Origin of the sequence: Bradyrhizobium sp. 45 (assembly GCF_023073155.1) — a bacterium.
Taxonomy (GTDB): Bacteria; Pseudomonadota; Alphaproteobacteria; order Rhizobiales; family Xanthobacteraceae; genus Bradyrhizobium; species Bradyrhizobium canariense_D.
This window is the reverse complement of the sequence record NZ_JADPIX010000049.1, coordinates 340242-397648: the sequence shown is the minus strand read 5'-3', so window position 1 is coordinate 397648 and position 57407 is coordinate 340242. Positions and strand designations below refer to the sequence as shown.

The window sequence follows — 57407 nt, the reverse complement described above, 5'->3', positions numbered from 1 at the left end:
GACGCCTGACCGAATAACGTGGATAGCCGGGACAAGCCCGGCCATGACGATCAAATCAGCAGTTCAGGATAGATCTCAGCGCTTCTTGCGCAACCGTACGACCATGTCGATGCGGGCGATCTCGTAACCCGCGGGCACCTCAGGCATCTTGGACAGCGCCAGATGCGGATCCTCGATGTCGACCAGCTCATGGCTGTTCTCGAGGTAGTAGTGATGGTGGGTCGTGACGTTGGTGTCGAAATAGGTCTTGGTGCCGTCGACGCTGACCTGACGCAGCAGACCGGCATCGGTGAGCTGGTTCAGCGTGTTGTAGACGGTCGCCAGCGAGACCGGCACCTTGGCCAGCGTCGCTTCCTCGTAAAGCATTTCAGCCGTGAGGTGACGTGCACCCTTGCCGAACAGGAGCCAGCCGAGCGCCATGCGCTGGCGCGTGGGGCGAAGCCCTGCGGACTGGAGCATTTCGTTGACGTCGTGCCACGGGCAGCCGGTCAACGCCGGCTGGCGGCCGGACATAAGAGCCGCCGCATGGGCCTCTTCGTCGCGATGGGGCGCGTTATTTTCGTTCATTTCCAGCTTCGGGCACGCGTGAACACTGTCGTTGCCCAACATATATGGAGAGATAGATGCAGATGCAAGTTTCTCGCAACTAGAGCGGTTCTAATCAGGCAGGGAACCGGGGTGGCGGCCCGTCATTTTACCTTCATGAGAGCGCTTTGCTACCCGAAATGGCCTGTGTTAGAGAGCCCGCGGTTCCGCTTAACCCATTTTGGCGCGACCCGGCATTGAGGGCCGCTCGCTATCCATCCAGGGTCCTTCGGTATTCTCGTCTGACAATGGCAACAGATGTCGCCTTTCGAACAGGATGGGGCCCATTTTCGCCGGAAACGCCGCTCAATCGGGGTTTGAACACAAAGGCTTCCGCATGCTGAACAGGCGCAACGGTTACGAATATGAAGATCTGCTGGCATGTGCCCGCGGCGAGATGTTCGGCCCTGGCAATGCGCAATTGCCGCTGCCGCCGATGCTGATGTTCGACCGCATCACGGACATCAGCGAGACCGGCGGCGAATTCGGCAAGGGGGTGGTGCGCGCCGAGCTCGACGTGAAGCCCGACCTCTGGTTCTTCGGCTGCCACTTCAAGAACGATCCGGTGATGCCCGGCTGCCTCGGGCTCGATGCGCTGTGGCAAATGGTCGGCTTTTATCTGGGCTGGAGCGGCGGTGAAGGTCGCGGTCGCGCGCTTGGCCTGAACGAGCTGAAGTTCAGCGGCCAGGTGCTGCCGGAGGCCCGCAAGGTTGTGTACAACATCGATATCAAGCGCGTGATGCGTTCAAAGCTGGTGCTCGGTATCGCCGACGGATGGCTTTCGGTGGATGACCAGATTATCTATCGCGCAAAGGATTTGAAGGTCGGCCTGTTCAAGCAGGGCACGAGCCTGGGCTGAGCGCATCACCACGAAGACAACGATTGAGGCGAGGCTGTCATGAGGCGGGTTGTGGTCACCGGGATGGGCATTGTCTCCTCCATCGGAAACAACACCCAGGAGGTGCTTGCGAGCCTTCACGAGGCGAAGTCGGGCATTTCGCGGGCTGAAAAATATGCCGAGCTCGGCTTCCGCTCCCAGGTGCAGGGTGCGCCGACGCTCGATCCTTCGACGGTGGTCGACCGCCGCGCCATGCGTTTCCTCGGTCAGGGCGCGGCGTGGAATCACGTCGCGATGGAACAGGCGATCCAGGATTCCGGTCTTTCGCCCGACGAAATTTCCAATATTCGCACCGGCATCATCATGGGCTCCGGCGGTCCGTCGGCGCGCACCATCGTCGAAGCCGCCGACATCACCCGCACCAAGGGACCGAAGCGTGTCGGGCCGTTTGCAGTGCCGAAGGCGATGTCCTCCACGGCCTCCGCAACGCTTGCGACCTGGTTCAAGATCAAGGGCGTGAACTATTCTATCTCGTCGGCCTGCGCGACGTCGAACCATTGCGTCGGCAATGCCTATGAAACGATCCAGATCGGCAAGCAGGACGTCATCTTCGCCGGCGGCTGCGAGGAGCTGGACTGGTCGCTGTCGGTGCTGTTCGACGCCATGGGCGCGATGTCCTCGAAGTACAACGACACGCCTGCGACGGCCTCCCGTCCCTACGACGTCAACCGCGACGGCTTCGTGATTGCCGGCGGAGCCGGCGTGCTGGTGCTGGAAGAGCTCGAGCATGCCAAGGCGCGGGGCGCACGCATTTACGGCGAGATCGTCGGCTATGGCGCGACGTCCGACGGCTACGACATGGTCGCACCATCAGGTGAGGGCGCCGAGCGCTGCATGCGCATGGCGATGTCGACCGTGAAGACCAAGGTCGACTACATCAATCCGCACGCGACATCGACCCCGGCCGGCGATCCGCCGGAGATCGACGCACTCCGCAGGGTGTTCGGAAGCGGCGAGAAGTGCCCGCCGATCTCGGCGACCAAGGCGCTGACCGGTCACTCCCTGGGCGCAACCGGCGTGCAGGAAGCGATCTATTCGCTGCTGATGATGAACAATGGTTTCATCTGCGAGAGCGCCCACATCCAGGAGCTCGACCCCGTGTTCGCCGACATGCCGATCGTGCGCAAGCGCATCGACAACGTCAAAATCGGCACCGTGCTGTCGAACTCCTTCGGCTTCGGCGGCACCAACGCCACGCTGGTGTTCAGCCGGCTGGATGCGTAATTTTGGCACGCTGTCATGCCCCGCGAAGGCGGGCATCCAGCACGCCGCAACTTCTCGATTTGCAGTAATCGCCTCGAAATACTGGATCGCCTGCCCCAGTGCGCAAGTGCGCGCAAGGCGGGCGATGACGCCGGAATAATGGGAGCTATCAGGCAATGGAAGGTTTAATGAAAGGCAAGCGCGGTCTGATCATGGGCATCGCCAATGATCATTCGATCGCCTGGGGCATGGCGAAGACGCTGCATGCCCACGGCGCCGAGCTTGCCTTCACCTTCCAGGGCGAGGCGCTGGGCAAGCGTGTTAAGCCGCTGGCGGAGCAGCTTGGCGTCGACATGGTGCTGCCCTGCGACGTCGAGGACATCGCCAGCGTCGACGCCACATTCACGGCCTTGCGCGAAAAGTGGGGCCGGCTGGATTTCGTGATCCACGCGATCGGCTTCGCCGACAAGAACGAGCTCAAGGGTCGCTACGCCGACACCAGCCGCGAGAATTTTTCGCGCACCATGGTGATCTCCTGCTTCTCCTTCACGGAAGTGGCAAAACGCGCCGCCGAGCTGATGACGGAGGGCGGCAGCATGATCACGCTGACCTTCGGCGCCTCGGAACGCGCGATGCCGAACTACAACGTGATGGGCGTGGCCAAGGCGGCGCTGGAAGCCTCGGTGCGCTATCTCGCCTCGGATTTCGGACCGCGCGGCATCCGCGTCAACGCGATCTCCGCCGGCCCGATCCGCACGCTCGCCGGCTCCGGCATCGGCGAGGCGCGCGCGATGTTCGCCTTCATGCAAAAACATTCGCCGCTCCGCCGGGGCGTGACGCTCGACGAGCTCGGCGGCTCGGCGCTGTATCTGTTGTCGGATCTCTCCGGCGGCGTGACCGGCGAGATCCACTATGTCGATTCCGGCTACAACACCGTCCTGATGCCGCGGCCGGACGATTTGAAGGCGCAGGATTAGCTCTCGTAGAGTGGGCAAAGGCGCGCAAGCGACGTGCCCACGATTTCTCAATAATCGAGACCAGTTCCTGCTGCGAAGGACGTGTCGATCAGCGCGCGTCGCTGTTGCGCGCCGCTCGTTGAACCCCGATCAGCAGCGGCAGCGTCTTGTCGAGGCTTTCCGTCAGCATGGCACGCACGTCGTCGCGCAGTGCGGGATTGTCGGCGGCATCTTCAGGGCGGGTTGGAAACGATTCTGCGGGTAGTTCGCGATAGGGGCCGCCGATTTGCACGCCCAGGAGCCTCTGCACCATAAGGGAATGATGCGTGTTGATCAGCGCAGAACTCTGTCTGACAACGGAGAAGTCGCGCCCATCGAAGATGCGGACAAACGCCAGGGCGTAGAGATAGATGCGACGCCCGAGCACCACATCATGGTTGAGGATGCCGAAGCCGCGGACCGTATAGTTGGATGACCCGAAAGGGCTGATTGAATTGAGGATCTGGATGTAGTGCCGGCAATTCGTTCCTTTCACGACGTCGCGCATGTATTGGGCCAGCTCCGCATTGAGATCGCGGAACAACCTGTCCTTCAATGTGTCCTTGGACTCATCGCGGGGAGGAAATTTCGCCGGGTTGTAGGGGATTCTCAGAACGGACACGCCGGCAGGGATCGTGGCGCGAATCCGCGCGAAGATCAGATCATTGAGTCCCCAGCCCGGGATCGGGACGACCGTCTTCTTGTGCTGAAATACGGTCAGGCCGGTCGTCAGCACGGTGAACTCATCGCCGGTGGTGACGACGACACCGAAGTCGCACGGGCCGCCGACCACGGGAGCGGGTTTGCCCGTCGCTTCACGCCGCGTGGTCGTCTTGTTGTTGCTTTGCTTGACGGCTGATCCTGCCGTTTCCGCCCCTGGTGGTACCAATTTGGTCTGCGCCCAAGCAGATGTCGAAAAGCACCACGCGACGGCCGCAAGGACGACGAGCCGGGCCAAAACGTCAAATGCAGCCCAGCCGCAGGAAGCGGACGAGCGATAGTCTTTGTCGCGTCCCCTCGGCAAAGGCGCTTACTCGCCCTTGATATACGCGGGTAGATACCTGTCCAGCTGGGCCGTGAGCAGGCTGCGTGTGCTGTCACGCAGCAATGCACTGCTGGTCACCTGTTCAGGGGTCTTGGGAAATTCGAGATTGTTGAGGATTTGCATATTGTCGTTCTTGTTGGAGAAACTCGAAGCAATCACATCGCCGAAGCTGCGGGTAGGCGCCCGATGGATGTCGAAAGTCCGTCCGTCAAAAACGTTTATGCGGAAATAGGAAACCACGACGCCGCGCCCGGAAGGGCTCGCCCAATTCTTGTAGACCCCGAGGCCCTCGATTGATTGATTGGTGCCATCCACCGAAACGCGGGCTTTCGTGGCTACGACGTAGCGTTCGCAATTTGCAGCTCCGGCGATCTGCCGCACCAGCGCCGTCAGGTCGTCGCGGTCATTGCGGAACAGTTTCGCTTCCGGATGATAGTACGGCCTGAAGGCTCCGCTTGCGTAAGCGACCTTTCGGACAGCCGTGCCGGGAGCCGTGGCGCGAACCCTCGCGACGAACAGATCATCGATACCCCACGTCTCGATCGGCGCCTCCATATACTCGTTGCCGAACATCGTGAGGCCGACATGTTGCACCGAGAACTGGTCTCCGATCGCGGAAATGACGCCGATCTGACAGGGGCCGCTCTCCGCCGCAACTGGCTGTTGTGCAGCCGGTTTGGCCTTCGGCGCCGCCTTCTTGACTGCCTTCTTGGCTGGCGCCGCCGTCTGAGCGGGAGGCGCGGTGGTTGCGGGAGGGGTTTGCGCGGCTGCCGTGGTGAGCAGGGACAGCAACGCGATCAGCGAGACAGCAATTCGAAGCATCGATTCCGGGAGATCAGGGGCAGGAGGACGGCGGATACGCCACAGTAAATTGGAACCGTGACAACCGCAAGCTGCACCAGGCGACCACTGCCTATCCGGCGGGTCGCTGCCGCCGCCACCGATAATACTTCATCATGAATCCGTTCGACGGCTCGACCTCTTCTTTCTCGAACACAAAGCCCTCGCGCTCGTACCAGCGCCAGGCTTTTTCGTTCTCGCGGATGCAGCGCAGAGACATCTCGTCGGGCATTTGTGTGCGCGTGAAGCCAAGCAATTGGCGGCCGAGCGATTGGCCCTGATAGGCGGGCGCGACGAACAGCATGTCGAGATAGAGTTTTGGCAAATGCAGCGCCAGCATCGCGGCGATCGTGCCGTCGTCGTCGGCGACGAACAGGCTCCAGCCGTCCTCGGTCTCGCGCCGGATCCGTGCACGCAGGTTTGCCAGCAGGAAGTCGCTCGTCTCGCCGAGGCCGGTCGAGACCCAGCTCTCCATCCAGATACGGCCGATCTCGTCGTATTCGTCCGCGCGGGCTGGGCGAATGATGGGATGCGACATCGAGGCCTCAGGTTGGCTTGCTGCGCACGGATGGACGTGCGCGCACCTTGCCCGCCGACAGGCACACCACCTCGGAGATTTGCAGGAGTTGCCGCGCCAGCGGGCTGGTCTTGCGCCAGACCATGCCGATGGTGCGCGACGGCTGCGGGTCGCGGAAGCGCGCGAGCGAGACCGAGGCCGATCGCGTCTCAACTGACACCGCCATCTCGGGGATCAACGTGACGCCGATGCCGGCGCTGACCATCTGGACCAGCGTCGACAGCGAATTGGCATCCAGCATCTCGCGTGGCGGCGCCGATTGCATGTTGCAGAATGACAGCGCCTGATCGCGGAAGCAGTGCCCCTCTTCGAGCAACAGCAGCCGCATCTCGCGCATCGTCTCCCGCGACGGTGCCGGCGTTCCCTCATCCGCACTCGGCCGCACCAGCAGGAATTTTTCCTCGAACAGGGCGACCTCGGTGAGCGAGGGCTCGGACACCGGCAGCGCCACGATGGCGGTATCGAGCCGACCCTCCACCAGTTCCTGAATCAGCCGCGGCGTCATCGTCTCGCGCACGCGGATGTCGAGCTCCGGATGCATGCGCGTCAGATTCTTGGTGATCGTCGGCAGCAGATAGGGCGCGATCGTCGGAATCATGCCGATGCGCAGCCGTCCGGAGAACCGGTCCTGCGAGGCGCGGGCGAAATCGCCGAGCTCGTCGACCGAGCGCAAGATGTCGCGGACGCGCTGCGCGAGCTCCTCGCCAAATCGGGTCAGCGCCACCTGCCGGGCGCTGCGCTCCAGCAGCAGACCGCCGAGCGCCTCCTCCAGCTCCTTGATCTGCATCGACAGGGCAGGCTGCGAGATCGAGCAGGACTCAGCCGCGCGGCCGAAATGACTGTGACGGGCCAGGGCGTCGAAATACCGGAGCTGGCGCAGCGTGAGGTTTAGCATCAGAAAATCTTATCGCTGCGATCATTAAAGTCAACTTCCCCTGATCGAACGTGAAGCTTAGAGTGTTTCTACCTGGTCAAAGGCGCGAGTTCGACGCCACCAGAGGAGGTATTCATGGACGACACTTCAAAGTGCCCGTTTTCGGGTGGAAAACGTGTGCCGGCGAACCGCGATTGGTGGCCGACCCAGCTCAGCATCGAGATGCTGCACAAGAATTCCGCCAAGTCCGACCCGATGGACAAGGACTTCGACTACGCCAAGGAATTCAAGTCGCTCGACCTGAACGCGGTCATCAAGGACCTGACCGCTCTGATGACGGAATCGCAGGAATGGTGGCCCGCCGACTTCGGTCACTACGGCGGCCTCATGATCCGCATGGCCTGGCACAGCGCGGGCACCTACCGCACCACCGACGGTCGCGGTGGCGCCGGCGCCGGACAGCAGCGTTTCGCGCCGCTCAACAGCTGGCCCGATAACGCAAATCTCGACAAGGCACGCCGTCTGCTCTGGCCGATCAAGCAGAAATACGGCCGCAAGATTTCCTGGGCCGATCTGATGGTGCTGGCGGGCAACGTCGCGCTGGAGTCGATGGGCTTCAAGACCTTTGGCTTTGCCGGCGGCCGCGTCGACGTCTGGGAGCCGGAAGAGCTCTATTGGGGTCCGGAAGGCACCTGGCTGGGCGATGAGCGCTACAGCGGCGAACGCCAGCTCGCCGAGCCGCTCGGCGCGGTGCAGATGGGCCTCATCTACGTCAATCCGGAAGGCCCGAACGGCAAGCCGGATCCGATCGCCGCGGCCAAGGACATTCGCGAGACCTTTTTCCGCATGGCGATGAACGACGAGGAAACCGTCGCACTGATCGCCGGCGGCCACACCTTCGGCAAGACCCACGGCGCCGGCGATCCGTCGCTGGTCGGACCGGAGCCGGAAGCGGGCGCGCTCGAAGATCAGGGCCTCGGCTGGAAGAGCAAGCACGCGTCGGGCATTGGCGGCGATTCCATCACCAGCGGTCTCGAGGTGACCTGGACCACGACGCCGACGAAGTGGAGCAACAACTTCTTCGAGAACCTGTTCAAGTACGAATGGGAGCTGACTAAGAGCCCGGGCGGTGCGCAGCAGTGGACGGCCAAGGGCGCCGAGGCGATCATTCCCGATGCCTTCGACAAGTCCAAGAAGCATCGGCCGACGATGCTGACGACCGACCTCTCGCTGCGTATGGATCCGGCCTATGAGAAGATCTCGCGCCGCTTCCTCGAGAATCCCGATCAGTTCGCGGACGCCTTCGCCCGTGCCTGGTTCAAGCTCACCCATCGCGACATGGGTCCGGTGGTGCGCTATCTCGGTCCGCTGGTGCCGAAGGAAACCCTGATCTGGCAGGATCCGATCCCTGCTGTGAATCACGAGCTGGCCAGCGAGCAGGATATCGCCTCGCTGAAGACCAAGATCCTGGCCTCGGGTCTGTCGGTCTCGGAGCTGGTCTCGACCGCCTGGGCGTCGGCCTCGACGTTCCGCGGCTCGGACAAGCGCGGCGGCGCCAACGGCGCGCGTATCCGCCTCGCCCCGCAGAAGGATTGGGAAGTGAACGAGCCGGCTCAGCTCTCGAAGGTCCTGGGCAAGCTCGAAGCGATCCAGAAGGACTTCAACGCGTCATCCGGTGCGAAGAAGGTCTCGCTGGCGGACCTCATCGTGCTCGGCGGCACCGCCGCGGTCGAGAAGGCCGCCAAGGATGCCGGCGTCGACGTCAAGGTCGGCTTCACGCCGGGCCGCATGGATGCCTCGCAGGAGCAGACCGACGCCGCTTCGTTTGCTCCGCTGGAGCCGCGGGCCGATGGCTTCCGCAACTTCATCGGCAAGCGGCAGCAGTTCATGATGCCCGAGGAGGCTCTGGTCGATCGTGCGCAGCTGCTCCGGCTTACCGGCCCGGAGATGACGGTGCTCGTCGGCGGTCTGCGCGTGCTCGGTGCCAATGCGAACGGTTCGAAGAACGGCGTCCTCACCTCGAAGGTGGGAACGCTGAGCAACGACTTCTTCGTCAACCTGCTCGACATGAGCACGCAGTGGACGCCGGCCGGCACCGACGGCACCTATGAGGCCCGCGACCGCAAGACCAACGCGGTCAAGTGGACCGGCACGCGCGTCGACCTGATCTTCGGCGCACACTCGCAGCTTCGCGCCTACGCAGAGGTCTATGCCACGTCGGATTCCAAAGAGCAGTTCGTCAAGGACTTCGCCAAGGCCTGGACCAAGGTGATGAACCTCGATCGCTACGACATCGCGGCCTGATTCCAAAGTTCGGCAAGCGACAAACAAAAAGGGCGGCCGCGAGGCCGCCCTTCGTGTTTCTGGCAGGTAGCGAGATTTACTCGCCGGCCGCTTCGCGCGCGGGCTGCTGGCTCTCGCCCTTGCCCTCGAGGTCTTCGCCGGTCTCCTGGTCGACCACCTTCATCGACAGGCGGGTCTTGCCGCGGTCGTCGAAGCCGAGCAGCTTGACCTTGACCTTGTCGCCTTCCTTGACGACGTCGGAGGTCTTCTGCACTCGCGCCGAGGCGAGCTGGCTGATGTGGACAAGGCCGTCCTTGGAGCCGAAGAAGTTCACGAAAGCGCCGAACTCCATCACCTTGACGACGGTGCCGTCATAGATCTGGCCGACTTCCGGATCGGAGGCGATCGACTTGATCCACTTGATCGCGGCCTTCATCGCCTCGCCGTCGCTGGAGGCGACCTTCACGGTGCCGTCGTCCTCGATGTTGACCTTGGCGCCGGTCTTCTCGACGATCTCGCGGATCACCTTGCCGCCGGTGCCGATCACTTCGCGGATCTTGTCGGTGGCGATCTTGAAGGTCTCGATGCGCGGCGCGTATTCGCCGAGCTCGGCGCGGGCGTTGGTGAGCGCCTTCGACATCTCGCCGAGGATGTAGATACGCCCATCCTTAGCCTGACCGAGCGCGACCTTCATGATCTCCTCGGTGATGCCCTCGATCTTGATGTCCATCTGGAGCGAGGTGATGCCCTGCTCGGTACCGGCGACCTTGAAGTCCATGTCGCCGAGATGGTCCTCGTCACCGAGGATGTCCGAGAGAACCGCGAAGCGCTTGTCTTCGAGGATCAGGCCCATTGCGATGCCCGCGGTCGGCCGCTTCAACGGCACGCCGGCGTCCATCAGCGCGAGCGAGGCGCCGCAGACCGATGCCATCGACGAGGAGCCGTTGGATTCGGTGATCTCCGACACCACGCGCGTGGTGTAGGGGAATTCGTGGTGCGGCGGCAGCACCGGGTGGATCGCACGCCAGGCGAGCTTGCCGTGGCCGATCTCGCGGCGCTTGGTACCGCCGAGGCGGCCGGTCTCACCGACCGAGTAGGGAGGGAAATTGTAGTGCAGCAGGAACGTCTCTTTGTACGTTCCCGACAGCGCGTCGATGTACTGCTCGTCCTCGCCGGTGCCGAGCGTGGTCACGACCAGCGCCTGGGTCTCGCCGCGGGTGAACAGCGCCGAACCGTGGGCGCGGGGCAGCACGCCGACTTCGGCGACGATGTTGCGCACGGTCTTGGAATCGCGGCCGTCGATGCGCTTGCCGGTGTCGAGAATGTTCCAGCGAACGATCTTGGCTTCGAGCTCCTTGAACACGCCGCCGATGCGCAGCTTGTCGTATTTCGGCTCTTGGCCTTCCGGGAAGTAGTGCGCGATCACCTTTTCCTTGACCTTGCCGACCGCGGCGTAGCGATCCTGCTTGACCGGAATGGCGTAGGCGGCGCGCAGTTCCTGCTCGACCATGCCGAGCATTTCCTTTTCGAGCGCCGAATTGTCGATCGCGGTGACCTCGCGCGGCTCCTTCGCGGCCTTTTCGGCGAGCTCGATGATCGCGTTGATCACCGGCTGGAAGTGGCGGTGACCGAACATCACGGCGCCGAGCATGATCTCTTCGTTCAGCTCCTTGGCTTCCGATTCCACCATCAGCACGGCGTCCGCAGTGCCGGCGACGACGAGGTCGAGCTGAGTGTCGACCATCTCGTCGAGCGTCGGGTTGAGGATGAACTCGTCATTGGCGAAGCCGACGCGCGCGGCGCCGATCGGGCCCTTGAAGGGAGCGCCCGACAGGGTCAGCGCAGCCGATGAGGCCACCAGCGCGACGATATCGGGATCGTTCTCCATATCGTGCGAGAGCACGGTCACGATCACCTGGGTCTCGTTGCGCCAGCCGTCGACGAACAGCGGACGGATCGGACGGTCGATCAGGCGGGAGACCAGCGTTTCCTTCTCGGTCGGACGACCCTCGCGCTTGAAATAGCCACCGGGAATGCGGCCGGCTGCGTAGGTCTTCTCCTGGTAGTCGACGGTCAGTGGCAGGAAGTCGACGCCTTCACGCGGTGACTTCGCGGCAACGACGGTGGCGAGCACCACGGTCTCGCCGTAGGTCGCGACGACGGCGCCGTCGGCCTGGCGGGCGATCTTGCCGGTTTCAAGCTTGAGAGGGCGTCCACCCCAGTCGATCTCGACTGAATGCTTATTGAACATAGAGGTCTTCTTTCATGGGTTCTCGAAAGAAGGACGGGTCGAAAAACAAAAACCATGCGCAAGATTGCGGGACGTTGATCGAAGCGGGCGATCAGCGTCCTGCGATCCTGCCATGGTTTTTGGATTTCGGATGGCGTCCATCCCTTCGGGTCATACGGGCGCCTTGCCCGTTGTGCCCAGCCGCCGGATTGCTGCTGGACTGTCAGTCGGCACGAACGCGAACACCGAAGCGCGGTGTTCGCCCATCATGCCCGGATGCTCGCCGTCAACGGCTCGCATCCGACGCGCACGCAGCCTCGACGAAAAACCTTTAAACAAACGCTTTCGTTCGAAATCACGCGCGAAAACGCGCGCCGGTTGGCGCGCGCAAGAACTCTTAACGACGAATGTTGTGCTTCTCGAGCAGCGCCTTGTAGCGCGCCTCGTCCTTCTTCTTCACATAGTCGAGGAGCGAGCGGCGGGTCGAGACCAGCTTCAAGAGACCGCGACGCGAATGATTGTCCTTCACGTGGGTCTTGAAATGGTTGGTGAGGTTGGCGATGCGTTCCGACAGGATCGCGACCTGAACCTCTGGCGAGCCGGTATCGCCGGCCTTGTTGGCATTCGTCTTGATGACTTCCGCTTTGCGTTCTGCGGCAATCGACATCGTCAATTTCTCTCGTTGCGATCGGCGCTGGCAGTCAGGCCGGTCAGGTTGAACACACGCTTGGGGATGATTTCGCCATTGCCGACTTCGGCAAGCGCGAGAAGCCGGCCTGCCACCGTGACATAGACTGTGCCGCTACAAGTGGGCGCATCCCGTCCGCGCAACAAAACGGCCTGGCCCCGATGGAGCCTTGCCGCATCAGCCCGAGTGACGGCCAGTGCCGGGATGTCGTCCAGCGCGGTCTCAACGGGCATAAGCGCGTCGGCGAGGCTACCCTCGCCGGACGCGGCTCTATCGCACAAAGCCTCCAGCTGATCCAGCGGAATCATGTCGTTCTCGCCAAATGGGCCGACCAGGGTCCGCCGCAGTGCGCAGATATGGCCGTAAGTGCCGAGAATCCGGCCCATATCGCGGGCCAGCGCGCGGACATAGGTGCCCTTGCCGCACTCGGCCTCGAACACGGCCCGGTCGCTATCCGGTTGATCTACAAGGCTTAATCGGTGAATCTCGACCGGGCGCGAGGCCAGTTCCACGATCTCGCCGTCGCGGGCGAGGTCGTAGGCGCGCTCGCCCTGGACCTTGATCGCGGAATAGCGCGGCGGGATCTGCTGGATCACCCCGGTGAAACGGGGCAGCAGGGCCTCGATGGCCTCCCGAGTCGGGCGCTGGTCCGAGGTTGCGGTCGCCCGGCCCTCGATGTCGTCGGTGTCGCGCTCCTCGCCCCAGCACACCGTGAACCGGTAGCGCTTGCGGCCGTCCATGACGAAGGGGACGGTCTTGGTGGCCTCGCCGAGCGCGATCGGCAGGCCGCCGGAGGCCAGCGGATCTAGCGTGCCGGCATGGCCGGCGCGTTTGGCGTTGAACAGGCGCTTGAGCACGGCAACGGCCTGCGTCGAGGTCATGCCGATCGGCTTGTCGAGCACGACCCAGCCGTGGACGTCGCGACGGTCGCGGCGCGGCTGGTTGCCCTTCTGCTTGTTGGCGCGCGGATCGTTGTTGACGCGGCGCGGCTCTTGAGCGGGCTGAGAATTGCCGCTCATGTCCGCAAAATTATTCTTCTGCACGTCGAGCTGATCGGCCTCTTCGCCGCCGATCGTGCCGTGAGCCGGGTCCATCGTCATCGTTCTTCTTCCCGATCCGTATCCGGATCCTGTTCCAGGTCCTTCTGCACCGCGGGTGTTCGCAAAAGCTTCTCGATCCGTTCCGCTTCGTCGAATCGTTCGTCGACGCGGAAGCGAAGGTCAGGTGCAAATTTCAAGTTAACGCGCCGCGCGACCTCGCCGCGCAGGAATTTCTTGTTGCGCTCGAGCGCAGCGAGGACGATCTCGGTGTCGCGGCCACCGAGCGGCATCACGTAGACTGTTGCGAGCTTCAGGTCGGGCGACATCCGCACCTCCGGCACGGTGATGATGTGACCTTCGAGGTCAGCATCATGCACGCTGCCTTGCGCCAGAATCTCGGCTATCGCATGGCGAACCTGCTCGCCGACCCGCAACTGACGTTGCGAGCCGCCAGACGCGGAACTCTTTTTTTGATGATGGCGGGGCATGGTCTGAAAATCACCTCGTCATGCCCGCTTTTGGGACACGGGCATTGTCATTTGTCTTGCTGAAACGAAGAGGGGTGGATGGCCGGAAAAAATCCGGCCATCGTACTCCCGCAATTCAGTTCAAAAAAGATCCAGGCGCTTCGGTAAGATTTGGACTTACAGGGAGCGCTGGATCGTCTCCACGCGGTAACACTCGATGACGTCACCGGCGCGCATGTCGTGATAGTTCTCGAAGGCCATGCCGCATTCCTGACCGGACTGGACTTCCTTCACTTCGTCCTTGAAGCGCTTCAGCGTCGACAGCTTGCCTTCGTGCACGACGACGTTGTCGCGGATCAGGCGCACGTTGGCGCCGCGTTCCACGGTGCCGTCGGTGACGCGGCAGCCGGCGACCTTGCCGACCTTGGAGATGTTGAAGATCTCCAGGATCGCGGCATTGCCGAGCATGGTTTCCCGCAGGGTCGGCGCGAGCAGGCCGCTCATGGCCTTCTTCACGTCGTCCACGAGGTCGTAGATGATGTTGTAGTAGCGGATCTCGATGCCGTTGCGCTTGGCGGCCGCAGCGGCCTCCTTGTTCGCACGAACCGAGAAGCCGATGATCGCGGCGTTGAAGCCCTCCGCGAGCGTCACGTCCGATTCCGAGATGCCGCCGACACCCGCATGCAGGATGCGCGCGGCGACTTCGTCGGTGCCGAGCTTCTCCAGCGAGCCGAGGATCGCTTCCAGCGAGCCCTGCACGTCGGCCTTGATGATCAGCGGGAATTCCTTGCGGCCCGCCGTCTTCAACTGCGACATCATCTGCTCGAGCGAGCCGCGCATGCCGGAGATCGAGGCAGCCGCGTTCTCGCGCTTCTGGTGCGCGCGGTAGCTGGTGACCTGGCGGGCGCGGGCTTCGTTCTCGACCACGGCGAGACGATCGCCGGCTTCCGGCGGACCGTTGAAGCCGAGCACCTCGACCGGCACGGATGGACCTGCCTCCTGCACCGTCTCGCCCTGATCCGAGATCAGCGCGCGGACGCGGCCCATTTCGGCGCCGGCGACGATGATGTCACCGACACGGAGCGTGCCGCGCTGGACCAGAACGGTCGCGACCGGACCGCGGCCACGATCGAGCTTGGCTTCGATCACGGTGCCTTCGGCCGGACGATCCGAATTGGTCTTGAGGTCGAGGATGTCGGCCTGGAGCGCGATCATCTCGAGCAGCTTGTCGAGATTCGTCTTGTTCTTCGCCGACACTTCGACATCGACGACTTCGCCGCCGAAGGATTCGACCTGCACCTCGTGCTGGAGCAGCTCGGTGCGCACGCGCTCGGGCTTGGCGTCGGGCTTGTCGATCTTGTTGATGGCAACAATGATCGGCACCCGCGCCGCCTTGGCGTGGTTGATGGCTTCGATCGTCTGCGGCATCACGCCGTCGTCGGCCGCAACCACCAGCACGACGATGTCGGTCACCTTGGCGCCGCGCGCGCGCATCGCGGTGAACGCGGCGTGGCCGGGCGTGTCGATGAAGGTGATCTTCTTGCCGCTTTCGGGCGACAGCACCTGATAGGCGCCGATATGCTGGGTGATGCCGCCGGCTTCGCCGGAGACCACGTTGGCATGACGAAGCGCATCGAGCAGCGAGGTCTTGCCGTGGTCGACGTGACCCATCACCGTCACCACCGGCGAGCGCGGCTCGGTGTCGGTCGAATCGTCGATGGCGTCGAACAGGCCTTCTTCAACGTCGGACGCGGCAACGCGCTTGACGGTGTGACCAAGCTCCTCGGCGATCAGCTGCGCAGTGTCGGCATCGATCACGTCGGTGATCTTGTGGATCGCGCCCTGCTTCATCAGCATGCGGATGATTTCCACCGCGCGCTCCGACATGCGGTTGGCGAGCTCCTGGATGGTGATCGCTTCCGGAATGACCACCTCGCGGATGAGCTTTTCCTTCGGCTCGTTCGCGGCATGGCCCTTCAGGCGCTGGGTGCGGCGGCGGAACGAGGCGATCGAGCGCTCGCGGACGTCGTCGGCATTGAAGGCGGTGACGACCGTCAGGCGGCCGCGCTCCTTCTGCGGGCCGGGCTTGTGGGTGGGCTTGGGAGCGACCACAGGCCGCGCAGCGCCGCCGGGGCCGCGACGGATCTGGCGCGGACCGTCGTCCTCGTCCGGTCCGGCTGCGACGGCGGGGGCGCGGCCCACCGGGCCTCCCGGCCGCTGCGTGGTCGTTCCGGGTCGCGCGGTCGTTGTTCCCGGGCGTGCCGTGGTGGTTGTGCCGGGTCGCGCCATCGGCGCTCCGGGCCGCGCTGCAGGAGCGGCCGAGGTCCCCGTTGCAGGGCGCGCCACAGATTGCGGCTGCTCGCCTTCGCCAAAACGCTTCTTGGCCTCGGTTTCGGCCTTCCGCTTGGCTTCCTCCTCGTGACGGTGACGCTCCTCCTCGGCCTTGCGGCGGGCTTCGGCGGCCTCACGATCAGCACGCTCGGCGCTTTCGCGGACCGCGCGGCGCTGGGCCTCTTCCTCGGCATGGCGGCGCTCTTCGACTTCGCGCACCTTGGCATCGGCCAGCGCGCTGGCGCGGGCGGAACGTTCGTCCTCGGTCAGCGTGCGCAGCACCACGCCGGAGCCGGCGTTGCGCGGCGGCGCGGGGCGTGCCGGGGCAGGCTTGGGCGCGGCGGCCGGCGCGGGCTTCGCCACTTCGGCCACCTGCGGTTCAGGGCTGCCGTCGACACGGCGCTTGCCACGCTTCTCGACCACGACCTGCTTGCTACGGCCATGACTGAAGCTCTGGCGCACGGTGCCCGTTTCGACGCGCGGCTTGAGCGATAGCGTCTTGCTCGGAACGCTCAGCTTCTTGTCGCCAGGGGTCTTGGTATCAACCATTAAGCAGTCCTAATCCTGATCTTGTTGTCTTGTGCGTTGCCGCACCGTGCTATCGGGTGGTCGTTGTCTCTCAGAAATCCTGGCCGGGCTTTTCGGCAGTCCTGTCAGCGTCCGCCATCCGGTATCGGACCAGCATCTGGCTACGTGACAGGAATGACTTGCTCGCCGGGCCCGCGAGCAGGGCAGCATGTATCACATTTGACCGGGTAAGTGCCAAATCCAATTCTGTCGATTTTAGTGCAGTGACGACGGGAATCTCCGGCTTGGCGCCGCGATTTCCCTCATTTTGACGCGCCAGCATGTCCAATTTGCGGATTCCGTCCGCGGCCCCGTCGCTGGCATGGATCAGGACCTCGACCGTACCCTCCCGAAGCGCGCTTTCGACCTTGCCGAAACCGGCGACGATCTGGCGCGCCTTGGCCGCAATCCCAAGGGCTTCGACCACGCTCCGGACCAGGAGCGCCTCGAGGTCGGCGGGAAACGTCTGAGGGATGCGCAGCTCGCGCTTGAAGGCTTTCGTAAAATGGTGACGCCGAACGGCTTCCGCAACCACCTCGCGCGAGGCGGTGACCCACATGCCGCGTCCGGGCAGCTTGCGCTTGAGATCGGGAACTATGTGCCCTTGCGGCGAGACGACGAAGCGGATCAGCTCGTCGATCGGCCGGACCTCGCGGCTGACCGCACACATCCGCACGGTCGCGGACCTTTCGGTCCGCGGTCCATGGTCGAGTTCGGGGTCAGTATCGGCGAGCATCCGGGTGACATCCTCCTTCGCCCTAAGCCGGCTGATCTTCGGTCGCCTCGGCCTCTTCAGCAGGCTTGGCGAGATCGGCCTCGGTGATCCATCCGGCCTTGACGCGGGCCTGCATGATCATCGCTTCAGCATCGTCACGGGAGATCTCCAGGCCATCGAGCGCGCCCGGATATTTGGTCTGCTCGCCGCCTTCCTTGCGCTCGGTCCAGCCGACCAGATCGTCCGTGGCGCAACCGGCGAGGTCGTCGACCGTCTTGATGTCGTTCTCGCCGAACTTCACCAGCATCTTCGAGGTGACGCCGGGCACGTCCTTCACGGCGTCCTCGACGCCGAGTTCCTTGCGCCTGGCCTCGAGCTCGGCTTCCAGCTGTTCGAGATATTCCCGGGCGCGGTTCTGGAGTTCCTGCGCGGTCTCCTCGTCGAAACCTTCGATGCCGGCGAGTTCCTTGACGTCCACCATCGCGAGTTCCTCGACCGACGTGAAGCCTTCGGACGCCAGCAACTGGCCGACCACTTCGTCGACATTGAGCGATTCCATGAAGACGCGGGTGGAGTTCTCGAAGTCGGCCTGGCGGCGCTCCGATTCCTCCTGCTCGGTCAGGATGTCGATGTCCCAGCCGGTGAGCTGCGAGGCCAGACGCACATTCTGGCCGCGGCGGCCGATCGCCAGCGAGAGCTGGTTGTTGGTGTCGGGCACGACGACCTCGATGCGCTCGCGGTCTTCGTCGATGACGACCTTGGAGACTTCGGCCGGCGCCAGCGCGTTGACCACGAAGGTCGCGATGTCGGGCGACCAGGGGATGATGTCGATCTTCTCGCCCTGCAATTCGTTCACCACCGCCTGCACGCGCGAACCGCGCATACCGACGCAGGCGCCGACCGGATCGACCGAGGAATCACGAGAAATCACGCCGATTTTTGCGCGCGAGCCGGGATCGCGGGCGACCGCCTTGATCTCGACGATGCCGTCATAGATCTCGGGCACTTCCTGCGCGAACAGCTTTGCCATGAACTGCGGATGGGTGCGGGAGAGGAAGATCTGCGGCCCGCGGGTCTCGCGGCGGACATCGAAGATGTAGGCGCGGACGCGGTCGCCGTTGCGGAACACTTCGCGCGGCAGCATCTCGTCGCGGCGGATGATGGCCTCGCCGCGGCCGAGATCGACGATCACACTGCCATATTCGACGCGCTTGACGACGCCGTTGACGATGTCGCCGATGCGGTCCTTGAATTCCATATATTGCCGGTCGCGCTCGGCTTCGCGCACCTTTTGCACGATCACCTGCTTGGCGGATTGCGCGGCGATGCGGCCATATTCCAGCGGCGGCAGGGTGTCGGCGATGGTGTCGCCGACCTGGGCACCGGGATTGGCGCGCTGCGCATCCACCAGCGAAATCTGGTTGGAATGGTTTTCGACCGTCTCGACCACCAGCATGTGGCGCGACAGCCGCAGCTCGCCCTTCTTCGGGTCGATCTCGGCGTGAACGTCGGTCTCGCTGCCGTAGCGGGCCCGCGCCGCCTTGGCGATGGCATCCTCCATCGCCGCGATGACGATGCCGCGGTCGATCGATTTCTCGCGCGCAACGGCGTCGGCGATCTGAAGCAATTCAAGTCGATTGGCGCTGACTGCCATGGCTAGTCTCCTTCGTCAGGATCGATTTCGCCCCGTCGCGCGCGTTCGGCGGCCAGGCGATGTTTCTTGGTATTGGTCGGAGCCGGCTTCTTCGTCGCGGCCGGCGTCGGTTTCTTAGTCGGCTTGGTGTTCTTGGTCGTTTTTTCGCTGATGCTGGCGTGCGGCGCCGCCGGCGGCTCGAGGCCGAGATTGCGGCGCATTTCGCGGGCCTGGGCCTTGCCGCGGCGCATGGATTCCGCGATCAGCTCGTCCGTCAGCACCAGCCGTGCCTCGGCGATGTCTTCCATCGTCAGGAGAACGTCGGCAGCCTCGCCCGCCTTGATGTCGTCGCGATGCAGATGCACGCGGTCGCCTTCGACGGGGCCGATCGTGCCGCGGAACCGCTTCCGCCCCTCATGGGCGACAGCCATTTCGACCTTCACCAGATGGCCGGCATAACGCTCGAAATCGGAGCGGCGCACCAGCGGGCGGTCGATCCCCGGTGAGGAGATTTCCAGCCGATAGGCGCGATCGACGGGATCGGCGACGTCGAGCACGGGCGACAGTGCCCGCGAGATCGCCTCGCAATCCTCGATCTGCATCGAGCCGTCCGGCCGCTCTGCCATAACCTGCACGGTGCAGCCGGATTCCCCGGAAATGCGGATCCGCACCAGGCGGTAGCCCATGCCTTCGAGCACCGGCCCCGCGACCGCGGACACCCGCGCCGCGACGCCCGGCTCGACCACGAGCCTCGGCTCGGCCAGCAATTCGGCATCCGTGGAACCAGGGTTCGGTTCGGTCATGTCAGAGGTCAAGGCGCTCGGTATGGTTAAGGCTTGGTTAAGCTTTCAAGCCCGCTTCGGAACTCTCCCGACAGATCGGCGGGCCGCACATCTTCCACCAGGCCGCGTTCAGGTAATAAAAAAGAGCGGGTCCTTTCGGGCCCACTCTCACTACGCGGATCGTATGAGAAGATGAATTGCCGGTGATATAGCCCTTTCCGCCCTCTCGGACAAGGCCCATTGCACGGCGCGCGAGGCTTTTTGCGCCCGCTGTGCGGCCCGCTGGCGCAACGCTTCCTTCACCTCCAAGGCCTAGATTCCCTGATTGTGGGGCGGCTTGGACCAGGGCGTACCCGCGGCGTGCCCCCTACGAGTTTGCGTTTTCATGACCGTTGCCACGTCGCTCATTCCCGGACTGGACGATATCGTCAAACGCGGCGACCCGCGGCGTCGCGGCGAGATCGCGCATGCCATTTCCCAACTGTTCTTTCAGGACGCCGAGAACCTCCGTCCCGATGTCATCGATCTCTTCGACAATCTGCTGATCGATCTCGTCCCGCATGCCGAGCTCGCCTCGCGCGTCGATCTCGCCGAACGCTTCTCGCGCCTGAACAACGCGCCGCGGCGTCTCGTGAGCGAGCTCGCGCGCGAAAACGAAATCGCGGTGGCGGGCCCCGTGCTGCGCCATTCGCCCGTGCTCGACGACGCCGCTCTCGTCGAAATCGCGCGACTGAAGGGCCAGGGACATCTGCTGGCGATGAGCGAACGCCCCACGCTGTCGGCTGTCATCACCGACGTGCTGGTCGAGCGCGGCGATCGCGACGTGGTGCGCCGCGCCGCGGGCAATGCCGGCGCGGTGTTCTCGCTTGGCAGCTATTCGGAGCTGATCAAGCGTGCCGCGCAGGATGGCGTGCTGACGCTCAGGATCGGCCAGCGCAGCGATCTTTCGGGTGAGAACCTGAAACAGCTTCTCGACGGTACGCTCGACGTCATCCGCCGTCGCCTCTCGAGCGTGGTCAATCCCGTGCGCCAGGTCGAGATCACGCGCGCCATGGCGGCCATCGAGGAAGCCACGCTGCCGCCGGGCCCGCGTCGCGATTTCTCGGGAGCGCAACGTACGGTGCTGGCCTTGCATCGCGGGGGCCATCTTGGCGAGAGCGCGCTGTTTGGCTTCGCGAAGGCCTACAAATACGAGGAGGCGATCGCTTCGCTCTCGGCGATGTCCGGAGTCCGCCTCTCGGTCCTCGACCGCCTGATCACGGGCGACCGCTACGATCCAATCCTGGTTCTGGGGCGTGTGCTGAATGTCAGCTGGCCGACGGTGCGGGCGCTGATCCTGATGTGGCACGGCCCGAATCGCACGCCAGCCGATGCCGATCTTGAGCAGGCGCGCGCGAATTTCACGCGCTTGATGCCGACGACCGCCGAGCGCGTCGTGAATTTCTGGCGCAACCGGCAGACGATCTAGACCCGCCTGAACCGCAGATACGCCGCCTTGCGCCCCTCGCGCGTGGCCTTTCGGCCGTAGCGCGTCATCGTGTATCCGGCCCACGGCAGGCGAAAATCATCGGCGCGCTCCGCGAGCCAGACAAAGTCCTGCGAGCGCGACAGATGCGACAGCGTCCAGGCGCAGTAATCGTCGATGTCGCAGACGAAACGAAATTCGGCGCCGGCTTTCAGCACGCGCGCCATCGCGGCGATGGTCCGGTCCTGGACGAAGCGCCGCTTCCAGTGCCGCCGTTTCGGCCAGGGATCGGGATGGATCAGGTCAATCCGCGACAGCGAAGCTTCCGGCAGCCAGGCCAGGAGCTCGGCGGCATCGCCTGCGAACAGGCGGATGTTGCCGATCTCGGCGGCCTCGATCTGCGCGAGGATCTTCGCCATGCCGTTGACGTAAGGCTCGCAGCCAATGAAGCCGGTTGTGGCGAAGGTCTGCGCTTCCGCCGCAAGATGCTCGCCGCCGCCGAAGCCGATCTCGAGCCGCAAATCGTCGGCTGCGGGGGCGAAGATCTCGCGGGCATCCGCCGGTGCTGCGCGGTCGATGGCGAGCGCAAGACGCGGCAGCAGATGATCGATCAGCTCGGCCTGGTGCTGCCTGAGCTTGTGGCCCTTGCGGCGTCCGAAGAAGGCGCGCTCGCTGTCCTCGCGATCCGGATCTGATTTGCGCTCACTCATCGTAGCGTCTGGTAGAGGCGGTGGAGCAGCCGCGCGCGCGGTGCGAGCGACGAGACATAGAGCTGCTCATAATGGGTGTGCGCGCCCTTGCCGTCGACGCCGAGCCCGTCGAGCGTCGCGGTGTGGGCGGCGGTGAAATTGCCGTCCGAGCCGCCGCCGGTGTGAACGTCCACCAGATCGAAGCCGATCTCCGTGGCAACCGTCTTTGCATGTTCGTACAGCGAAGCGCCTGCATTGCTCTTCTCGTAAGGCGGACGATTGAGCCCGCCCGTGACCTTGACGGTGACGCCATCTGTCTTCGATGTCAAAGCGAGGATCTTGCCGACGAATTCATCCGCGTCCTTGAAGCTCGGCACGCGCAGATCGATTTCAGCATAGGCTTCTTCCGGCGTCACGTTGGGCCGCGTGCCGCCGCGCACCACGCCGACATTGACGGTGACGCCGCGCGCCAGATCGTTCATCGCCTCCAGCGCCAGGATGACGTTGGCAAGCTCGCGGATCGCGCTGCGGCCATCCTGGGGCCGCGTGCCGGCATGCGCGGGCACGCCCTTGATGAACACTTCGAATCGCCCGACGCCCTTGCGACCGGTGACGATCTTGCCGCCCTCGCGCGCCGGCTCCGTCACCAGCACGTACTTCGCCTTGCGCCCTTCGGTCTCGATGAGTGCGCGAGAGGTGGGGCTGCCGATCTCCTCGTCCGAAGTGAACAGATGGGTGATGCCGAGCGGCCGGCGATCGGCCGTGGCGCAAAGCGCGCGAAAGGCGTGGTGGGCGATGTAGGCGCCGCCCTTCATGTCGTAGATGCCGGGACCGAACGCGCTGTCGCCTTCGACCTTGAACGGCAGGCGCTCGATGAATCCCATGGGGTGAACGGTATCGAGGTGGCTCAGCACCAGGATGCCCGGCCGGTCCTGGCCCCAGGTCGAGCGCGCCACGAGATGATCGCCGCAACCATCGACACCGGCGATGCGCTCGAGCGTAACAGGGAGATCGCGGTATTGCTCCGCGACCATCGAGACGAGCTTGTTGACCTGTTCAGGCGTGTCCGTTGGCGTCTCGACCTCCACCCAGCGGCGGATGCCATCGAGAATAGTTTGAGAATCGAACCAATTGGAGCTGGCCATGGGCGCATCTGTGCCTTTGAATCGCATCATCAAGGAGGACGCGCATCAAAGCGCGGCCACAAATGACGACATAGGCCAGATTTGACGCAGTCTCAAATCGGATTGAGATGGCGCGTCAGCGCTTGTCGGGGCCTTCGCGGGCCGCAATCTGCTCGACGAGATCGACGATCGAGCGGCGCATCTTCGAATCGGTGATTCGGGTGAACGCCTTGGTCAAAGCGAGTCCTTCGGAAGTCGCGAGGAAATCCGAGACGTAAGACGGCGATGCGCCTTCTGCGAAGCCGTCCGGCCCCGCCACGCCGCTCGGACCGCCCTCGAACAGGAAGGACACCGGCACCTGGAGAATTTCGGCAATTTGCTGGATGCGGCTCGCGCCGACCCGGTTTGTGCCCTTCTCGTATTTCTGAACTTGTTGGAAAGTCAGGCCCAAAGCTTCACCGAGCTTTTCCTGGCTCATGCCCAACATGATGCGGCGCATCCGCACGCGACTGCCGACATATTTGTCAACAGGGTTGGGCGCTTTCGACATTTCCTCAGCCCTCCAAACATCACCTTCGGCGCAATCAGGAATGCCTGAGGTGTAAGCAACGTCAAAATCAGACCCTGTTATTGGGAAACATTGCGGAGAAATTTAGCAATACCCACTGTCTTTTGCAGCCGGTGCAGAATGAGGAGGCCGCGTGCAGTCTGTCAACCGTGGGACTACGGTTGTCAAAAGCTATCGGCCGCGGCTGCGTGATCAGGGACGCCGTTTGGCAACACGTCGGCGGACCGCCAGAAACACGGCGAGCGCGACAAACATGGCCGCGGGGACATCGCCCACGCGCGCATAGATAGTCGGCGGGATCGCGGCGGGCAGATTTGCATCCAAAATGCCTTCGATCCCGAGACCGAGGCTGGCGACGATGCGTCCCACCGGATCGATCACTGCGGAAACGCCGGTATTGGCGGAGCGAACTAGCGGCAATCCGAGCTCGATCGCGCGCATCCGCGCCTGTTCGAGGTGTTGGTAGGGACCGGTCGAAATTCCGAACCAACCGTCATTGGTGAGATTCACGATCCAGCCCGGACGTTCATTGCGTCCGGCCACCTCGCCGGGAAAGATTGCTTCGTAGCAGATCAGCGGCAGCGCGGACGGCGCGCCGGGGACCGGCAGCGCATGGCGCACGGTGCCGGCAATGAAGCCGCCGCGCACACGCGTGAGTTGCTCGAAACCGAGCTTCTCCATCAGGCCCTGGTAGGGAAGAAACTCGCCGAACGGCACCAAATGCAGCTTGTCGTACATAGAGAGCACGCTGCCGTCGTGGTCGATCACGTAGATCGAATTATAGGCGCGTGTGATCGGCGTGCCCCGCGGCAGGTCGGGCGCGCGGACAGAGCCCGTGATCAGCACCGTGCCCTTGGGCAGAAGCTCCGCGATTTGCGCCATCGCATCGGCTTCGCGAGTCAGGAAGAACGGAAAGGCGGATTCCGGCCAGATCAGGATGGTGGCATCGCGCACGCCGGTCGATTGCGGTCCGGAGGCGCGGTCCGACAAGGCCAGATATTTCTTCATCACCTCCGCCTTGGCGGCGTAGTTGAATTTCGCGTCCTGCTGGAGATCCGGCTGCATCAGGCGCAATTTGGGGCCCGCGACCATCGTGGTCGGATGCAGCGACAGGCGGATCGCGCCGAAGATACTCATGACCAGCAGGAGCGCCAGGGCCGCGGCCGGTGCGCGCCACGCCAGGCGGCGATCGGGCGTGCGGTCGATCAGCGCCGCGGGGCTTGCGAAGATCGCAACCGTCAGGAACGTCATGCCCCACAGGCCGATCAGCGACGCCGTTTGTGCCAGCGGCAGCGGCTCGGACAGCGCATAGCCGAACGCGTTCCAGGGAAAGCCGGTCAGCGCATGACCCCGCAGCCATTCCGTGATGGTGAGGCTTGCCGCGAGCGCAAGCACGCGCGTCGCGTTCTTGGTCCAGAGCAGGCGGGCGAGCGCAAAGCCCATTGCCGTGAAGATCGACAGATAGGCCGGCAGGCCCAGCACGGCGAACGGCGTCAGCCAGGCGAATACATCGGCGTCGACGAAGAAGGCGTAGCCGATCCAGTAGAGGCCGGGCACGAAATAGCCGAGGCCGAACCAGTAGCCGGTAAGCGCCGCGGCGGGGACGCCGCGATATCGTCCGGCGCCGGCGCCGTCGATCAGCCAGACCAACACCGGGAAGGTGATGAACAGTACCGGGAAGGCGTTGAACGGCGCCAGCGCCAGCACCGAGAGCGCGCCGGCAGCCATCGCGACGAGCGCGCGCTTCCATCCCCAGGTCAGGATGATGGCAAGCGCGATCTGGCGAAATCGCTGGAAAGGGCTCACTGCGGACCGGTCCCGTCGCTTGGCGGCGGGGTGGGCGTGTCGCTGGCCGTCGGCTGGCTGCCATCCGGCGCAGCCTCGCGGCGCCGGCTCTCGCGCTGGGTGCGCGGCGCGGGACGCTCCTTTCGCGTCGAGATCCGCAGTCGCTTGACCCGGCGCGGATCGGCATCGAGCACCTCGATCTCGTAATGGCCGGGGCCCGAGATCACCTCGCCGCGCACCGGCAGGCGCCCGACGAAGCTGACGAGATAGCCGCCCAGCGTCTCCACTTCCTCGCCGGCCTCGCCGGTGACGAAGTCCTCGCCGATCACGGTGCGGACGTCGTCGAGGCTGGCGCGGGCGTCGGCGATGAAGGCGTTGTCGGGCAACCGCACGATCGAGGGCGGCTCGTCGCTGTCATGCTCGTCGTCGATCTCGCCGACGATCTGCTCGACGATGTCCTCGAGCGAGACCAGGCCGTCGCTGCCGCCATATTCGTCGACCACCAGCGCCAGATGGATGCGGGTGGCCTGCATCTGCGCAAGCAGGTCGATCGCCCGCATCGACGGCGGCACGTAGAGCAGCTTGCGGATGATGCGCGCTTCCTCGAGCGGCAGCGCGAGATCGACCGTACGCAGATCGAGCCCGGCCGGCAGCGGTTTCTTGCGCTTGGTTTTCGTGACCCCCGACACGCGCGCACGCGCGGTCATGAAGGCGAGCAGATCGCGGATATGGACGATGCCGACGGGATCGTCGAGCGTCTCGTTGTAGACCACGAGGCGCGAATGGCCGGCGCTCTCGAAACGGTCCATCAACTCGCCGAGCGGGATGTCGCGCTTGACCGCGACGATGTCGGCGCGATGCACCATGACGTCGGCGATGCGACGCTCGTGCAGGCCGAGGATGTTGCGCAGCATGGTGCGCTCGACCGTCGAGAAGCCGGTGTCGTCGGGCGTCGTGGCGTCGAGCACGACCTGGAGGTCGTCGCGCACCGAACCTGCCTTCCAGCCGAACAGGCTGCGAATGGCACGCAGCAGCCAGCCCTCCGCGGTCGGGCGCATCACCTCGCCTGAGGTCACCACGACCGGTAAATTGGCCGTGTTGCGCGGATTGTCGTGAGTCGGGTCCGAATCCGGCATCTCAATGCGTCCCTGGGCGGTCGGCATAGGGGTCGGGAATGCCGAGATGAGCCAGGATCTCTCGTTCGAGCGCTTCCATTTCCTCGGCGTCGTCTTCGTTTTCGTGGTCGTAGCCGACCAGATGCAGGAAACCGTGCACGGCGAGATGGCTCAAATGATGATCGAACGGCTTTTGTTCCTCGTCCGCCTCACGCCGCATGGTCTCGTAGGCGATCGCGATGTCGCCCAGCATGCGCGGCGCATCGCCAGGCTTCCAGTCGCCTTCCGGCTGCAGCGCGGGAAACGACAGCACGTTGGTCGGCTTGTCGATGCCGCGCCAGTTGCTGTTCAGGGTGCGGATGCCGGCATCATCGGTCAGCATCACCGCCACTTCCGCCTCCGCAACGTCTTCGTCGACATTCTCGGCGGCGGCCGCCACGGCGCGCTGGATCACGGCTTCGGATTCGGGCTCCCGCTGCCAGCAATCGGCGACGACGAGGACCTCGGTGATGGGAAGGTTGGGGTGTGACATTGTCCTTGTTCCGAACGAAGGGGCGCCGTGTCCGCGCCCATATGGTCCGGTTGCTGTCTCGTCAGGATTTACCGGCGGCCGGCCGCTGCGGCGACCCTTCGTAGGCGGAGACGATCCGCGCCACGAGCTCGTGGCGGATCACGTCTTCGGCCTTGAAATGAACTTGCGCAATGCCTTCGACGCCGCTCAGCAGGCGCGTCGCCTCGGCGAGGCCCGAGGTCTGGCCGTTCGGCAAGTCGATCTGCGAGGGATCGCCGGTGACGATCATGCGGCTGTTCTCGCCAAGGCGGGTCAAGAACATCTTCATCTGCATGGACGTGGTGTTTTGCGCCTCGTCCAGGATGATGGCCGCGTTGGTCAGCGTGCGACCGCGCATGAAGGCGAGTGGCGCGATCTCGATCTCGCCGGTCTGCAGCGCGCGCTCGACAATGCGCGCGTCCATCAGGTCATAGAGCGCGTCGTAGATCGGGCGGAGATAAGGATCGACCTTCTCGCGGAGATCGCCGGGCAAAAAGCCGAGCCGCTCGCCGGCTTCCACCGCCGGGCGCGACAGGATGATCTTGTCGACTTCCTTGCGCTCGAATAGCTGCGCGGCATGCGCGACCGCGAGCCAGGTCTTGCCGGTGCCGGCGGGGCCGATGCCGAACACCAGCTCGTGGCGCTTCAGCGCGCGGATATAGGAATCCTGCGCCGCCGTGCGCGCACGCACCGGGCGCTTGCGCAGATTGATGCTGTCGAAGGTGGATTTGGCCGACTTGGCATCGAACTCGAACAGCGAGCCCTGCGCGATCACGGCACGGATCGCGCCCTCGACCTCGCCCTGGTCGAGATCCTGTCCCTTCACGGCCTGGGCGTAGAGCGTCTCCAGCACCCGGCGCGCGGCATCGCAGCCGTCGCGCGAGCCGCCAATCGTGATGTGGTTGCCCTTGGAATCGACGACGACGCCAAGCCGCCGTTCGATCTGTGCCAGATGCTGGCCATAAGGGCCAACTAGCGCGGACGCGGCGCGGTTGTCGTCGAAATCGATGACGACCTGGGTCTCGGGCGGAACCTGCATGTCGCGGTCAAATTTGCGGCTGGGAGCGATGGAAGAAGACGAATCCGATGCGCTTTTGGGCAAGGGTTCAGGCTCCAGTGGCGATGGGCGATAAAGCGGGCTCGTGCGCCATGGCGAGCTCACCGAGGAAGCTGTAGCGTTCGAGACTGTCGATCCGGACCGGCAGGATCTGTCCGATGATGTCCGGGGAGGCCATCACATGCGCGGGCTGGAGGAAGGCGGTGCGGCCGACGATCTGGCCGTCCTTGCGGGCCGGGCGCTCGAACAGCACATCGACCGTTGAGCCAATCGCAGCCTTGTTGAAGGCCGATTGCTGGCTGTCGATCAGTTCCTGGAGCCGCTCCAATCGCTGGTCCATCTCGGAGGGGGACACCGTCTCCTGCATGTCCGCGGCCGGCGTTCCCGGCCGGGCGGAGTATTTGAACGAATATGCCGCAGCGTAGCCGATTTGCGTGACAAGCGCGAGGGTCGCGAGAAAATCTTGCTCGCTCTCGCCGGGGAAGCCGACGATAAAATCTGATGAGAAAGCAATGTCTTGGCGTGCGGACCGGAAACGGTCGACGACACGCCGATAATCATCGGCGGTATGTTTCCGGTTCATGGCAGCCAGAATCCGGTCCGAGCCCGACTGCACCGGCAGGTGCACGAACGGCATCAAGGCATGGAGATCGCGATGGGCTGCAATCAGACTGTCATCGACATCGCGCGGATGGCTGGTCGAATAACGCAGCCGCGCGACGCCCGGGAGCGCCGCGAGGTGCTCCAGCAGCCTGCCGAGCGGCCAGCTTTTTCCGTCCGGTCCCTCGCCGTGATAGGCGTTGACGTTCTGTCCGATCAGCGTGAGCTCGCGCACGCCGTTCTCGGTGAGCCGCTTCACGTCGTCGACGATCTTTGTCACCGGCCGCGAGACTTCCGAGCCACGCGTGTAAGGCACGACGCAGAAGGTGCAGAACTTGTCGCAGCCTTCCTGCACCGTGACGAAAGCGGAAATGCCGCGGGCGCGGATCGCGCCGGGCTTGGGCTGGGCCAGGAAGCCGAACTTGTCCTGAGCCGGGAATTCGGTCTCGATGGCGCGGCCTTCATTGCCGGCGCGCTTCAACAGCTGCGGCAAATGATGATAGCTCTGCGGTCCCACCACGACGTCGACCGCGGGTGCACGGCGCACGATCTCCTCGCCCTCGGCCTGTGCCACGCAGCCTGCGACCGCGATCTGCATGGTACGCCCGTCGCGCGCGGCGGCGTCCTTGGCGACGCGCAGGCGGCCGAGCTCCGAATAGACCTTTTCCGAGGCCTTCTCGCGGATATGGCAGGTGTTGAGGATGACGAGGTCGGCGTCATCAGCGCTGGCCGTCTCCACGAATCCTTCCGGGGCCAGCGTGTCCACCATGCGCTGGGCATCGTAGACGTTCATCTGGCAGCCATATGATTTGATGTGCAGCTTGCGCGGCGGCGTCATGGAATCCGGAATTGAGGTGGAGGACCGCCCTCAGATATAGGCTGGGGAGGCGAAAATCCAGCGATTGGCGCCCTTTGGGCTGTCATTCCGGGGCGAGCGCTGGCGGGAAGTGCGGAATCCCGCCAAAACCTCGGGATTCCGGGCGTGTGCGTGTCCCGGCAGCCGCCAGCTGCACTCAGAAAATACCCTGAATCAGCCCGCCAGGGTGTCCGCCGCGACCCGCCGGACCAGCTCCGGCAATTGCCGCATATCGTCGAACGTCAATCCGGCCCCGGCGGCCCGGAGCCTTTCAGCGTGGCCCGGCGGGCAATGGCTGCCACCGTGAAAGCCCAGCACGGTCATCCCGGCGGCATGCGCGCCGGTCACCCCGGGGACGCTGTCCTCGATCACGAGGCACCGCTCCGGCGCGACTTTCATCTGCGCGGCGGCGAACAGAAAAAGATCGGGCGCGGGCTTGCCGCGCGCGACCTGGCTCGCGGAAAAGATGTTCGGCGCAAGCAGATCGTAGAGACCGGCGCAGGTCAGGCCATGATGGATCTTCTCCGGCGTGCCGCTCGACGCAACGCATTTGGGCAAATCGATTGCGCCAATCGCTGCGGCCACATGGGTGATCGGCTGCAAATCGCTGGCATAAAATTGCAGCGTCGCAGCATTCACTTGGCTTTCGAGATCATCGGGAAGATTGCGGCCGATCTCCTGTTCGACCATTCGCCGTGCATCTTTCTCGGATACGCCGAGGAAGCGGACCAGCACCTGCTCCGATGTGATCGGATAGCCGTGCCTCGACAGCACATCTGCATGCGCGCGACAGGAGATCACCTCGCTGTCCACGAGCACGCCGTCGCAATCGAAGATGACGAGATCGATCGCCACTTAACTTGTGGGTTTGTCGTCGTCGAGCGGGACGCAATAGAGTTCGAGCCGATGATCGACCAGCTTGTAGCCGAGCTTGCGGGCGATCTCCGCCTGGAGCTTCTCGATCTCCTCGGAGGTGAACTCGATCACCTTGCCGTCGCGCAGGTTGATGAGGTGGTCGTGATGGCTGTCGCGCATCTGCTCGTAGCGCGCGCGGCCTTCGCGGAAATCATGGCGCTCGATGATGCCCGCATCTTCGAACAGCTTGACGGTCCGATACACGGTCGAGATCGAGATCTTGTCGTCGACCGCGACACAGCGGCGATATAGTTCCTCCACATCGGGATGATCGACCGCCTCCGCGAGCACGCGGGCGATGACACGACGCTGCTCGGTCATGCGCATGCCTGTGGCGGCACAGCGCGCCTCGATGCCGGACGCCTTGGAAGCGGGGGAAGGTTTAAGACCAGTCATGTGATGTCCGCCTGACGGGGCGCTTTCTGCCATCAATGTTACGACAAGTCACGTCGCATCAGAAGTGCGTTCAATTGTTCCCCGTTCGGCTGCTTATAGTAGCGTTCGCGGCGTCCGACCACCATGAATCCGGCTCGGTCGTAGAGCCGCCGCGCCGGCTGGTTATTTTCCTCGACCTCAAGAAATATTGTGCGCACGCCGCGTCCTGCCAGGTGGCCGAGATGGGTCATCAGCAGCGTGCGAGAGAGGCCGCGGCCGCGATGGGCCTGATCGACCGCGATCGAGAGAATCTCTGCTTCGTCTGCGCCGATCCGCGACACCGCGAAGCCCACGGTCTTGCGGCCGAGCCGCAACCGGTGCACCAGCGTGTTGCGCTCGCTGAGCATGCTCTCGAACTCGCCTTCGCCCCAACCGCGCGCGAAGGAGGCGCCGTGGAGTTGCGCAAGCCGTGCGACGTCGCGCGCGACAGCCGGCTCGACGACGGCCGTACCGCCGCGCCACCATTCCGACAACCATTTCATCGTGAGCTTGCGGCTTGTGCTGCAAGCGGCAGTTGTGCGGGCGGCTTTGCGTCGGGCGCCCGCAGATAGAACGGCCGCGCCGGATTTGTCGCGGGATCGGCGGCGGCGCCAAGCCATGCGACCCAGCCGATGTCGGGCGCGGGCTGCGCGTCGACCGCGACCGGCTGCGGCATATCTTTCGGCCAGCGCTCGGCGAGGATCTTCGCGGCATTGCCGACCAGATGCGGCGCGCCGAATTGCGACGCCGCGATCGCCTCGTCGATGGGAGCGACGCCCGGCCGCACCAGCTGACTGCCGTCACCGGCCACGATCTGGAAATAGACGTGGTCGTGCCGCGCGTCGATCGCCGAGATCACCGGCGCCGCTCCGCTCTGGCCGACGACGGCGGCGGCATAGGCCGACAAGGTGGTCAGGCCGACGGCGGGCCGCTTCGCAGCAAGCGCAAGGCCGCGGGCGGCCGAAATGCCGACGCGCAGGCCGGTGAAACTTCCGGGGCCCATGGTGACCGCGATGCGCTCGAGCGCTGTGAAGGCGAGGTTGGCTGACTGCATCACGCGCGCGATCATCGGCATCAGCGCTTCGGCGTGGCCGCGCTTCATCAGAAGCTGCTCCTGCGCGAGGAGCTGGCCGGCATCGGTGTCGAGAACGGCAACCGCGCACGCTTCCAGCGCGGTATCGATGGCAAGGATCAGCATGGAACGATGGTAGCACCATCCGTCATGGAATGCTCGTCATCATGGCCGGGCTTGTCCCGGCCGTCCACGCCTTTGCGGCCCCAGCCTACATCGGCCGGACTTCGACCACGTCGGGGACGAAGTGCTTGAGCAGGTTCTGGATGCCGTGCTGGAGCGTCGCGGTCGATGACGGGCAGCCGGCGCAGGAGCCCTTCATGTTGAGATAGACGATACCATCCTTGAAGCCGCGGAAAGTGATGTCGCCGCCGTCATTGGCGACCGCTGGCCGCACGCGGGTCTCGATCAGATCCTTGATCATGTCGACCGTCTCGGCATCGGCTTCGTCAAAGAACTCGTCCTCTTCGTCGAGATCGACATCGCTCGCGGCCGCACCGTCGGCGAGCAGCGGCGCGCCGGACATGTAGTGCTCCATGATGGCGCCGAGGATCGCGGGCTTGAGCTGTTGCCATTCACCGTTCGCCTTGGTCACGGTGATGAAGTCCGAGCCGTAGAACACGCCGGTGACGCCGGGGACTTCGAACAGCTTTTCGGCGAGCGGCGAGCGTGCGGCCGATTCGCGGTTGGCAAATTCCATCGGTCCGCCGTCGACCACGACGCGGCCGGGAATGAACTTCAGCGTGGCGGGATTGGGGGTGGCTTCGGTTTGAATGAACATGGTTTTCTCCAGACGTCGCCGGTTCAAGGCCGGCGCGTGCTCTATCCACTAGCAGATGGCGACGGCGAACGCACGGTCAAGGGGTAAGCTGGCCGTTCACCTGTTATATCAGCGGGTTAGGGTACCCGCTTCTTCCCTCTGCCGGCTAACGGGGCGAGGCGAACGAGCAGCAGTCTAGGACAGCGAATCCACGCTCTGGTCGCTGAGCGCGCCGGAAATGACCGTCACCGGCACCGGGAACGTGCCCAGCGCGTGCGCGAGCAGCGCGACCAATGGCCCCGGGCCTTCCGCGCCCGGGTTCGCGGCGAGCACCAGCATGGCGATGTCGGGGTCCTCGTCGATCACCGCCAGCAGCTGTTCCATCGCAGCGCCTTCGCGGATCACCCGTTCCGGCGTGATCGCGGCGATGCCGTTGGCGCGGCCGGCGGCACGGTCGAGCGCGGCTTCGGCCGCCTCATGCGCTTCGGCGCGCATGATGTCGGCGACCCCCAGCCATTCCTGGCTCTGCTGTTCGGGCTCGATGATGCGGAGCATCACCACGCCGCCACCGGCCCGAATCGCCCAGCGGCTGGCGTAATAGACCGCGCGATCCCATTCGGCGGTGTCGTCGACGATGACGAGGCATTTGGGCTTGTGACCCGGCTCGAAGCAAAGTCGCTTGCTGGTCATGCATGTCCCGGAATGTCCACGCTGACATGCTGCCACACTCCGTCGTACTTGGGGAGAGCAGAAGCGAGCCGGCGCCGTGGCGTCGGCCGCGTTTTCGCGAACTTATTATCAGCGCCGACGGATGAAGCCCACGATGTCCTTCGAGAGCGTCATGGTCTCGTCGGCAATCGCGCGCGCGCGGTCGGCGCCATCGTTCAGGATCGCGTCGATATGGCCGGGGTCGGCGACGAGGCGCTTCATCTCGCCGGCAATCGGCGCGAGCTTCGTGACGCACAAATCCACCAGCGCGTTCTTGAAGCTGGAGAACTGGCCGCCGCCGAAATCCCTGAGCACGTCGGCCTTGGAGCGGCCGGAGAGCGCGGCGAAGATACCGACGAGATTGTCGGCCTCGGGACGCGCTTCCAGACCCTTCTCCTCGGTCGGCAGCGGCTCCGGGTCGGTCTTGGCCTTGCGGACCTTCTGCGCGATGGTGTCGGCGTCGTCGGTCAGATTGATGCGCGAATTATCCGACGCATCCGACTTCGACATCTTCTTGGTGCCGTCGCGCAAGCTCATCACGCGCGTCGCCGGGCCCGTGATCAAGGGTTCCGGCAGCGGGAAGAACAGGCCGTCATTGGCGCCGAGGTTGCGGATCGACTCAGCGAAGTCGTTGTTGAACTTCTGCGCGATGTCGCGCGACAGCTCGAGATGCTGCTTCTGGTCCTCGCCGACCGGCACGTGGGTGGCGCGGTAGAGCAGAATGTCAGCCGCCATCAGCACGGGATAGTCGAACAGACCGACGGAGGCGTTCTCGCGGTCCTTGCCGGCCTTCTCCTTGAACTGGGTCATACGGCCGAGCCAGCCCATGCGCGCGACGCAGTTGAAGATCCAGGCGAGCTCGGCGTGGCCCGAGACCTGGCTCTGGTTGAACACGATGTGCTTGCTCGGATCGATGCCGCTGGCGATGAACGCCGCGGTCACCTCGCGGGTGTTGCGCGCGAGCTCGACTGGTCCGCCCCAGACGTCCACGCCCTGCGTGATCGCGTGCATGTCGACGACGCAATAGATGCAGTTGTGGGTTTCCTGCATCTTCACGAAGTTGACGATTGCGCCGAGATAATTGCCGAGGTGCAGATTGCCCGTCGGCTGGACGCCCGAAAAAACCCGTTCAACGAATGGCATGGCAGCTTCCCTGCAAGATACGGGGCGTCGTTTCCAACAGCGGCGCTGCCCCGTCAAGGGAATTTCGCTGACTTCAGGCGCCGGGATCGGGCTGGGCGGGGCGCTTCAAGGCACCGGCCGCCTCGCGCCAGGACGCGACGCGGAGGATTTGCAGGAGCAAGCCATAGACGACGATTCCGGCGGCGATCTGTGATCCCAGCGCAATGAAGCGGATGAGCCCATGGGCCTGTGAAGGCAAGAGGCCCGCGGTCAGCCACAGCAGGCCGCCCATGGCGAGCGCGGCGAGCACGATTCGCGGCAGCCGCTTGCGGGCGGCGGCGTCGACCGAGAAGCCGAATTCACGCGTGCCTTTCCGGAGCAGCGAGATCGCACTGCTCCAGGCGCCGGCGGCAATGCTGGCGGCGATCCCGCTCGCGCCGAAGAAGTGACCGAGCAGGATCGCGAGCGCGACCGCGACCACGAACCCTTTCGCGGTCGCAAGCAGCGGCGTCATCGTGTCGCTGCGGGTAAAATAGGTCGGGGACAGCGCCTTGATCAGCACGTGCGCCGGCAGTCCCAGCGCCAGCCACATCAGGGCGCGCGCCGTGGTCGCGCTGTCCTCCGCGCCAAAGGCGCCGTGTTCAAACAGCAGCCGCACGATCGGCTCGGCCAGCACGATCAGGCCGAGCGTCGCCGGCAATGCCAGCCCGGTCGCGAGTTCCAGCGCACGCGATTCCGCATACGCAACCGCGTCACGGTGACCGCTCCTCACCGCGCGCGTCAGCTCCGGCACCAGCACCGTACCCATGGCGACGCCGACAATGCCAAGCGGCAGCTCGATCAAGCGGTTGGCGAAATAGAGCCAGGAGACCGCGGCCGGCGTGGCGGAGGCGATGATCGCGCCGGCAACCATCAGCCATTGCGGGCCGGAGCTCGCGATCATGCCCGGGATCGCCTTGGCGAAGAAGCCGCGCATGTCCTTGTCGAAGCTCACGCGCAACGGTGTCGCCAGACGCGCACTTCGCTGCGACAGCAGCATCAGGAGCTGCAACAGGCCGGCGATGCCGACGGAGGCCGCCAATATCCACGCGGCGACGGTCGCGTCGACGTGCCACAGCAGGAGTGTTGTGCTCGCAGCGATCAGGGCGATGTTGAACAGCAGCGGCGAGAACGCGGTGAGTGCAAAGCGACCCTGCGCGTTGAGCAGGCCCATCAGCACCGTGACGGGTCCCGCGAAGGCAAGATAAGGCAGCATCAGCCGCGCATTCTGGACGGCGAGATCGAGCGATGCGCTGCCGACGAAGCCCGGCGCGATGATCATGATGATCAGCCGCATCAGCAGTGCAATCACGATTGAGATTGCGATCAGGCCCGCGCTCACGGAGCTGAGCACGCGTCCCGCGAACGCCGCGGCAGCCGCCTCGCCGTCGCGGTCACGAACGCGCAGCCAGGCCGGGATCAGCGCCGCATTCAGGGCCCCCTCGCTGAGCAGGCGCCGCACCACATTGACGAGCTGAAATGCCGCCAGAAACGCGTCCGCCACGGCGCCGGTGCCGAGCAGCGCCGCGATCAGGGAATCGCGTGCAAAGCCCAGCAGCCGTGAAGCCAGTGTCCCCGTCGAGACGGTCAGGAAGGAGCGGATCATCGGAACTGCATAATACCGTTGCTTGCCCGCGAAGGGCCGGCCGTGATAGGCCGCGAGCCAGATTTCAGACCGACAGGAAGCGGATTTCCGCGGGTATCGCAATCCGCCAAACAGGATCAAGGTGAATGGCTGACGTGAAATATGACGTTCTCGGCATCGGCAACGCGCTGTTCGACGTGCTGGTCAAGACCGACGAAGCCTTTCTGGGCAAGCACGGCATGACCAAGGGCAGCATGTCCCTGATCGACGAGGCGCGGGCCGCCGCCATCTACAAGGACATGGGCCCGGCGACGGAAGTTTCCGGCGGTTCGGCCGCCAACACCATCGTCGGCATCGGCAGCCTCGGGGCGCGCGCCGCCTATGTCGGCAAGGTCAAGGACGACCAGATCGGGAAGCTCTACGTCCACGACATCCGCGCGGCCGGCGTCGCCTTCAACACGCCCGCGGCGAAGGACGGTCCTGCGACCGGCTGCTCCTACATCCTGGTGACTGACGACGGCGAGCGCACCATGAACACCTATCTCGGCGCCGCGCAGGACCTGTCGCCCGCCGACATCGACCCGGCCGAGATCGCCGCGGCCGGCATCGTCTACCTCGAGGGCTATCTCTGGGACCCCAAGAACGCCAAGGACGCCTTCGTCAAGGCGGCCAAGATCGCTCATGATGCCAAGCGCAAGGTGGCGCTGACGTTGTCGGATTCCTTCTGCGTCGATCGTTATCGCGACGAGTTCCTGGGGCTGATGCGCAACGGCACCGTCGATATCGTGTTCGCGAACGAGTCCGAGCTGCATTCGCTCTACCAGACCTCGGACTTCGACACCGCGCTCAAGCAGCTGCGCAACGACGTCAATCTCGGCGTGGTCACCCGCAGCGAGAAAGGCTGCGTGGTGGTGACGCCAACTGACGCAGTCGCAGCCCCGGCGTCTCCGATCGCGAAACTCGTGGACACCACCGGGGCCGGCGATCTCTTCGCCGCCGGCTTCCTGTTCGGTCTGGCGCGCAACCTGCCCCACAAGCAGTGCGGCGAACTCGGCGCGCTCGCGGCCGCCGAAGTGATCCAGCACATCGGCGCGCGTCCACAGGTGTCGCTGAAGGAGCTCGCCGGGCAGCGCGGGCTGACGTCTTAAGGTGGAATAGCCTCATCCTCGCTGTCATCGCCCGGCTTGGCCGGGCGATCCAGTACTCCGAGACGGTCGTGATTCAATCGAGAAGCTTCGGCGTACTGGATTCCCCGCCTTCGCGGGGAATGACAGCTGCGGCTCACGCCGTCTTCGCGGCTTTCAGTCCAAGCCGTTGCTCCACGTCGTCGCGCATCAGGAATTTCTGGACCTTTCCGGTCACGGTCATCGGAAACTCGTCGACGAATTCCACGTACCGCGGAATCTTGTTGTGGGCGATCTGGCCGTCGCAGAAGGTGCGCACCTCTTCCTTCGTCAGCGTCTCGCCGGGCCTGACGCGGATCCAGGCGCAGAGCTCCTCGCCGTAGCGGGTATCCGCAACGCCAAAGATCTGCACGTCCTGAATCTTGGGATGGCGGTAGAGAAATTCCTCGATCTCGCGGGGATAGAGGTTCTCGCCGCCGCGGATCACCATGTCCTTGATGCGGCCGACGATGTTGCAATAACCCTGGTCGTCGATGATGGCGATGTCGCCGGTATGCATCCAGCCGTTGGCGTCGAGCACATCCGCGGTCTTCTCCGGCTCCTCCCAGTAGCCCAGCATCACGCTGTAGCCGCGGGTGCAGAGCTCGCCCCGTTCGCCGCGCTTGACGATCTTGCCCTCGAGATCGACGACCTTGACCTCGACATGCGGATGGATTCGCCCGACCGTCGAGACGCGGCGATCGAGCGGGTCGTCGACGGCGCTTTGGAAGCTGACCGGGCTCGTCTCGGTCATGCCATAGGCGATCGTGACCTCGCCCATGTTCATCTCGCTGTTGACGCGCTTCATCACCTCGATCGGGCAGGGTGCACCGGCCATGATGCCGGTGCGCAGCGATGTCAGATCGAAGTTTGAGAATTCGCCGTGGTCGAGTTCGGCGATGAACATGGTCGGCACACCGTACAGCGCGGTGCATTTTTCCTGCTCGATCGTCCGCAGCGTTGCGAGCGGATCAAACCCCTCGCCGGGATAGACCATCGTTGCGCCGAGCGTGACGGAGGCGAGGTTGCCCATCACCATGCCGAAGCAATGATAGAGCGGCACCGGAATGCAGATGCGGTCCTGTTCGGTCAGGCGCATGGCGCGGCCGACGAAATAGCCGTTGTTGAGAATGTTGTGATGGGTCAGCGTCACGCCCTTGGGCGATCCCGTCGTTCCGCTGGTGAACTGGATGTTGACGGCATCGTCGAATTGCAGCGAGGCACTGAGCGCGGCGAGCTGTTCGCGATGCAGGGTACCGCCCATGCCGGCGACCTCGTCGAACGGGACCGTGCCCGGGCAGGCGGGGCCGCCGATCTGGATCACGATGCGCAAGGCCGGCAGCCGCGCCGCGCGCAATTGCCCGGGCTTGGCGCTCGCGAGCTCCGGCAACAGCGTGTTGAGCATGTCCATGTAGTTGCTGGTCTTGAATGCCGTCGCGGTGACGATGGCGCTGCATCCGACCTTGTGAAGCGCGAATTCCAGCTCGCTCAGCCGGTAGGCCGGATTGATCGTCACCAGGATGAGGCCGGCCTTGGCGGCGGCAAACTGGGTCAGTGTCCATTCCGGCCGGTTCAGCGACCAGATGCCGATCCGCGCGCCGCGTTCGAGGCCGAGCGCGACAAAGCCGGCGGCGAGCGCGTCGACCCGCTGGGCAAACTCTCCCCATTTCCATCTCACGCCGTGGCTGGGCGAGACCAGCGCCTCACGATCGCTCCAGCGCCGCGCGGCCTGATCGAGGCTGCGCCCGATGGTGTCGCCGAGCAGCGGCGTGTCGGAGGTGCCGCAAACGTAACTGTCGGCTTTGTCTGCCAAGATCGTGTCCTCCAGTCAGCTGCGTGCACGGCCGGGACAACAAGCCCGGCCGTGACGCGTCGTGAGAGTCAGGCGCGCCTCACGCCGCCTTCTGCCCGCTTTCCGCATCGAGCCCGGCATAGACGCCGCGCTCGAAGCCGGCAAAAGCCTCGAGACACTTTGCGTCGGCGAATGGCAGCAGCTGCATCAGGATCACGCCGGTGACGTCGCGCGCCGGGTCGATCCAGTAATAGGTGTTGGCGAGGCCCGCCCAGGCGAGGCTGCCCGCGCTGCGGCCCTCGGCGGTCTTGGCGGTGTTGATCATGAAGCTGAGGCCCCACTTCTTCACCTGCTCCGGATAGAGATCGACGTCATTGGTGTACATCGGCGCCGCCGTGGTCATCTTGCCCATGGCGAGGTCGCCGATGTGGTTCTGCCCCATCGTCGCGATGGTCTCGGCCTTCAGCACCTGATTGCCGTTGCCGCGGCCCTTGTTCAGGATCATCTGGGTAAACTTGATGTAGTCGGCCGCGGTCGAATAAAGGCCGCCGCCGCCCATGTGGAATTCCGGCTCCTGCTCGAGCTCGAACGGGATCGCGGCGAGCTGGCCATCCTCGCCGCGCGCATGCATGCCGACCAGACGCTTGCGCATGTCGTCGGTGATCTTGAAAGCGGTATCGCTCATGCCGAGCGGTGCGAACAGATTGTCGCGCAGATAGGCATCGAGGCGCTTGCCGCTGACGGCTTCCACCGCCTTGCCGACGAAATCGATATTGGTGCCGTATTCCCAGCGCGTGCCGGGGTCGGTCATAACCGGCGTCTTCAACGCCGCGTTCTGGCAGGTGGTGATGGCGGGGATGCCGGATTTCTCGAGATGGATCGCGAGATCGCCGTTCCACATGTTGTAGGCAAAGCCGGCGGTGTGGGTCATGAGCTGGCGCAGCGTGATCGGCCCCTTGGCCGGCCGCAGCTTGGCTTCGCCCTTGGCATCGAAACCTTCGAGCACCTGCGGCTTGGCGAGATCGGGCAACACCTCGCCGATCGGCGCATCCAGCGACAGCTTGCCTTGCTCGACGAGCTGCATCGCGCCCGCTGATGTCACCGCCTTCGTCATCGATGCGATCCAGAACACGCTGTCGGCGGTCATCGCATCCGGCTTGGACAGGTCGCGTTTGCCGAACGCGCCCTGATACAGCACCTCGGTACCGCTGGCGGCGATGGCGACGACGCCGGGAATCTCCCTGGCCTCGCTCTTCTGGCGCAGAATCTCGTCGATCTCAGCTTTGCCTTGCATCCGCGTTTCCTCCGGTTTGATTATTGTTGGAAGCGATCGATTGTCCTCCCGCGTGCGCCGCGCGGCAAGCACATCCGCGTACCTGCCGCGGTCGCGATGTCGTGACTTGACGGTCGGCTCCCCTCGCACGACGACAAGGCGGCTGACCTGCAACACTCCGTCACAATCTGTGGTGGATGGCCGCAACCAGCCGTGACCGTGGATGGGTGCTGGCGAGATGTTTCGACTGTTTGAAGCACTTGAAACATTTTGTGAGCTGCGGCGTTCAGCTCTCGGCCGATCGACGGTCGACGTTAAGACTTGATGCAAATTGGCGGCCGCCCACCGGCCGCGAGGGGGGACCTCAGATGATTTCGACCTGGAGCGAATGGAAGCGCTATCCCCGTCCCGGACGGGGCGAGAATCTCGAAGCGCCGATCGCGCCCGGCATCTACGAGGTCCGCATCGCCGGCACCGGCGCACTTTATTCCTTCGGCGCTGTCGACAATCTGGCACAGGCGCTGGCGCTGCTGCCGGTCGGTTCAAAGTCCTGGTTCGGCCGCCGCAACGCGTCCGACGTTCCTGATCTCGAATACCGGACCTGCGCAACCTCCTCGAAGGCCGACGCCAAGGCCGCCGCCGAGCGCATGATCGGGCGGCGCGAGACCTATCTGAGCGGCGCGGCGTAACTCCGCCGCTCCGAGCCTGGCTCCCAGCAGATGTGCGTTGCGGGACGGTGCATTGCGCGCCGCGTCTCCCTATATTCCGGCCGAACCGGAACAGCCCGCAAAAGCCCCGCAGGAGCAACGCCATGACCCCGACCGCCGCCGCACGTGCCCAGCACGCCACGTCCAATCTGCGCGACCGGTTGAAGGACCCGTCGCTGCTGAAGGAGGCCTGTTACATCGACGGCACCTGGGTCGGCTCGCCGGTCTTCGCCGTCAACAATCCCGCAACCGGCATCGAGCTTGCAAAGGTTCCGCAGCTTTCGGCCGATGACGCCACCAGGGCGGTCGAGGCCGCCGAGCGCGCGTTCCCGGGCTGGGCCAAGCACACCGCCAAGCAGCGCTCCAATATTTTGCGCAAATGGTTCGAGCTGATCATCGCCAATCGCGAGGACCTCGCGCTGATCCTCACCTCCGAGCAGGGCAAGCCGCTCGCCGAAGCGCTCGGCGAGGTCGACATCGGCGGCGCCTATGTCGAATTTTTCGCCGAGGAGGCCCGCCGCGTCTATGGCGAGACGATTCCGACGCAGCGGCCGGATGCGCGCTTGCTCGCGATCAAGCAGCCGATCGGCGTCTGCGGCGCGATCACGCCGTGGAATTTCCCGAACTCGATGATCACACGAAAGGTTTCGCCGGCGCTTGCGGCCGGGTGCACCGTGGTGCTGAAGCCCGCCAATGAAACGCCGCTGTCGGCGCTGGCGCTTGCCGCGCTCGCGGAGAGAGCCGGCGTGCCCAAGGGTGTGTTCAACATCGTCACGGGCGATGCAGCGCCGATCGGCAAGGTGTTGTGCGAGCATCCGGCCGTGCGTTTCGTCGGCTTCACCGGCTCGACCGCGGTCGGCAAGATTCTCTACCGGCAGGCCTCCGTCGGCGTGAAGCGGCTCGGCCTCGAGCTCGGCGGCAACGCGCCGTTCGTGGTGTTCGACGACGCCGACATCGATGCGGCGGTCGACGGCGCGATCGTCTCGAAATACCGCAACATGGGCCAGACCTGCGTCTGCGCCAACCGCATCTACGCCCAGGACAAGATCTACGACGAGTTCGTGCAGAAGCTGTCGAAGAAAGTCGCGGCGATGAAGATCGGTGACGGTACCGAGAACGGCGTCACGCAGGGCCCACTGATCAATTTGAAAGCGGTCGACAAGGTCGAGCGCCATATCGCGGACGCCGTCAAGCGCGGCGCCAGGATCGTCACCGGCGGCAAGCGCAGCGAGCTCGGGCGTTCGTTCTTCGAGCCGACGGTGCTTGCCGACGTCGAGCCGGACTCGCTGGTGGCGCAGGAGGAAACCTTCGGCCCGCTCGCACCGGTGATCCGCTTCAAGGACGAGGCCGACGTCATCGCGATGTGCAACGCCTCGCCGTTCGGGCTCGCCTCCTACTTCTACTCCCGCGATCTCGGCCGCGTCTGGCGTGTCGCCGAGGCGCTGGAATCCGGCATGGTCGGCGTCAACACCGGCCTGATCACCACCGAAGTGGCGCCCTTCGGCGGCGTCAAGGAAAGCGGCCTCGGCCGCGAAGGCTCGCATCACGGCATGGAAGAATATGTCGAGATCAAATATGTGATGATGGCGGGGGTTTAGCTGCTGGTCGCCGTGGCCTGAAACGCGGCATCTACGGCGTTCGCCGTCCTCCCGTGAGGGCCTAACGTTCTCTGCAGCAGGGCTCAATGCAACGGCCCCTACGCAGGAGAACGTGATGACCAAACTAAGTGAGCTGGCGATCGAAGCCCATGGTGGGCTTCAGCGCTGGAACCAGTTCGAGCAGGTCGCGGCCGACCTTCAGCAGGGGGGCGTGTTGTGGTCCTTGAAAGGGGAGCCTGAGACGCTTCAGCAGACCACCGTGACGGTTGGTCTGCGCCAGGAATGGGCGTCCCACTCGCCCTTCGGCGCCGAGCGCCGCCGTTCGCGGTTCGAGCCGGGGCGGGTCGCCCTCGAAGCGGCCGACGGCACGGTGCTCGACGAGCTTCGTGACCCGCGCAGCAGCTTTGCAGGTCATACTCTGCAAACGCCGTGGACCGATCTCCAGCTCGCCTATTTCGCCGGCTGCGCCATGTGGACTTACCTCAACACCCCGTTCGTGCTCGCCTGGCCGGGAGTCGAGGCAGAAGAGCTGGAGCCGGTGCGTACGAATGACGGGCTGTGGCGCCGTCTTGCGGTCCGTTTTCCAAATGACATCGCAACGCACAGCGCGGTGCAGACGCTCTATTTCGATGCGGACGGACTCTTGAAGCGGCACGATTACGACGTGGAGATCGCCGGCAATACGCCCGGCGCGCATCTGATCGATGGCTATGTCGAGGTCTCGGGCATCCGGTTTCCGACCAAGCGTCGCATTTATGCACGGCAACCCGACGGCAGCTTCAGCACCGAGCCGCTGGTCGTCTCGATCGATCTGTCCAATATCCGGCTGAGCTGATTTGAGGCACGTCAGAGCATGGCGAGTGGCCCAGCCTCCTTGCGGAAGGTCCGCGGCGCCTCGCCATGCACGCGGACAAAAGCCTGTCGCATGCGCTCACGGGTCGCAAAGCCGGTCTCGCGCGCCACGACCTCGATCGGCAAACGAGTCTGCTCCAGCATCAGCTTCGCGGATTCGAGGCGCAAGGCTTCGACGGCCTTGGCCGGCGTCGTGCCGGTCGCCGAGCGGAAGAGTCGCGTGAATTGCCGCGGGCTGAGACAGGCGGCGCGGGCCAAATCTTCGATCGTGAGGCTCTCGCGCAGGTTTTGCCGGGCGTAGTTCAGGGCCTTCTGGATCCTGTCTTCGCTCGTTCCCACCTCCAGCAAAACCGAATGCTGCGATTGTCCGCCGGGGCGGCTGTGGTACATGACCATGCCTTTGGCCACGGAGCGAGCCCTCTCGGCACCGAGATCTCGTTCGATCATGCCGACGACCATGTCGGTGCCGGCGCTCATGCCGGCAGACGTCCAGATCTGGCCGTCGGCAATGAAGATCTTGTCGGCGTCCACATTGCAACCCGGGAATCTGGCCTGCATCTCCTGTGCGTAGCGCCAATGCGTGGTCGCTCGCCGCCCGTTCAACAGCCCGGCGTCACCGAGCACGAACGAGCCGAGACAGATCGACGAAACCCGCCGCGCATTCCGGGCCGCTGCGCGAAGCAGCCGGACGAGGCCGGGTGATGAGGTTGGAATGTCGAGGCCCGCCGCGACGATGAGGGTGTCGAAAGCGGCCTGATCGAAAGGCTCCGTCATGACTTGCATCCCAGCAGACGAGGTGACCAGCCCGCCGTCTTCCGAGAACGCACGAACATCGTAGATTTTTTCTCCAGCCTGCTTGTTCGCCACGTCGAAAGCGGCGACGGCGCCGAAACAGACGGCCTGGAAGCTCGGAGACAGAACCAAGCCGATTCTCATGATGACTCCTGGATGCGACGGACCACCTGTTTGTGCGCCTGCTCCCCTCGCCAATTCGATGGCCGAAATGATGGCATCTACGTCCTGTCGATGCCGTAAGCCGGCTGATACGTCTCCACCCTCGAGCGCGGGAAGACGACATACATATGGCGAGCGTCCTATATGGAGTGCTCGCCGTCGTGCCAGCAGCCATCCGTGCACTTCAAGAAAAAGGAAAAGGCATGTCCCTTGAAACGGCGCGAACGGAATTCATCGAGGCCGGCGGTATGCGCTTTGCCTTCAGGCGCCTCGACCCGGCAAAGGGTATGCCACTGGTCCTGCTTCAGCATTTCACAGGCAACATGGATTCCTGGGATCCGGCCGTGGTGAACCGGCTCGCGGAAACCAGGCCGGTCATCGTTTTTAACAATGCGGGCGTCGGCACGAGCTCCGGCGCGACGCCGGACAACGTCGAGCGGATGGCGGCGGATGCCGAAACTTTCATCAGGGCGCTCGATCTCGGTGAGGTCGATCTTCTCGGCTTCTCGCTCGGTGGCATGATCGCTCAGGTGCTCGCTGCCCGGGGGACGGGGCTCGTCCGCAAGATGATCGTGGCGGGAGCGGCGCCGCGCGGCGGCGAGGAGCATCTGATGGCCGTCGTCAACGACGCCTTTGCCCGTGGGGCTGCCGATGTCAGGCTGCCGCTGTTCTTTACGCCCTCCGAGGCCAGCCAGCGCGCCGGTAGGGGCTTTATCGCGCGAGGACTGCGCGCGCACAGGACCGGGATCCCGAAAGCGGAGACAGTGTGAGCGAACCTCAGGCGAAGGCGATCATCACCTGGTGTGCCCGCAAGGACGAGGCGTCCATCCTCCGCGCAATCGCGCAGCCCACCTTGATTGTTCACGGCAGCGACGATTCAATGTTCCCGAGCATCAACGCCTACAACATGTTCAAGGCGATGAGTGATGCGCAGCTCATCCTGTATCCCGACTCCGGACACGGCGCACCTTTCCAATACCCGGATTTGTTCGTAGCACATTGCAGAACGTTTCTGGATGCGAGGGCTACCGCCTGAGCACCGCGATCGTGCGGTTCGCAAAGGTCAGCCGCTCCGCCATGACCGACACGAAATAGGTCAGCAGCTTGTGGCTGAGCGCTGGATCCTCGGTCTTGATGGCGTCGAACTGGTGCGTATTCAGCACGTAGAGCACGCTGTCGACCTCGGCCTGGATGGTCGCGCTGCGCGGTGTCTGTGACACCAGCCCCATCTCGCCGATCGTGGTGTAACGGCCGAGGCTGCGCACGCGTGTGGTGCGGTCGTGATCGGCCGGGATCATGATGCCGACGCGGCCGTCGAGGATGAAATGCATGGAATCGGCGGGGGCGCCGGCCTGCACGATGACCTCGCCGGCTTCGACCTCGATGCGCTGGCAGCGGCGGATCAGCTCGTCGGCGCCGTCTTCGCTGCCGAGCATTCGCGTGAACCAGTCACGCAGGCTGGCTTCTTCCTGCGCCAGCTCCTGATGCTGCGAGATGAGCTCGTTCTCGCACCATTCCAGCGCGCGATCGAGCTCGGGGATGATGGTGACGCCCTCGCCGACGAAGTCGCTGGAGCGCAGCACCTTCTCGGCCGCAGCCGACAGATGCACCAGGATCAGCTCGACTCCGAGATCGCCGGCGCTGCGCTTGATCTGGGCGAAACTATAGGCAGCCGATGAATCCACGCCGGTGACGAGCTTGAAGTCAAACAGCAGATAGCGGCACTCGGGGCGTTCCTGCAGCAGCTGCTTGACGTGCTGGTAGAGCCGGTTGGCGGAGCCGAAGAAGAGATAGCTCTGGAGATTGAGGCCCTGGATCTTGCCCCCGTGGGCAAGCAGCACGTCCTGGTCGTCGCGCGAGCGGTCGAGCGAGGAGCGGTACTCCGAGCCGTCGAAACTGTATTTGATCGACTCGACCCGCGCGGCGCTGAACGCAAACGTCGCGCAGCCGATGATGACGCCGATCAGGATGCCCGGAACGAAACCCCAGGCCACGATGATCGCGATGATGGCGATCAGCGAGAGATATTCGGGCTTCGACAGCCGCTTGCGCGACTCGATGATCCATTTGTGCAACTGGTCGGCGCCGAGATAGAGCAACAGCCCGCCGAGCACGCATTTGGGGATGAAGCCGAGCAGCTCGGGTGCGACGGCAAGCACCAGCAGCGACAGCGCTGCGGCGGTGAGGCCGGACAGTCGCCCGCGGCCGCCGCTGCTGAAATTGAGCATCGAGCGGCTGGTCGAGCTGCAACCGGGGTAGCCGCCCAGCATGCCGGTCAGGATGTTGGCGGCGCCGGTGACGTTCAGCTCACACTCCAGATTGGCTTCGCGATGCGTGGCCACCTCGATGCCGGTGGTGTTGAACAGCGTGCTGGAGGCCGTGACGAAGATGACGGCGACGACATTGCCAAGCAGGTCCGGTATGGCAAACCAGGGATAGCGGGCGAGATCGTCGGTATGCCAGGGCAGCATGAAGACCGCTTGCGGCGGTGGCTGAAAGGTCCAGCCCAATGTGCGCGCCTCATCGAAGGAAACGCCGGTGATCCAGAACGCCAGATGCGCGGTGAGCACGCCGCCGACCAGGATGATCGGCAGTCCGAACGGGCTGCGCGAGCGGTGCCAGGTGAGATACAGCACCAGCGCCATCGCGCAGGCGGCACCGAGCTCCAGCAGGATGGTGCGGTCGGCGAAGTGCGACAGCGTCGTGAACTGCAGCGGATGGTCGGTGATCACCCGGACCGCACCCATGACGATGAGAAGTCCGGTGGCGCCGAGGAAGCCGCCGACCACCGGATAAGGCACGTAACGGATGGCGCGGCCAAGCCGCGTCAGGCCCAGTCCACACAGCACCAATCCTGTCAGCATCGTCGACAGGCCGAGCGTGATCAGGATAGGGGACAGCAACGGCGTCGACAGGTTCGCCGTCTCGATGCGTTCGACCACCGAGGCCGCCAGGATACCCGTCACCGCGGCGGTCGAGCTGTCGGGGGCTGCAATCGCGAAGGGCAGCGAGCTGCCGAGCCCGACGACGGCCGCAAGCACCGCGGAGCTGACGAAAGTGGCCGTGATGCCGTAGGACAGATAGGGCGACAACGGCCCCGCGAAGATCAGCAGCGCGTAGGACAGTCCGAACGTGACGGTCAGGACGCTGGCGGCGCTCCCGCCCAATATATCGTTCAGCGCGCGCTTGAGGGCCGGATTGAGCCCGGTCGACGGAGTGAAGCCAATCGCTGGATCTGTCACGCCGTGCCACTCGCTGAGTATTCCCCTCCGAGAGGTAGACGACTGGAGACTTAGCGCAACAAGATTCTTGCAAGCCGGATGGAAGAAACCGAAGCGCCCGCCATTCGGTGTCGTCCTGGCGAAAGCCAGGACCCATTATCCCAGGGAGGAGTCGTGCCGCGAGGTGACGGCCACAGTCTTCGCCAAACCGCGCCCGGTGGTAATGGGTCCTGGATCGGCGCTCACTTCGTTCGCTGGTCCAGGACGACGCTAAGGGCCTGCACTAGATCTTGAGTTCGCTTCCCGTCACGCGGCGATATGCTTCCAGATACCGCTTGCTGGTCGCGTCCACCACGCTTGCGGGCAAAGGCGGCGGCGGGGCGTCGCCGTTCCAGCGGCCGGCGCGGCGCTCGACATCGAGATAGTCGCGCAAGGGCTGCTTGTCGAAGCTCGCCTGCGGCTGGCCGGGTTTGTAGGCATCGACGGCCCAGAAGCGCGAACTATCCGGCGTCATGACTTCGTCGATCAGGATGATGCGGCCGTCCTTGTCGCGGCCGAATTCGAACTTGGTGTCGGCGATGATAATGCCCTGTTCGCGGGCGAGCTCCTCGCCGAGCGTGTAGATCGCGCGCGTCATGCTCTCGAGCGTGTAGGCCGTCTCGTCGCCGACGACCTCGCGCATTTTTGCGATGGTAATGTTCTCGTCATGGCCGGTCTCGGCCTTGGTCGCCGGGCTGAAGATCGAGGGCTCCAGCTTCTCGCTCTCGACAAGTCCCGCCTTCAGCTTCTCGCCGGCCAGCGTTCCGCTTGCTGCATATTCCTTCCAGGCCGAGCCCGAGAGATAACCGCGGATCACGCATTCGATCGGAAACACCGTGGTCCGGCGGCACAGCATGGCGCGGCCGAGAATCTCGGCACGATGCGGCTTCAAGGCCGGCACGGCGGCGATGATCTCGTCGGTGTCGGCGCTGATCATGTGATGCGGCACCACGCCTTCGAGCTCGTTGAACCAGAAGGCGCTGATTTGCGTCAGTACCGCGCCCTTCATCGGGATGGTCTCGCCCATCACGACATCGAAGGCGCTGATGCGGTCCGTGGTGACGAGCAGCAGGCGGTCGTCGTCGACGGCGTAGATATCGCGCACCTTGCCGCGCCCGATCTTGGGCAGGGGCAGGTCGCTGGAGAGCATGGTGGTCATCGGCAGAACTTTCGGAGCAAGGCCTTGCGACGGGACATCCGGCCGAGCCTGATCGCGCGACCGGAAGCCGGATTAGCCTATTCCGGCAGCGGAATGAACTCATGTTCCTGCGGAACTGCGGCGAAGCGGCCGGTTTTCCAGTCCTGCTTGGCCTGCTCGATCCGCTCCTTGCTGGAGGAGACGAAATTCCACCAGATGTGGCGCGGGCCCTCCAGGGCGTCGCCGCCCAGAAACATCATCCGCGTGGCCTTGAGCGCCTTCACCGTGATGCGGTCGCCCGGGCGGAAGATCAGCAGTCGCGGCCCTTCGTAGCGCTCGTTCGCGATCTCGACCTCGCCGTCGACCACGTAAATGGCGCGCTCCTCATGATCAGGGTCGAGCGGCACGACCGCGCCCGCGGCCGCCGTGACCTCGGTATAGAACCACGGCGACACCATCGAAACAGGTGAGGTGATGCCGAAGGACGAGCCCGCGATCACCTTTGCGGTGAAGTCGCGCTCGGTGACCATCGGCAGGTCACCCGCGCCGTAGTGCTGGAACGACGGGGCGATCTCTTCCGATCCGGCCGGCAGCGCGATCCAGCTTTGCAGGCCCAGCATCTTCTGCCCCGAGGCGCGCTGCACATCCGGCGTGCGCTCGGAATGCGCGATGCCGCGGCCGGCCGTCATCAAATTCATCGCGCCAGGCTGGATCTCCTGGATGTTGCCCTCACTGTCGCGATGCATGATCGCGCCGTCGAACAGATAGGTGACCGTGGCAAGCCCGATATGCGGGTGCGGCCGCACGTCCATGCCCTTGCCGGAGACGAACTGCACCGGCCCGAAATGGTCGAAGAAGATGAAGGGCCCGACCATCTGCCGCTTGCCGTGCGGCAACGCGCGCCGCACCGCGAAGCCGTCGCCGAGATCGCGCGTGCGCGGCACGATGACGAGATCGAGCGCATCGCAGGACATGGGATCGCCGAGCACGGGATCGTTCGAGGGTTGCCAGCTCATGGTAAAACTCCGTCTAAATTGCTTGGGCTCGATACTAGCAGGATTCCGCGCCAGCGTCGCGGCTAAGCCCGCTGTTATGCCCCGCGAAGGCGGGGCATCCAGTACGCGGCGGCCTATCCGTTCAATCATGGCCGTCTCGGAGTACTGGATCGTCCGGTCAAGCCGGACGATGACAGCTGTGGTGCAGATGGTGCTTGAAAACATACGCCTGACGAAGGATGTTCGGCTGATGTCAACCGCGACCCATCGCAACACCCGATGACCCCAGCCGCAGCCGAGCTCGCCTTTCGCGCCGCCGCCGTGGCGCTGCTGCTGGTGTTGGCAGCGTCATTACTCTCGGATTTCCGCAATGTGCTGGCAGCCCGGCTCGGTGCGGCCTTTGCGCTCGGCTCGGCCGCGCATGCTGTGAGCTATTCTGTCGGAACATCATCGCTGGTGCCGGCATGGCATGCGCCGCTGATCGCGTTGTCGACCGGCAATATCGTGGTGTTCTGGCTGTTCACGCGCGCGCTGTTCGACGATGAGTTTCGCCTGCGCCGGTGGCACGGATTGACCTGGGCGTTGGTGGCAGCCTTCAGCTTCGTCAGCTGTCTCTGGATCGCACCCGGCGGACATGTCCGGGTCGCCGTCACCGCGGTGAACCTGATCGTGCTCGGCTTCATTGCGCTCGCGATCGTGCAGACGATCGCCTCATGGTCAGCCGATCTGGTCGAGCGCCGCCGCCGCGTCCGTATCTTCATTGTCTGTGCTGCCGCGCTCTATGGCGGATTGAACGCGGTGCTCCAGATCCTTTTCGTCGGCAGTGACGTCGGCGACGTCGCCAACACCGTCAATACAGGCGTGCTCGCCGGCATTGTCGCGGCCATCGCCTATGCGATGATGCGCGTCGATGGCGCCGACCTGTTTCCAGCCGCCGCGGAAGCGGCGCCCGCGATCGCGGCGAGCCAGCCTGTCGGCGAGGATGCCCCCGACCAAAAGCTCATCGACGCCCTGATGCGGCTGATGGCGGACGAACGGATCTATCGCCAGGAGAACATCAGCATCGGCGTGCTGGCGGGCCGGCTGAAGATTCCCGAATACCGGCTGCGCCGGCTGATCAACCAGGGGCTCGGCTACCGCAATTTCAATGTGTTCCTGAACAACCACCGGATCGAAGAGGCCAAGGCAGCCCTCGCCGATCCCGCCCAGGCCAAGGTCCCCGTCATCACCATCGCGATGGATTCTGGCTTCCAGTCGCTAGGCCCCTTCAACCGCGCCTTCAAGGCCGTGACCGGCGTGACGCCGACGGAGTACCGGCGGCTGAAGGTGAATGCCGTCTAATCTTTAGCACGCTGTAATATCAAGGTTATTTTGGAATCGGCGAGCGTCTCGCTGCTTTCGGCTCTGCCGTTTTCCAAATCCGGCGAGCGGGCATCGCGTGAATGCCGCTTCGTCTCCGGCACACGCCTCAAGCCGGAGCAAGCCCGTGACCCGCCGCCGCAAGATCGTCCTTCTCACCATCGCCATCGTCTTTGCCGGCCTCGCGCTCGGCACGGTTCGCGCCCATGACGTGCCCAAGGTCGTCACCGGCTTCATCGCCGACGTGCTCTGCGCGGAGACGTTTGTCTCGGGCCTCGATATCAGGCCTAACCTGACGGAGACCATTGATGCGATGCCGGGCGCAAGTCTGTTCGCCTGGGCGATGGACTATCGGGTCGATCGCGCGCGCAAGGATGTTACGGTGACGCTGTTCGGCATCGGTCGCAGCCACGCCGTCTATCGCGAGGGACTCGGCTGCACGCTCGAGCACGGCGGAGGGATCACCGACGTCACGTTGCCGCCGGATGACAGGCAGCCGGCGTTGCTGCCCGAGATCGCCGGGCCCGCGGTCGTGTCGCCACAGAGCCCGGAGCTGTCAGCCGCACTCGATCGCGCCTTCGCTGAGCCGCCATCGCCGCCATTCCGCCGCACCCGCGCAATCGTCGTCATGAAGTCGGGCCGCATCATCGCGGAGCGCTATGCGGACGGCATCGGACCGGAGACGCCGCTGCTCGGCTTCTCCATGACCAAGTCCGTGATCTCGGCTCTCACCGGGATCCTCGTGCGCCAGGGCCGACTGAAGCTCGACGGGCCCGCACCGGTCGCCGCCTGGACAAATCCGGACGATCCGCGTCACGCCATCACCGTCGATCAATTGCTGCGCCACACCGCGGGCCTGGCGCTCGGCAGCTCGCTTCAGGCCTCGCTTGGCTCCGCCTTCGAGCCGGTCAATCGCATGAAATTCGTGGAGGCCGACATGGCCGCCTATGCAGCGAGCATGCCGCTTGCGACCGCGCCGGGCACCGTGTGGAATTATCACGATGGCAACACCATCATGCTCGCGCATCTGATCCGCAACGCCGCCGGCGGCAATCCCGCCGATGCGCTTGCCTTCGCGCGCCGCGAATTGTTCGCGCCGCTCGGCATGCGACACGTCACGCTCCAGCTCGACGGCGCCGGCACGATCGAGGGGTCGAGCGAGATGCTCGCATCCGCGCGCGACTGGGCGCGTTTCGGCCAGCTCTATCTCGACGACGGCGTCGCCGGCGGCCGGCGCATCCTGCCCGAGGGCTGGGTGAATTACTCGGCGTCGGCGACGCCCAATGCCTGGGTCGGTATCGGCGCCGGATTCTGGACCAACCAGGGCGACAGCTTTGGCGCGACCTTTCGCGTCGATCACGGCTGGCCGCGCGATGCCTTCTTCGCCAAGGGCACGATCGGGCAGTATACAATCGTGATTCCGTCGGAACGACTCGTGATCGTGCGGCTCGGCCGTTCGCCGAACTCACCGCCGGAAGCGGACGGTGTGTTTGATCTGGTGCGGGATGTGATTGCGGCAACGCGCGCTAAAGGAAAGGTGGCGGGGATGGATTGAGGTGCTTTACCTTCCCAGCTCCGTCGCCTTTGCCACGCGATCGAACCGCTCCAGCGTCATGATCGCGTCTGCGAATTTCTCCGCGCGCGCATTCAGCACCGGGCGTGCCAGCGTCAAGAATTTTTGCTGCATCGCCTGTGCATCCGGGAACGAGGTCGGCTCCCCCGAGGGATCGGCGTAGAGCCGCTCATGCACGCCGTCGTCCGTCGTGATACTCACGCGCGCGCCAAAGGGGTGGGTGCGGCCGATTTCGAGGCGATCGTCCTGCACTACGTCGAACTTGTCGGCGAGTGCGTCGATGGCGGCGTCGCCAAGACGATTGTAGTCGTCCCAGCCAAATGAGCCCTGGTCGAGCGCGAGCGCGCCGGTGAAGAACATCGAGAACTGGCCGCCGACGATCGAGGTCGGGTGGCGCTTGGTCGCGGCGTCGCCGGTGAGCGTGATGCCGTTGCGATGCAGGCCGATTTCGACCCGCTTGACCTGATCGGGCGTCAGATTGTGCTCGCGCCGCATTGCGATCAGCGCGTCGATCGCGGCGTGGGTATAGCGGCAGCTCGGATACGGTTTGACGCCGATCTTCATGGTCTCGTAGGTCTTGCCGAGCTCGGCGACCGCCTTGTCGGGATGCGCATCGTCGGTGTAGCCGGCGAGCAGGCCATGTTTGCCCTCCACGGATTCCGTCGCCCCGACGAAGTCGTTGCGCGCCAGCGTCGCGGCGATCACGCCATTCATCGCGGCGGCTCCGACCTGGTAGCGCTTGTTCCAGGCGCCATTGACCAGGAATTGCAGCGAGCCCGCGGCCTGGCTGCCGGCGACGCCGAAGGCGGCGATGAGCTGTTGCTCGGACAGGCCGAACAGTTTTCCGGCGGCCGCTGCTGCGCCATAGGTGCCAGCGGTGGCGGTCGGATGGAAGCCGCGCGCATAATGCGAGGTCGGGTCGAGCGCGTTGCCGAGCCGGCAGCAGACCTCATAGCCCGCAACGATCGCGGTCAGCACGTCGCGGCCCGACGCGCCGACCATCTCGCCGATGGCGAAGGCGGCCGGAACGACCGGCGCGCTCGGGTGCAGCGAGGAGTCCGCATGGGTGTCGTCGAAGTCGAGGGAATGGCCGAGCGCGCCGTTGAGCAGCGCCGCGACCGCCGGCGTCCAGGTCTTGCTGTCGCCGAACACGGTGGATTCGCCCCTGGTGTCGAGCGCGAGCGCCTCCAGCATCTTCAGGATCGAGGGGGTCGATTCCGCTTCGCTGCGGGCGCGGATGGCGCTGCCCAGGAAGTCCAGCGTCAGCACCTTTGCGCGATCCAGCACTTCCGCCGGAATATCCCCGTATTTCAGATTGAAGACATAGGCAGCGAGCGTTGCGGTTTCGTGGGCCATCGTGTTTCCTCGTTTTGGCGCGCAAGTTAGGCGGGCTGATTTGGCCTTTCAAGCGGCCATGGGCTGCGGGCATCAGCTATGCTTTTGGCAGGCTCCAAGAGGATCGGGATATTCCACGATGGGACTTCCAAAAGATGTGTTCGACCGGGTCCGGGCGCGGCGAACGCAACTGGGCCTGGCGATCCGGGTCACGGTCGCGGCCACCGCGGCCTACGCGATCGCCACCGCGCTGCATCTGCTGCTGCCGCTCTGGGCGGTGCTGACCTCGCTGATCGTGACCCAGTTGAGCGTCGGGCGCTCGCTGAAGGCGACGCGCGATTACGTGCTCGGCACCATCGGCGGCGCCATCTATGGGGGCGCCATCGCGATCCTGATCCCTTATTCGACCGAGGCCGGCCTGTTGGGCCTGCTGGTGCTGGCGGTCGCGCCACTCGCCTTCGTCGCCGCGATCAACCCGAGCCTCAATGCAGCGACGGTCACCGCCATCATCGTGCTGCTGGTTCCGACGATGCATCATTCCGATCCCATGACATCGGCAATCGATCGGGTCAGCGAGGTCGGGGTCGGCGCAATCACGGGATTGCTGGTCTCGTTCCTGGTGCTGCCCTCGCGCGCGGTGCGCCAGATCCGCGCCAGCGCGGCAAGGCTGCTCGAGCTGATCGCGGACGCCTTCACCGAGCTGCTCGCGGGTCTCACGCGCGGCCGCGACAACGATGCGCTGCACCGGATCCAGGACGGCATCGGCACCGCGATGGTGGGCATGAATGCGATCGGTGCCGAAGCCGAGCGCGAGCGGGCCGCGCGCCTGTCAAGCGGGCCCGACACCGGTCCCTTGCTGCGAACGATCCTACGGCTGCGCCACGACGTCGTGATGATCGGCCGCTCGACCGTGGTGCCGTTGCCGGCCGAGGTGCAGATGCGGCTCGCCGCGCCGCTGGCGGAGGTCAGTGCGGCGATCGTGCGCTTTCTGCGCTCGGCGGCCGAAGCGTTGCGGGCTGGTGCCGGCGCGCCGCCGATTCATCCCGTGCACGTCGCGCTCCAGCATTACGCCGAGGCGGTTGCCGCCGTTCGCCAGGACGGCCTGATCCGCGGCCAGCCGAGCGACACCGCCGAGCGCTTCTTCGCGATCGGCTTCTCGCTGGAGCAGATGCACCAGAATCTCTGCGATCTCGATCGCGTCGTCGGCGAGTGGTCGGAAGCCTCGTCGGACAAGTCAGCGCGCTTGGCCGAGTGAGCTAGCGCCGCATCAGGTCCTTGCCCTGCATGCGCCAGACCAGCAAATCGATGCGGTCCTGGCCGAAGAACGGCTCGTTGTCGAACACGAAGGTCGGCACGCCCCAATGGCCGGAGGCGGCGTGGTCCTTCTCGTTCTCCGTGATCACCTGCTCGTAGCGATCAGGGTCCGCGGTGATTGCGGCATCCATCGCGGCGAGATCGAAGCCGGCCTTTTCGGCGCCGCGCCCGAGATGATCGCCTTCGTTCCAGCCCGACACCGAGCCGTCCCACAGCACGCGGGCGATTGCATCGGTGAATGCGAGCGAGCGTCCCTCGAGCTGCGCCATGGCACCAAGCCGGGTCAGACGGTGGATGTAGGGCTGCTCCGCCGCGACCTCGAACGTCACCTTGTGCTGCACGATCGGATCGGGCCTGGGAAAGCGGAACGGAATGCCTTCGTGCTGCGCCACGCGCGTGCTGTCGAGCACCACATAGCGAATGAAGTTCGGGCTGGCCTTCTTGAAAAACCCGGGCACACGGACTGCGAGCGGATAGACCGGCCGCAAATTCACCGTCAGATCGTAGGTTTCGACCAGGTTGAGCGTTTTCGGCAACGCCAGACAGCTGAACGGGCTGCGAAAGGAGTAGAAGAGGTCGACGGAGAGCGTCATCGGGCCGGCTCCACGAGCCGCCCCATCATGCTGCGGGCGACGAGCTTGTGGAAGGGCGTGATGAACGCGAGATAGGCGCGGCCCAGCCGATTGTTGGTCCGCACCAGCGTGGTCAGGGTGACGTGGCGCAGCACCGCTTCGCCGGCGACATCGACCACGATGCGGAAGTCGAGATGATAATCATTGAAGCCGGCGACCAGCTGCTCCGGCGTTTCGCTCAGCACCGGAAACAAGCCGATCGGGCCGCCCGGCGCTGGTGCGCCTTCACCCGATGTCTTCAATCCAAAGGGCCTCACGAGGATGTTGCGCAGGCGTGTCAGTGCACCGATCCAGCGCGGTCCGTGCAACACCATCCTGGTGCAGGCCTCGCGGGCATTCACCGGTGCTGTGCCGATCTCCACGCGAAAGGCGTCGATGAATTGCGCACCGGCCAGCAGCGTGCCGGCGTCGACATCGGGGATGACTTCGCGGACGGTCCCGTTCATCCCGCCAGTTTGCGCGTCAGCATCCGGAAGCGCAAGATCAGAAGTCCGGCATAGACGAACGATCCGATCGACAGTCCGATCCAGACACTGACCGCGCCGAAATCAGCGTGAAAAGCGAGCAACCAGGCGATGGGAAAGCCCACGCACCAGTAGCCGATCGCGGCGAATACCAACGTCATTCTGGTGTCATTGATGCCGCGCAGTGCGCCGCCCATGATGGTCTGGATGGCATCGGCGATGAAGAAGGTCGCGCCGACCAGCAGCAGCGTTGCAGTCAGCTCGACGGTCGCCATGCTCGCCTCGCCGCTGCCGAAGAACAGCCGTCCGAGCTCATAGCGGCCGAGAATGATTGCGACGCTGAGGGCCGAGACGAACGCGATCCCGATCACGGCTGCCACGAGACCTGCGCGCCTCACCGCAGCCGGGTCGCCCCGGCCGAAGGCGTGGCCGACCCGCACCGTGGCTGCCATGCCGATGCCGAGCGGGACCATGAACAGCACGGCGGTGACCTGGAGCGCGATCTGATGCGCCGCGAGCGCCGTGGTCGAGATCAACCCCATCAGCAGCGCCGCCGAAGAGAACAGGCCATATTCCAGCAGCAGTGAGAACGAGATCGGGGCGCCGATCGCGATGAGCTTGTGCATCAGGGGCCAGTCGATCCGCCAGAGATGGGCAAGCGGACGATAATCCGCGAACGGCTTGCGCAGCCCCGCAATGGCGAGCGTGGCGACGAACGTGCCGAGATTGACGATGGTGGTCGCAAGCCCTGCGCCGAACAGACCGAGCTCCGGCAGGCCGAACAGGCCGTGGATCAGGGCGTAGACCAGCGCGGCATTGAC

General features: G+C 64.6%; 50 protein-coding genes and 2 pseudogenes (1 of these 52 only partly in view). 13 read left to right on the top strand and 39 right to left on the bottom strand.

The window, feature by feature from the left end; all coding sequences use genetic code 11:
* Positions 1 to 75 precede the first annotated feature (75 nt).
* A complete protein-coding gene (gene irrA / locus IVB42_RS08275) occupies positions 76 to 567 on the bottom strand; it encodes an iron response transcriptional regulator IrrA (RefSeq protein WP_018455787.1) in 492 nt (163 codons plus the stop codon).
* A 355-nt stretch (positions 568 to 922) separates the two neighbouring features.
* Between irrA and fabA the strand changes: the two genes are divergently transcribed.
* From fabA to fabI, 3 genes are all read left to right on the top strand, one after another.
* Entirely contained in the window at positions 923 to 1444 is a 522-nt protein-coding gene (gene fabA, locus IVB42_RS08270; RefSeq protein WP_007603915.1) for a bifunctional 3-hydroxydecanoyl-ACP dehydratase/trans-2-decenoyl-ACP isomerase, read from the top strand.
* 39 nt (positions 1445 to 1483) lie between these two features.
* Entirely contained in the window at positions 1484 to 2707 is a 1224-nt protein-coding gene (gene fabB / locus IVB42_RS08265) for a beta-ketoacyl-ACP synthase I (protein WP_026233025.1), read from the top strand.
* A 155-nt stretch (positions 2708 to 2862) separates the two neighbouring features.
* Positions 2863 to 3663 carry an enoyl-ACP reductase FabI gene (fabI, locus tag IVB42_RS08260; RefSeq protein WP_026233026.1) on the top strand — a complete coding sequence of 267 codons (801 nt, stop codon included), beginning with the start codon at positions 2863 to 2865 and terminating at the stop codon, positions 3661 to 3663.
* An 88-nt stretch (positions 3664 to 3751) separates the two neighbouring features.
* On the opposite strand, the gene IVB42_RS08255 is transcribed toward fabI, so the two are convergent.
* The 4 genes from IVB42_RS08255 to IVB42_RS08240 all read right to left on the bottom strand — a co-directional run bounded on the left by IVB42_RS08255 (position 3752) and on the right by IVB42_RS08240 (position 7038).
* Complete coding sequence (locus tag IVB42_RS08255; RefSeq protein WP_240550533.1) at positions 3752 to 4639, bottom strand: hypothetical protein; 888 nt, start codon at positions 4637 to 4639, stop codon at positions 3752 to 3754.
* Positions 4640 to 4711: 72 nt separating this feature from the next.
* The gene (locus tag IVB42_RS08250) at positions 4712 to 5518 is read right to left on the bottom strand and encodes a hypothetical protein (RefSeq protein WP_247398875.1); all 807 of its coding nucleotides are present in this window, start codon (positions 5516 to 5518) and stop codon (positions 4712 to 4714) included.
* Between the two features lie 121 nt (positions 5519 to 5639).
* Positions 5640 to 6104 carry a GNAT family N-acetyltransferase gene (locus IVB42_RS08245; RefSeq protein ID WP_018455792.1) on the bottom strand — a complete coding sequence of 155 codons (465 nt, stop codon included), beginning with the start codon at positions 6102 to 6104 and terminating at the stop codon, positions 5640 to 5642.
* A 7-nt stretch (positions 6105 to 6111) separates the two neighbouring features.
* Complete coding sequence (locus tag IVB42_RS08240; RefSeq protein ID WP_247469949.1) at positions 6112 to 7038, bottom strand: hydrogen peroxide-inducible genes activator; 927 nt, start codon at positions 7036 to 7038, stop codon at positions 6112 to 6114.
* 114 nt (positions 7039 to 7152) lie between these two features.
* On the opposite strand from IVB42_RS08240, the gene katG reads away from it, so the two are divergent.
* The gene (katG, locus tag IVB42_RS08235) at positions 7153 to 9321 is read left to right on the top strand and encodes a catalase/peroxidase HPI (RefSeq protein ID WP_026233027.1); all 2169 of its coding nucleotides are present in this window, start codon (positions 7153 to 7155) and stop codon (positions 9319 to 9321) included.
* A gap of 76 nt (positions 9322 to 9397) precedes the next feature.
* On the opposite strand, the gene pnp is transcribed toward katG, so the two are convergent.
* From pnp to rimP, 8 genes are all read right to left on the bottom strand, one after another.
* On the bottom strand, positions 9398 to 11551 hold the full coding sequence (gene pnp / locus IVB42_RS08230; protein WP_018455795.1) for a polyribonucleotide nucleotidyltransferase: 2154 nt from the start codon (positions 11549 to 11551) through the stop codon (positions 9398 to 9400).
* A gap of 376 nt (positions 11552 to 11927) precedes the next feature.
* A complete protein-coding gene (gene rpsO / locus IVB42_RS08225) occupies positions 11928 to 12197 on the bottom strand; it encodes a 30S ribosomal protein S15 (RefSeq protein WP_007598346.1) in 270 nt (89 codons plus the stop codon).
* A 2-nt stretch (positions 12198 to 12199) separates the two neighbouring features.
* Positions 12200 to 13318, bottom strand: coding sequence for a tRNA pseudouridine(55) synthase TruB (gene truB / locus IVB42_RS08220; RefSeq protein ID WP_018455796.1), 1119 nt, complete (start codon positions 13316 to 13318; stop codon positions 12200 to 12202).
* On the bottom strand, positions 13315 to 13746 hold the full coding sequence (gene rbfA / locus IVB42_RS08215) for a 30S ribosome-binding factor RbfA (protein WP_026233028.1): 432 nt from the start codon (positions 13744 to 13746) through the stop codon (positions 13315 to 13317). The genes truB and rbfA overlap by 4 nt, the downstream gene beginning before the upstream one ends.
* Before the next feature lie 156 nt (positions 13747 to 13902).
* Positions 13903 to 16605, bottom strand: coding sequence for a translation initiation factor IF-2 (gene infB, locus IVB42_RS08210; RefSeq protein WP_018455798.1), 2703 nt, complete (start codon positions 16603 to 16605; stop codon positions 13903 to 13905).
* Between the two features lie 70 nt (positions 16606 to 16675).
* Positions 16676 to 17359, bottom strand: a complete 684-nt coding sequence (locus IVB42_RS08205; protein WP_018455799.1) for an RNA-binding protein — start codon at positions 17357 to 17359, stop codon at positions 16676 to 16678.
* Between the two features lie 22 nt (positions 17360 to 17381).
* Positions 17382 to 18992 carry a transcription termination factor NusA gene (gene nusA, locus IVB42_RS08200; RefSeq protein WP_007603900.1) on the bottom strand — a complete coding sequence of 537 codons (1611 nt, stop codon included), beginning with the start codon at positions 18990 to 18992 and terminating at the stop codon, positions 17382 to 17384.
* Positions 18993 to 18994: 2 nt separating this feature from the next.
* Positions 18995 to 19774, bottom strand: a complete 780-nt coding sequence (gene rimP, locus IVB42_RS08195) for a ribosome maturation factor RimP (RefSeq protein WP_018455800.1) — start codon at positions 19772 to 19774, stop codon at positions 18995 to 18997.
* A gap of 364 nt (positions 19775 to 20138) precedes the next feature.
* Between rimP and IVB42_RS08190 the strand changes: the two genes are divergently transcribed.
* A complete protein-coding gene (locus IVB42_RS08190; RefSeq protein WP_018455801.1) occupies positions 20139 to 21221 on the top strand; it encodes a DUF2336 domain-containing protein in 1083 nt (360 codons plus the stop codon).
* On the opposite strand, the gene IVB42_RS08185 is transcribed toward IVB42_RS08190, so the two are convergent.
* The 16 genes from IVB42_RS08185 to murJ all read right to left on the bottom strand — a co-directional run bounded on the left by IVB42_RS08185 (position 21218) and on the right by murJ (position 36198).
* Positions 21218 to 21928 carry a tRNA (guanine(46)-N(7))-methyltransferase TrmB gene (locus IVB42_RS08185; RefSeq protein WP_018455802.1) on the bottom strand — a complete coding sequence of 237 codons (711 nt, stop codon included), beginning with the start codon at positions 21926 to 21928 and terminating at the stop codon, positions 21218 to 21220. The two genes, IVB42_RS08190 and IVB42_RS08185, sit on opposite strands and share 4 nt — an antisense overlap.
* Positions 21925 to 23082 (bottom strand): M20 family metallopeptidase, encoded by a 1158-nt coding sequence (locus tag IVB42_RS08180; protein ID WP_026233029.1) that lies wholly within the window; start codon positions 23080 to 23082, stop codon positions 21925 to 21927. Before IVB42_RS08180 ends, IVB42_RS08185 begins: the two co-directional genes overlap by 4 nt.
* A gap of 85 nt (positions 23083 to 23167) precedes the next feature.
* The gene (locus IVB42_RS08175; protein ID WP_007598327.1) at positions 23168 to 23581 is read right to left on the bottom strand and encodes a helix-turn-helix transcriptional regulator; all 414 of its coding nucleotides are present in this window, start codon (positions 23579 to 23581) and stop codon (positions 23168 to 23170) included.
* A gap of 210 nt (positions 23582 to 23791) precedes the next feature.
* Entirely contained in the window at positions 23792 to 25405 is a 1614-nt protein-coding gene (gene lnt, locus IVB42_RS08170) for an apolipoprotein N-acyltransferase (RefSeq protein ID WP_018455804.1), read from the bottom strand.
* Entirely contained in the window at positions 25402 to 26520 is a 1119-nt protein-coding gene (locus IVB42_RS08165; protein ID WP_026233030.1) for a hemolysin family protein, read from the bottom strand. Before IVB42_RS08165 ends, lnt begins: the two co-directional genes overlap by 4 nt.
* Position 26521: 1 nt before the next feature.
* Complete coding sequence (gene ybeY / locus IVB42_RS08160) at positions 26522 to 27031, bottom strand: rRNA maturation RNase YbeY (protein WP_018455806.1); 510 nt, start codon at positions 27029 to 27031, stop codon at positions 26522 to 26524.
* A 61-nt stretch (positions 27032 to 27092) separates the two neighbouring features.
* A complete protein-coding gene (locus tag IVB42_RS08155; RefSeq protein WP_081747794.1) occupies positions 27093 to 28151 on the bottom strand; it encodes a PhoH family protein in 1059 nt (352 codons plus the stop codon).
* A gap of 4 nt (positions 28152 to 28155) precedes the next feature.
* Complete coding sequence (gene miaB, locus IVB42_RS08150; protein WP_018455808.1) at positions 28156 to 29544, bottom strand: tRNA (N6-isopentenyl adenosine(37)-C2)-methylthiotransferase MiaB; 1389 nt, start codon at positions 29542 to 29544, stop codon at positions 28156 to 28158.
* 192 nt (positions 29545 to 29736) lie between these two features.
* Entirely contained in the window at positions 29737 to 30417 is a 681-nt protein-coding gene (locus IVB42_RS08145; protein WP_018455809.1) for an HAD family hydrolase, read from the bottom strand.
* Positions 30418 to 30873: a Fur family transcriptional regulator gene (locus tag IVB42_RS08140; protein WP_007598312.1), complete on the bottom strand. Its 456-nt coding sequence runs from the start codon at positions 30871 to 30873 to the stop codon at positions 30418 to 30420.
* Positions 30874 to 30911: 38 nt separating this feature from the next.
* Entirely contained in the window at positions 30912 to 31394 is a 483-nt protein-coding gene (rimI, locus tag IVB42_RS08135; protein WP_018455811.1) for a ribosomal protein S18-alanine N-acetyltransferase, read from the bottom strand.
* Complete coding sequence (tsaB, locus tag IVB42_RS08130; protein ID WP_018455812.1) at positions 31391 to 32089, bottom strand: tRNA (adenosine(37)-N6)-threonylcarbamoyltransferase complex dimerization subunit type 1 TsaB; 699 nt, start codon at positions 32087 to 32089, stop codon at positions 31391 to 31393. The genes rimI and tsaB overlap by 4 nt, the downstream gene beginning before the upstream one ends.
* An 85-nt stretch (positions 32090 to 32174) precedes the next feature.
* Positions 32175 to 32744, bottom strand: coding sequence for a NifU family protein (locus tag IVB42_RS08125; RefSeq protein WP_026233032.1), 570 nt, complete (start codon positions 32742 to 32744; stop codon positions 32175 to 32177).
* 174 nt (positions 32745 to 32918) lie between these two features.
* On the bottom strand, positions 32919 to 33413 hold the full coding sequence (locus IVB42_RS08120; protein ID WP_018455814.1) for a universal stress protein: 495 nt from the start codon (positions 33411 to 33413) through the stop codon (positions 32919 to 32921).
* 108 nt (positions 33414 to 33521) lie between these two features.
* Complete coding sequence (gene trpS / locus IVB42_RS08115; RefSeq protein WP_018455815.1) at positions 33522 to 34574, bottom strand: tryptophan--tRNA ligase; 1053 nt, start codon at positions 34572 to 34574, stop codon at positions 33522 to 33524.
* 73 nt (positions 34575 to 34647) lie between these two features.
* A complete protein-coding gene (gene murJ, locus IVB42_RS08110; protein WP_247394111.1) occupies positions 34648 to 36198 on the bottom strand; it encodes a murein biosynthesis integral membrane protein MurJ in 1551 nt (516 codons plus the stop codon).
* 125 nt (positions 36199 to 36323) lie between these two features.
* Between murJ and IVB42_RS08105 the strand changes: the two genes are divergently transcribed.
* On the top strand, positions 36324 to 37325 hold the full coding sequence (locus IVB42_RS08105; RefSeq protein WP_018455817.1) for an adenosine kinase: 1002 nt from the start codon (positions 36324 to 36326) through the stop codon (positions 37323 to 37325).
* Between the two features lie 133 nt (positions 37326 to 37458).
* Here IVB42_RS08105 and IVB42_RS08100 read toward each other — a convergent pair whose 3' ends face one another.
* Positions 37459 to 39153 (bottom strand): AMP-binding protein, encoded by a 1695-nt coding sequence (locus tag IVB42_RS08100; RefSeq protein WP_018455818.1) that lies wholly within the window; start codon positions 39151 to 39153, stop codon positions 37459 to 37461.
* Positions 39154 to 39232: 79 nt separating this feature from the next.
* Positions 39233 to 40426 (bottom strand): serine hydrolase domain-containing protein, encoded by a 1194-nt coding sequence (locus IVB42_RS08095; RefSeq protein ID WP_247398877.1) that lies wholly within the window; start codon positions 40424 to 40426, stop codon positions 39233 to 39235.
* Positions 40427 to 40773: 347 nt separating this feature from the next.
* Between IVB42_RS08095 and IVB42_RS08090 the strand changes: the two genes are divergently transcribed.
* The 3 genes from IVB42_RS08090 to IVB42_RS08080 all read left to right on the top strand — a co-directional run bounded on the left by IVB42_RS08090 (position 40774) and on the right by IVB42_RS08080 (position 43545).
* Positions 40774 to 41094, top strand: coding sequence for a hypothetical protein (locus IVB42_RS08090; protein ID WP_007603877.1), 321 nt, complete (start codon positions 40774 to 40776; stop codon positions 41092 to 41094).
* A 122-nt stretch (positions 41095 to 41216) separates the two neighbouring features.
* Positions 41217 to 42710 carry an NAD-dependent succinate-semialdehyde dehydrogenase gene (locus IVB42_RS08085; protein ID WP_018455820.1) on the top strand — a complete coding sequence of 498 codons (1494 nt, stop codon included), beginning with the start codon at positions 41217 to 41219 and terminating at the stop codon, positions 42708 to 42710.
* A gap of 115 nt (positions 42711 to 42825) precedes the next feature.
* Positions 42826 to 43545, top strand: a complete 720-nt coding sequence (locus tag IVB42_RS08080; protein ID WP_018455821.1) for a hypothetical protein — start codon at positions 42826 to 42828, stop codon at positions 43543 to 43545.
* Between the two features lie 11 nt (positions 43546 to 43556).
* Here IVB42_RS08080 and IVB42_RS08075 read toward each other — a convergent pair whose 3' ends face one another.
* Complete coding sequence (locus IVB42_RS08075; RefSeq protein ID WP_018455822.1) at positions 43557 to 44498, bottom strand: GlxA family transcriptional regulator; 942 nt, start codon at positions 44496 to 44498, stop codon at positions 43557 to 43559.
* 221 nt (positions 44499 to 44719) lie between these two features.
* Between IVB42_RS08075 and IVB42_RS08070 the strand changes: the two are divergent.
* Positions 44720 to 45552 (top strand): annotated as a pseudogene (locus IVB42_RS08070) (alpha/beta hydrolase).
* Here the strand turns inward: IVB42_RS08070 and IVB42_RS08065 are convergent.
* The 3 genes from IVB42_RS08065 to IVB42_RS08055 form a co-directional block, all read right to left on the bottom strand.
* Positions 45542 to 47758 (bottom strand): SulP family inorganic anion transporter, encoded by a 2217-nt coding sequence (locus IVB42_RS08065; RefSeq protein WP_247398879.1) that lies wholly within the window; start codon positions 47756 to 47758, stop codon positions 45542 to 45544. The pseudogene IVB42_RS08070 and the gene IVB42_RS08065 sit on opposite strands and share 11 nt — an antisense overlap.
* Before the next feature lie 262 nt (positions 47759 to 48020).
* A complete protein-coding gene (locus IVB42_RS08060; RefSeq protein ID WP_018455824.1) occupies positions 48021 to 48935 on the bottom strand; it encodes a phosphoribosylaminoimidazolesuccinocarboxamide synthase in 915 nt (304 codons plus the stop codon).
* 77 nt (positions 48936 to 49012) lie between these two features.
* Entirely contained in the window at positions 49013 to 49930 is a 918-nt protein-coding gene (locus tag IVB42_RS08055; RefSeq protein WP_018455825.1) for a pirin family protein, read from the bottom strand.
* 258 nt (positions 49931 to 50188) lie between these two features.
* Here IVB42_RS08055 and IVB42_RS08050 point away from each other — a divergent pair, with 258 nt between their 5' ends.
* Positions 50189 to 51250 (top strand): helix-turn-helix domain-containing protein, encoded by a 1062-nt coding sequence (locus tag IVB42_RS08050; protein ID WP_247469946.1) that lies wholly within the window; start codon positions 50189 to 50191, stop codon positions 51248 to 51250.
* A 145-nt stretch (positions 51251 to 51395) separates the two neighbouring features.
* A complete protein-coding gene (locus tag IVB42_RS08045; protein WP_018455827.1) occupies positions 51396 to 52823 on the top strand; it encodes a serine hydrolase in 1428 nt (475 codons plus the stop codon).
* 6 nt (positions 52824 to 52829) lie between these two features.
* On the opposite strand, the gene IVB42_RS08040 is transcribed toward IVB42_RS08045, so the two are convergent.
* Positions 52830 to 54197 carry an MmgE/PrpD family protein gene (locus tag IVB42_RS08040; RefSeq protein WP_018455828.1) on the bottom strand — a complete coding sequence of 456 codons (1368 nt, stop codon included), beginning with the start codon at positions 54195 to 54197 and terminating at the stop codon, positions 52830 to 52832.
* Positions 54198 to 54315: 118 nt separating this feature from the next.
* On the opposite strand from IVB42_RS08040, the gene IVB42_RS08035 reads away from it, so the two are divergent.
* Positions 54316 to 55431 (top strand): FUSC family protein, encoded by a 1116-nt coding sequence (locus IVB42_RS08035; RefSeq protein WP_018455829.1) that lies wholly within the window; start codon positions 54316 to 54318, stop codon positions 55429 to 55431.
* A 1-nt stretch (position 55432) separates the two neighbouring features.
* Here the strand turns inward: IVB42_RS08035 and IVB42_RS08030 are convergent, their stop codons facing one another.
* The 3 genes and pseudogenes from IVB42_RS08030 to IVB42_RS08020 form a co-directional block, all read right to left on the bottom strand.
* Positions 55433 to 56083, bottom strand: coding sequence for a 2-hydroxychromene-2-carboxylate isomerase (locus IVB42_RS08030; RefSeq protein WP_018455830.1), 651 nt, complete (start codon positions 56081 to 56083; stop codon positions 55433 to 55435).
* On the bottom strand, positions 56080 to 56568 hold the full coding sequence (locus tag IVB42_RS08025; protein WP_018455831.1) for a DUF2867 domain-containing protein: 489 nt from the start codon (positions 56566 to 56568) through the stop codon (positions 56080 to 56082). The genes IVB42_RS08030 and IVB42_RS08025 overlap by 4 nt, the downstream gene beginning before the upstream one ends.
* Positions 56565 to 57407: pseudogene (locus IVB42_RS08020) on the bottom strand (MATE family efflux transporter) (it continues 551 nt past the right edge of the window). Before IVB42_RS08020 ends, IVB42_RS08025 begins: the two are co-directional and overlap by 4 nt.

Bases quoted from the DNA above. Each gene is read 5' to 3' on its own strand.
- irrA (WP_018455787.1), bottom strand. From the start codon at position 567: ATGAACGAAAATAACGCGCCCCATCGCGACGAAGAGGCCCATGCGGCG.
- fabA (WP_007603915.1), top strand. From the start codon at position 923: ATGCTGAACAGGCGCAACGGTTACGAATATGAAGATCTGCTGGCATGT.
- fabB (WP_026233025.1), top strand. From the start codon at position 1,484: ATGAGGCGGGTTGTGGTCACCGGGATGGGCATTGTCTCCTCCATCGGA.
- fabI (WP_026233026.1), top strand. From the start codon at position 2,863: ATGGAAGGTTTAATGAAAGGCAAGCGCGGTCTGATCATGGGCATCGCC.
- IVB42_RS08245 (WP_018455792.1), bottom strand. From the start codon at position 6,104: ATGTCGCATCCCATCATTCGCCCAGCCCGCGCGGACGAATACGACGAG.
- IVB42_RS08240 (WP_247469949.1), bottom strand. From the start codon at position 7,038: ATGCTAAACCTCACGCTGCGCCAGCTCCGGTATTTCGACGCCCTGGCC.
- katG (WP_026233027.1), top strand. From the start codon at position 7,153: ATGGACGACACTTCAAAGTGCCCGTTTTCGGGTGGAAAACGTGTGCCG.
- pnp (WP_018455795.1), bottom strand. From the start codon at position 11,551: ATGTTCAATAAGCATTCAGTCGAGATCGACTGGGGTGGACGCCCTCTC.
- rpsO (WP_007598346.1), bottom strand. From the start codon at position 12,197: ATGTCGATTGCCGCAGAACGCAAAGCGGAAGTCATCAAGACGAATGCC.
- truB (WP_018455796.1), bottom strand. From the start codon at position 13,318: ATGACGATGGACCCGGCTCACGGCACGATCGGCGGCGAAGAGGCCGAT.
- rbfA (WP_026233028.1), bottom strand. From the start codon at position 13,746: ATGCCCCGCCATCATCAAAAAAAGAGTTCCGCGTCTGGCGGCTCGCAA.
- infB (WP_018455798.1), bottom strand. From the start codon at position 16,605: ATGGTTGATACCAAGACCCCTGGCGACAAGAAGCTGAGCGTTCCGAGC.
- IVB42_RS08205 (WP_018455799.1), bottom strand. From the start codon at position 17,359: ATGCTCGCCGATACTGACCCCGAACTCGACCATGGACCGCGGACCGAA.
- nusA (WP_007603900.1), bottom strand. From the start codon at position 18,992: ATGGCAGTCAGCGCCAATCGACTTGAATTGCTTCAGATCGCCGACGCC.
- rimP (WP_018455800.1), bottom strand. From the start codon at position 19,774: ATGACCGAACCGAACCCTGGTTCCACGGATGCCGAATTGCTGGCCGAG.
- IVB42_RS08190 (WP_018455801.1), top strand. From the start codon at position 20,139: ATGACCGTTGCCACGTCGCTCATTCCCGGACTGGACGATATCGTCAAA.
- IVB42_RS08185 (WP_018455802.1), bottom strand. From the start codon at position 21,928: ATGAGTGAGCGCAAATCAGATCCGGATCGCGAGGACAGCGAGCGCGCC.
- IVB42_RS08180 (WP_026233029.1), bottom strand. From the start codon at position 23,082: ATGATGCGATTCAAAGGCACAGATGCGCCCATGGCCAGCTCCAATTGG.
- IVB42_RS08175 (WP_007598327.1), bottom strand. From the start codon at position 23,581: ATGTCGAAAGCGCCCAACCCTGTTGACAAATATGTCGGCAGTCGCGTG.
- IVB42_RS08165 (WP_026233030.1), bottom strand. From the start codon at position 26,520: ATGCCGGATTCGGACCCGACTCACGACAATCCGCGCAACACGGCCAAT.
- ybeY (WP_018455806.1), bottom strand. From the start codon at position 27,031: ATGTCACACCCCAACCTTCCCATCACCGAGGTCCTCGTCGTCGCCGAT.
- miaB (WP_018455808.1), bottom strand. From the start codon at position 29,544: ATGACGCCGCCGCGCAAGCTGCACATCAAATCATATGGCTGCCAGATG.
- IVB42_RS08140 (WP_007598312.1), bottom strand. From the start codon at position 30,873: ATGACTGGTCTTAAACCTTCCCCCGCTTCCAAGGCGTCCGGCATCGAG.
- rimI (WP_018455811.1), bottom strand. From the start codon at position 31,394: ATGAAATGGTTGTCGGAATGGTGGCGCGGCGGTACGGCCGTCGTCGAG.
- tsaB (WP_018455812.1), bottom strand. From the start codon at position 32,089: ATGCTGATCCTTGCCATCGATACCGCGCTGGAAGCGTGCGCGGTTGCC.
- IVB42_RS08125 (WP_026233032.1), bottom strand. From the start codon at position 32,744: ATGTTCATTCAAACCGAAGCCACCCCCAATCCCGCCACGCTGAAGTTC.
- IVB42_RS08120 (WP_018455814.1), bottom strand. From the start codon at position 33,413: ATGACCAGCAAGCGACTTTGCTTCGAGCCGGGTCACAAGCCCAAATGC.
- trpS (WP_018455815.1), bottom strand. From the start codon at position 34,574: ATGCCATTCGTTGAACGGGTTTTTTCGGGCGTCCAGCCGACGGGCAAT.
- murJ (WP_247394111.1), bottom strand. From the start codon at position 36,198: ATGATCCGCTCCTTCCTGACCGTCTCGACGGGGACACTGGCTTCACGG.
- IVB42_RS08105 (WP_018455817.1), top strand. From the start codon at position 36,324: ATGGCTGACGTGAAATATGACGTTCTCGGCATCGGCAACGCGCTGTTC.
- IVB42_RS08095 (WP_247398877.1), bottom strand. From the start codon at position 40,426: ATGCAAGGCAAAGCTGAGATCGACGAGATTCTGCGCCAGAAGAGCGAG.
- IVB42_RS08090 (WP_007603877.1), top strand. From the start codon at position 40,774: ATGATTTCGACCTGGAGCGAATGGAAGCGCTATCCCCGTCCCGGACGG.
- IVB42_RS08085 (WP_018455820.1), top strand. From the start codon at position 41,217: ATGACCCCGACCGCCGCCGCACGTGCCCAGCACGCCACGTCCAATCTG.
- IVB42_RS08080 (WP_018455821.1), top strand. From the start codon at position 42,826: ATGACCAAACTAAGTGAGCTGGCGATCGAAGCCCATGGTGGGCTTCAG.
- IVB42_RS08075 (WP_018455822.1), bottom strand. From the start codon at position 44,498: ATGAGAATCGGCTTGGTTCTGTCTCCGAGCTTCCAGGCCGTCTGTTTC.
- IVB42_RS08060 (WP_018455824.1), bottom strand. From the start codon at position 48,935: ATGACCACCATGCTCTCCAGCGACCTGCCCCTGCCCAAGATCGGGCGC.
- IVB42_RS08055 (WP_018455825.1), bottom strand. From the start codon at position 49,930: ATGAGCTGGCAACCCTCGAACGATCCCGTGCTCGGCGATCCCATGTCC.
- IVB42_RS08050 (WP_247469946.1), top strand. From the start codon at position 50,189: ATGACCCCAGCCGCAGCCGAGCTCGCCTTTCGCGCCGCCGCCGTGGCG.
- IVB42_RS08040 (WP_018455828.1), bottom strand. From the start codon at position 54,197: ATGGCCCACGAAACCGCAACGCTCGCTGCCTATGTCTTCAATCTGAAA.
- IVB42_RS08035 (WP_018455829.1), top strand. From the start codon at position 54,316: ATGGGACTTCCAAAAGATGTGTTCGACCGGGTCCGGGCGCGGCGAACG.
- IVB42_RS08030 (WP_018455830.1), bottom strand. From the start codon at position 56,083: ATGACGCTCTCCGTCGACCTCTTCTACTCCTTTCGCAGCCCGTTCAGC.
- IVB42_RS08025 (WP_018455831.1), bottom strand. From the start codon at position 56,568: ATGAACGGGACCGTCCGCGAAGTCATCCCCGATGTCGACGCCGGCACG.